This is a genomic window from Streptomyces sp. NPDC059679, assembly GCF_042734105.1.
Classification (GTDB): Bacteria; Actinomycetota; Actinomycetes; order Streptomycetales; family Streptomycetaceae; genus Streptomyces.
This window is the reverse complement of record NZ_JBHWES010000038.1, coordinates 1-56,600: the sequence shown is the minus strand read 5'-3', so window position 1 is coordinate 56,600 and position 56,600 is coordinate 1. Positions and strand designations below refer to the sequence as shown.

General features: G+C 70.4%; 53 protein-coding genes (1 of these 53 running past the window's edge). 25 read left to right on the top strand and 28 right to left on the bottom strand.

Going from position 1 to position 56,600, the window contains the following annotated elements:
• The 5 genes from ACFV2X_RS32800 to ACFV2X_RS32780 all read right to left on the bottom strand — a co-directional run.
• Positions 1-77, bottom strand: the beginning of a protein-coding gene (locus ACFV2X_RS32800) for a hypothetical protein (RefSeq protein ID WP_385623524.1). 289 nt of this gene lie to the left of the window's left edge; the window shows 77 of its 366 coding nt (coding positions 1-77); it begins with the start codon at positions 75-77; its stop codon lies off the left edge, out of view.
• Between the two features lie 200 nt (positions 78-277).
• Positions 278-694, bottom strand: a complete 417-nt coding sequence (locus tag ACFV2X_RS32795; protein ID WP_385623521.1) for a peptidase inhibitor family I36 protein — start codon at positions 692-694, stop codon at positions 278-280.
• A gap of 84 nt (positions 695-778) precedes the next feature.
• Positions 779-1,903, bottom strand: coding sequence for an acyltransferase family protein (locus ACFV2X_RS32790; RefSeq protein WP_385623640.1), 1,125 nt, complete (start codon positions 1,901-1,903; stop codon positions 779-781).
• Between the two features lie 319 nt (positions 1,904-2,222).
• Positions 2,223-3,647 carry an alpha-2,8-polysialyltransferase family protein gene (locus ACFV2X_RS32785; protein ID WP_385623518.1) on the bottom strand — a complete coding sequence of 475 codons (1,425 nt, stop codon included), beginning with the start codon at positions 3,645-3,647 and terminating at the stop codon, positions 2,223-2,225.
• Entirely contained in the window at positions 3,647-4,621 is a 975-nt protein-coding gene (locus ACFV2X_RS32780; RefSeq protein WP_385623515.1) for a glycosyltransferase family 2 protein, read from the bottom strand. Before ACFV2X_RS32780 ends, ACFV2X_RS32785 begins: the two co-directional genes overlap by 1 nt.
• Before the next feature lie 297 nt (positions 4,622-4,918).
• Here ACFV2X_RS32780 and ACFV2X_RS32775 point away from each other — a divergent pair, with 297 nt between their 5' ends.
• From ACFV2X_RS32775 to ACFV2X_RS32725, 11 genes are all read left to right on the top strand, one after another.
• Complete coding sequence (locus ACFV2X_RS32775; protein WP_385623512.1) at positions 4,919-6,280, top strand: DUF6716 putative glycosyltransferase; 1,362 nt, start codon at positions 4,919-4,921, stop codon at positions 6,278-6,280.
• A 163-nt stretch (positions 6,281-6,443) separates the two neighbouring features.
• Positions 6,444-7,688 (top strand): cytidylyltransferase domain-containing protein, encoded by a 1,245-nt coding sequence (locus ACFV2X_RS32770; protein WP_385623509.1) that lies wholly within the window; start codon positions 6,444-6,446, stop codon positions 7,686-7,688.
• On the top strand, positions 7,689-8,624 hold the full coding sequence (locus tag ACFV2X_RS32765; protein WP_385623506.1) for an N-acetylneuraminate synthase family protein: 936 nt from the start codon (positions 7,689-7,691) through the stop codon (positions 8,622-8,624).
• A gap of 22 nt (positions 8,625-8,646) precedes the next feature.
• The gene (locus ACFV2X_RS32760) at positions 8,647-9,834 is read left to right on the top strand and encodes a hypothetical protein (protein WP_385623504.1); all 1,188 of its coding nucleotides are present in this window, start codon (positions 8,647-8,649) and stop codon (positions 9,832-9,834) included.
• Positions 9,835-10,047: 213 nt separating this feature from the next.
• Complete coding sequence (locus ACFV2X_RS32755) at positions 10,048-11,274, top strand: M20 family metallopeptidase (RefSeq protein ID WP_385623638.1); 1,227 nt, start codon at positions 10,048-10,050, stop codon at positions 11,272-11,274.
• Positions 11,275-11,440: 166 nt separating this feature from the next.
• Complete coding sequence (locus ACFV2X_RS32750; RefSeq protein ID WP_385623502.1) at positions 11,441-12,481, top strand: BMP family protein; 1,041 nt, start codon at positions 11,441-11,443, stop codon at positions 12,479-12,481.
• 203 nt (positions 12,482-12,684) lie between these two features.
• Complete coding sequence (locus ACFV2X_RS32745; RefSeq protein WP_179285673.1) at positions 12,685-14,256, top strand: ABC transporter ATP-binding protein; 1,572 nt, start codon at positions 12,685-12,687, stop codon at positions 14,254-14,256.
• Positions 14,253-15,557, top strand: a complete 1,305-nt coding sequence (locus ACFV2X_RS32740) for an ABC transporter permease (RefSeq protein ID WP_385623499.1) — start codon at positions 14,253-14,255, stop codon at positions 15,555-15,557. Before ACFV2X_RS32745 ends, ACFV2X_RS32740 begins: the two co-directional genes overlap by 4 nt.
• Before the next feature lie 127 nt (positions 15,558-15,684).
• Complete coding sequence (locus ACFV2X_RS32735) at positions 15,685-16,935, top strand: ABC transporter permease (protein ID WP_385623634.1); 1,251 nt, start codon at positions 15,685-15,687, stop codon at positions 16,933-16,935.
• Positions 16,935-17,354, top strand: a complete 420-nt coding sequence (locus ACFV2X_RS32730) for a cytidine deaminase (RefSeq protein WP_014177243.1) — start codon at positions 16,935-16,937, stop codon at positions 17,352-17,354. The genes ACFV2X_RS32735 and ACFV2X_RS32730 overlap by 1 nt, the downstream gene beginning before the upstream one ends.
• A gap of 65 nt (positions 17,355-17,419) precedes the next feature.
• Positions 17,420-18,700 (top strand): thymidine phosphorylase, encoded by a 1,281-nt coding sequence (locus ACFV2X_RS32725; RefSeq protein ID WP_014177242.1) that lies wholly within the window; start codon positions 17,420-17,422, stop codon positions 18,698-18,700.
• A gap of 97 nt (positions 18,701-18,797) precedes the next feature.
• Here ACFV2X_RS32725 and ACFV2X_RS32720 read toward each other — a convergent pair whose 3' ends face one another.
• The gene (locus ACFV2X_RS32720) at positions 18,798-20,150 is read right to left on the bottom strand and encodes an MFS transporter (protein WP_385623496.1); all 1,353 of its coding nucleotides are present in this window, start codon (positions 20,148-20,150) and stop codon (positions 18,798-18,800) included.
• Positions 20,151-20,320: 170 nt separating this feature from the next.
• On the opposite strand from ACFV2X_RS32720, the gene ACFV2X_RS32715 reads away from it, so the two are divergent.
• Positions 20,321-21,241 carry a LysR substrate-binding domain-containing protein gene (locus ACFV2X_RS32715; RefSeq protein ID WP_385623493.1) on the top strand — a complete coding sequence of 307 codons (921 nt, stop codon included), beginning with the start codon at positions 20,321-20,323 and terminating at the stop codon, positions 21,239-21,241.
• An 18-nt stretch (positions 21,242-21,259) separates the two neighbouring features.
• Here the strand turns inward: ACFV2X_RS32715 and ACFV2X_RS32710 are convergent, their stop codons facing one another.
• On the bottom strand, positions 21,260-22,024 hold the full coding sequence (locus tag ACFV2X_RS32710) for an alpha/beta hydrolase (protein ID WP_385623492.1): 765 nt from the start codon (positions 22,022-22,024) through the stop codon (positions 21,260-21,262).
• A 126-nt stretch (positions 22,025-22,150) separates the two neighbouring features.
• On the opposite strand from ACFV2X_RS32710, the gene ACFV2X_RS32705 reads away from it, so the two are divergent.
• Complete coding sequence (locus tag ACFV2X_RS32705) at positions 22,151-23,317, top strand: adenosine deaminase (RefSeq protein ID WP_385623490.1); 1,167 nt, start codon at positions 22,151-22,153, stop codon at positions 23,315-23,317.
• Positions 23,318-23,463: 146 nt separating this feature from the next.
• A complete protein-coding gene (locus ACFV2X_RS32700; protein ID WP_385623488.1) occupies positions 23,464-23,760 on the top strand; it encodes a hypothetical protein in 297 nt (98 codons plus the stop codon).
• A gap of 82 nt (positions 23,761-23,842) precedes the next feature.
• Here the strand turns inward: ACFV2X_RS32700 and ACFV2X_RS32695 are convergent, their stop codons facing one another.
• From ACFV2X_RS32695 to afsQ1, 4 genes are all read right to left on the bottom strand, one after another.
• Positions 23,843-24,430 (bottom strand): VanZ family protein, encoded by a 588-nt coding sequence (locus tag ACFV2X_RS32695; RefSeq protein WP_385623486.1) that lies wholly within the window; start codon positions 24,428-24,430, stop codon positions 23,843-23,845.
• A 131-nt stretch (positions 24,431-24,561) separates the two neighbouring features.
• Positions 24,562-25,164 carry a hypothetical protein gene (locus ACFV2X_RS32690; RefSeq protein ID WP_385623484.1) on the bottom strand — a complete coding sequence of 201 codons (603 nt, stop codon included), beginning with the start codon at positions 25,162-25,164 and terminating at the stop codon, positions 24,562-24,564.
• Entirely contained in the window at positions 25,161-26,690 is a 1,530-nt protein-coding gene (locus ACFV2X_RS32685) for an ATP-binding protein (protein WP_385623482.1), read from the bottom strand. Before ACFV2X_RS32685 ends, ACFV2X_RS32690 begins: the two co-directional genes overlap by 4 nt.
• Positions 26,691-26,787: 97 nt before the next feature.
• Positions 26,788-27,465: a two-component system response regulator AfsQ1 gene (gene afsQ1 / locus ACFV2X_RS32680; RefSeq protein WP_014177233.1), complete on the bottom strand. Its 678-nt coding sequence runs from the start codon at positions 27,463-27,465 to the stop codon at positions 26,788-26,790.
• Between the two features lie 203 nt (positions 27,466-27,668).
• Between afsQ1 and ACFV2X_RS32675 the strand changes: the two genes are divergently transcribed.
• On the top strand, positions 27,669-28,496 hold the full coding sequence (locus ACFV2X_RS32675) for a SigE family RNA polymerase sigma factor (RefSeq protein ID WP_385623480.1): 828 nt from the start codon (positions 27,669-27,671) through the stop codon (positions 28,494-28,496).
• Between the two features lie 223 nt (positions 28,497-28,719).
• Here the strand turns inward: ACFV2X_RS32675 and ACFV2X_RS32670 are convergent, their stop codons facing one another.
• The 4 genes from ACFV2X_RS32670 to deoC all read right to left on the bottom strand — a co-directional run bounded on the left by ACFV2X_RS32670 (position 28,720) and on the right by deoC (position 32,915).
• Complete coding sequence (locus tag ACFV2X_RS32670; protein WP_385623477.1) at positions 28,720-29,382, bottom strand: ATP-binding protein; 663 nt, start codon at positions 29,380-29,382, stop codon at positions 28,720-28,722.
• Between the two features lie 95 nt (positions 29,383-29,477).
• A complete protein-coding gene (locus tag ACFV2X_RS32665) occupies positions 29,478-30,356 on the bottom strand; it encodes an aldehyde dehydrogenase family protein (RefSeq protein WP_385623475.1) in 879 nt (292 codons plus the stop codon).
• A gap of 17 nt (positions 30,357-30,373) precedes the next feature.
• The gene (locus tag ACFV2X_RS32660; RefSeq protein WP_385623473.1) at positions 30,374-31,897 is read right to left on the bottom strand and encodes an aldehyde dehydrogenase family protein; all 1,524 of its coding nucleotides are present in this window, start codon (positions 31,895-31,897) and stop codon (positions 30,374-30,376) included.
• Between the two features lie 7 nt (positions 31,898-31,904).
• The gene (gene deoC / locus ACFV2X_RS32655) at positions 31,905-32,915 is read right to left on the bottom strand and encodes a deoxyribose-phosphate aldolase (RefSeq protein WP_385623470.1); all 1,011 of its coding nucleotides are present in this window, start codon (positions 32,913-32,915) and stop codon (positions 31,905-31,907) included.
• Between the two features lie 48 nt (positions 32,916-32,963).
• Between deoC and ACFV2X_RS32650 the strand changes: the two genes are divergently transcribed.
• From ACFV2X_RS32650 to ACFV2X_RS32635, 4 genes are all read left to right on the top strand, one after another.
• Entirely contained in the window at positions 32,964-33,257 is a 294-nt protein-coding gene (locus ACFV2X_RS32650) for a hypothetical protein (RefSeq protein WP_385623469.1), read from the top strand.
• 59 nt (positions 33,258-33,316) lie between these two features.
• Positions 33,317-34,015, top strand: a complete 699-nt coding sequence (locus ACFV2X_RS32645) for a PH domain-containing protein (RefSeq protein ID WP_385623466.1) — start codon at positions 33,317-33,319, stop codon at positions 34,013-34,015.
• A 48-nt stretch (positions 34,016-34,063) separates the two neighbouring features.
• Complete coding sequence (gene lspA, locus ACFV2X_RS32640; protein ID WP_385623463.1) at positions 34,064-34,642, top strand: signal peptidase II; 579 nt, start codon at positions 34,064-34,066, stop codon at positions 34,640-34,642.
• Positions 34,643-34,728: 86 nt separating this feature from the next.
• Entirely contained in the window at positions 34,729-35,364 is a 636-nt protein-coding gene (locus ACFV2X_RS32635; RefSeq protein WP_385623460.1) for an SUKH-4 family immunity protein, read from the top strand.
• A gap of 898 nt (positions 35,365-36,262) precedes the next feature.
• Here ACFV2X_RS32635 and ACFV2X_RS32630 read toward each other — a convergent pair.
• Positions 36,263-36,700 (bottom strand): GntR family transcriptional regulator, encoded by a 438-nt coding sequence (locus ACFV2X_RS32630; protein ID WP_385623458.1) that lies wholly within the window; start codon positions 36,698-36,700, stop codon positions 36,263-36,265.
• A gap of 186 nt (positions 36,701-36,886) precedes the next feature.
• On the opposite strand from ACFV2X_RS32630, the gene ACFV2X_RS32625 reads away from it, so the two are divergent.
• A complete protein-coding gene (locus ACFV2X_RS32625) occupies positions 36,887-39,049 on the top strand; it encodes a DNA methyltransferase (protein ID WP_385623456.1) in 2,163 nt (720 codons plus the stop codon).
• On the opposite strand, the gene ACFV2X_RS32620 is transcribed toward ACFV2X_RS32625, so the two are convergent.
• Both ACFV2X_RS32620 and ACFV2X_RS32615 read right to left on the bottom strand, forming a co-directional pair.
• Positions 39,036-39,956 (bottom strand): hypothetical protein, encoded by a 921-nt coding sequence (locus tag ACFV2X_RS32620; RefSeq protein WP_385623454.1) that lies wholly within the window; start codon positions 39,954-39,956, stop codon positions 39,036-39,038. The two genes, ACFV2X_RS32625 and ACFV2X_RS32620, sit on opposite strands and share 14 nt — an antisense overlap.
• 469 nt (positions 39,957-40,425) lie before the next feature.
• On the bottom strand, positions 40,426-40,752 hold the full coding sequence (locus ACFV2X_RS32615) for a hypothetical protein (RefSeq protein ID WP_385623452.1): 327 nt from the start codon (positions 40,750-40,752) through the stop codon (positions 40,426-40,428).
• A 264-nt stretch (positions 40,753-41,016) separates the two neighbouring features.
• Between ACFV2X_RS32615 and ACFV2X_RS32610 the strand changes: the two genes are divergently transcribed.
• Positions 41,017-41,847 carry a helix-turn-helix domain-containing protein gene (locus ACFV2X_RS32610; protein ID WP_385623449.1) on the top strand — a complete coding sequence of 277 codons (831 nt, stop codon included), beginning with the start codon at positions 41,017-41,019 and terminating at the stop codon, positions 41,845-41,847.
• Positions 41,844-42,065: a DUF397 domain-containing protein gene (locus tag ACFV2X_RS32605; RefSeq protein WP_385623447.1), complete on the top strand. Its 222-nt coding sequence runs from the start codon at positions 41,844-41,846 to the stop codon at positions 42,063-42,065. Before ACFV2X_RS32610 ends, ACFV2X_RS32605 begins: the two co-directional genes overlap by 4 nt.
• A 58-nt stretch (positions 42,066-42,123) precedes the next feature.
• Here the strand turns inward: ACFV2X_RS32605 and ACFV2X_RS32600 are convergent, their stop codons facing one another.
• From ACFV2X_RS32600 to ACFV2X_RS32590, 3 genes are all read right to left on the bottom strand, one after another.
• Complete coding sequence (locus ACFV2X_RS32600) at positions 42,124-43,275, bottom strand: MalY/PatB family protein (protein ID WP_385623444.1); 1,152 nt, start codon at positions 43,273-43,275, stop codon at positions 42,124-42,126.
• A 224-nt stretch (positions 43,276-43,499) separates the two neighbouring features.
• The gene (locus tag ACFV2X_RS32595) at positions 43,500-44,831 is read right to left on the bottom strand and encodes an ankyrin repeat domain-containing protein (protein ID WP_385623442.1); all 1,332 of its coding nucleotides are present in this window, start codon (positions 44,829-44,831) and stop codon (positions 43,500-43,502) included.
• Between the two features lie 21 nt (positions 44,832-44,852).
• A complete protein-coding gene (locus tag ACFV2X_RS32590) occupies positions 44,853-45,572 on the bottom strand; it encodes a TetR/AcrR family transcriptional regulator (protein WP_385623440.1) in 720 nt (239 codons plus the stop codon).
• Between the two features lie 141 nt (positions 45,573-45,713).
• Here ACFV2X_RS32590 and ACFV2X_RS32585 point away from each other — a divergent pair, with 141 nt between their 5' ends.
• Complete coding sequence (locus tag ACFV2X_RS32585; protein ID WP_385623438.1) at positions 45,714-46,916, top strand: FAD-dependent monooxygenase; 1,203 nt, start codon at positions 45,714-45,716, stop codon at positions 46,914-46,916.
• Positions 46,917-46,935: 19 nt separating this feature from the next.
• Here ACFV2X_RS32585 and ACFV2X_RS32580 read toward each other — a convergent pair whose 3' ends face one another.
• From ACFV2X_RS32580 to ACFV2X_RS32565, 4 genes are all read right to left on the bottom strand, one after another.
• Entirely contained in the window at positions 46,936-47,316 is a 381-nt protein-coding gene (locus ACFV2X_RS32580) for a hypothetical protein (RefSeq protein WP_385623436.1), read from the bottom strand.
• 323 nt (positions 47,317-47,639) lie between these two features.
• On the bottom strand, positions 47,640-49,385 hold the full coding sequence (locus ACFV2X_RS32575; RefSeq protein ID WP_385623433.1) for a phospho-sugar mutase: 1,746 nt from the start codon (positions 49,383-49,385) through the stop codon (positions 47,640-47,642).
• Between the two features lie 557 nt (positions 49,386-49,942).
• Positions 49,943-50,764, bottom strand: a complete 822-nt coding sequence (locus ACFV2X_RS32570; protein ID WP_385623430.1) for a purine-nucleoside phosphorylase — start codon at positions 50,762-50,764, stop codon at positions 49,943-49,945.
• A gap of 163 nt (positions 50,765-50,927) precedes the next feature.
• Positions 50,928-51,365: a gamma-glutamylcyclotransferase gene (locus ACFV2X_RS32565; RefSeq protein WP_089513235.1), complete on the bottom strand. Its 438-nt coding sequence runs from the start codon at positions 51,363-51,365 to the stop codon at positions 50,928-50,930.
• An 86-nt stretch (positions 51,366-51,451) separates the two neighbouring features.
• Here ACFV2X_RS32565 and ACFV2X_RS32560 point away from each other — a divergent pair, with 86 nt between their 5' ends.
• Both ACFV2X_RS32560 and ACFV2X_RS32555 read left to right on the top strand, forming a co-directional pair.
• The gene (locus ACFV2X_RS32560) at positions 51,452-52,900 is read left to right on the top strand and encodes an NAD(P)H-quinone dehydrogenase (RefSeq protein WP_385623427.1); all 1,449 of its coding nucleotides are present in this window, start codon (positions 51,452-51,454) and stop codon (positions 52,898-52,900) included.
• A gap of 133 nt (positions 52,901-53,033) precedes the next feature.
• Positions 53,034-54,059: a DeoR/GlpR family DNA-binding transcription regulator gene (locus ACFV2X_RS32555; RefSeq protein ID WP_385623425.1), complete on the top strand. Its 1,026-nt coding sequence runs from the start codon at positions 53,034-53,036 to the stop codon at positions 54,057-54,059.
• A 52-nt stretch (positions 54,060-54,111) separates the two neighbouring features.
• Here the strand turns inward: ACFV2X_RS32555 and ACFV2X_RS32550 are convergent, their stop codons facing one another.
• From ACFV2X_RS32550 to ACFV2X_RS32540, 3 genes are all read right to left on the bottom strand, one after another.
• The gene (locus ACFV2X_RS32550; protein ID WP_385623422.1) at positions 54,112-54,705 is read right to left on the bottom strand and encodes a TetR/AcrR family transcriptional regulator; all 594 of its coding nucleotides are present in this window, start codon (positions 54,703-54,705) and stop codon (positions 54,112-54,114) included.
• A 101-nt stretch (positions 54,706-54,806) separates the two neighbouring features.
• Positions 54,807-55,883 carry a hypothetical protein gene (locus tag ACFV2X_RS32545; protein WP_385623419.1) on the bottom strand — a complete coding sequence of 359 codons (1,077 nt, stop codon included), beginning with the start codon at positions 55,881-55,883 and terminating at the stop codon, positions 54,807-54,809.
• A gap of 39 nt (positions 55,884-55,922) precedes the next feature.
• Entirely contained in the window at positions 55,923-56,369 is a 447-nt protein-coding gene (locus tag ACFV2X_RS32540; protein WP_385623417.1) for a hypothetical protein, read from the bottom strand.
• Positions 56,370-56,600: the final 231 nt, after the last annotated feature.

Here is a 56,600-nt window from a genome sequence, read left to right as displayed (position 1 = left end):
GAGCCCCGCCGCCACAGCGCCAGGCCGCGGTTGACCAGCGCCACGCCCTCGGCCTCAAGCATGTCCGACCCACGCACGGGAATCGTCTCCTCTCCGGGCTGGCGACATCCCGAATCGGAGCGTTATCTCCGGTCAGCGACGCCCGGTTTGACCACAGGTTCGGCTCGGACTCGATTGCGTGCGACCGTAGTTCACCGCTACTGGGACCGGTCCCGCGTCTCCGAACCGGCGGCCTGGGCCATGCGCCCAGGCCGCCGGCCCGCGGTCAGGGCGACGGTCAGCCGTCTTCGCCGGGTGGGGTGCCGCAGCTCGGGCCGCCTGGGCCGTCGAACTGGACCGAGCTGAGGAAGTCCCGGTAGTCGGGGAAGAGGTTGCCCTTGCCGGTGGGGCCGGTGGAGGTGACGACCGTGCAGCCCGTGTAGTTCGCGTCGGACCACAGGTAGATGGTGGAAGAGGTCCGGTTCCAGTCCGACTTGGCACGGTCGTTCATGCCGAGCGCCGCCAGGTCCGGCGTGCTGCCCTTCAGCTGGATCATGTCACCGGTGCCGTCGAGGCCCGAGAACATGCAGTAGTAGCCGTCAGGACACCGGTCGTACCCGTCGGCCGCGGTGGCCGCATGGGCCGTGGCGGCCGGCAGCGCGGTGGCGGCGGCGAGGGCTGCCGGCACGAGCAGGGCACGGAACGTGTTCCTCATCTATTTTGCCTCCTTGGCCCGGTTGGGCCCCCATCGGGTGATGCGCCGAACGAACGGGACAAGACCCTAGGGCGGGCCGGGCCGTCAGCGCACCCGAACGGCCGTCAGCGACCGCTTGATGACAGGAGTGAGGCGTTGCTCCACGAAGCGGTAGAGCAGCCAGGCGAGGAACAGCATCAGCAGGATCGTCAGGGCGAAGGTGCCGTACGAGGGGATGTTCAGCTTCTGGTGGAGCACTTCGACCACCACCCAGCCCAGGTGTTCATGGACCAGGTAGAAGGGGTAGGTGAGCGCCCCCGCGAGGGTGAGCCAGCGCCAGTTGGCCCAGTGGAACTTGCCCAGGGCGATCAGGGCAACCGCCAGATAGCCGAAGGCCACGATCGCGACGATGCCGAACGTGGAGCGGTAGGAGAAGAAGGAAGGATTCGGCGCGTGCCACAGCTCGGCCACCGCGTAGTGCTGGCCGATGAGGAAGCTGAGGCCGACGATGCCCCAGGCCAGGGCGTCATGGCCGTAGCGGTGGATCAGGTAGATGCCCATGCCGCCGATGAAGTACGGGGCGTACTCCGGCATCAGGACCAGCTCGAGGAAGGGCTGGTTCGCGGCGTCCGCGAGGGCGGCGCCCAGGGTCCATACGGCGCAGAAGAGGATGACGCGCCGGCGGTTCGCGCCGGGGAGGACGACGAAGAGCGCGAAGAGGGCATAGAAGCGCAGCTCCGCCCAGAGCGTCCAGCACACGCCCAACACTCGGTCCACGCCGATGGGCTGCTGGAGCATCGTGAGGTTGACGAGCGTGTCGCTGGGCGAGACCGACTTGAACGCGACCCAGGGCAGCGCGAAGACGGCGGTGACGATGAGGATCGCGGCCCAGTAGGCGGGGTACAGCCGGGAGACGCGGGAGGCGAAGAAGGAGCGCAGGGGGCGGCCCCAGCCGCTCATGCAGATCACGAAGCCGCTGATGACGAAGAAGATCTGGACGCCGAGACAGCCGTACGCGAAGTAGGTGGAGGCGGTGGGGAACTGCTCGCGGGGGGAGGTGCCCCACGCCTGGCTGATCTCCCCGCCCCGGCCACCGTAGTGGTACGCGGCGACCATCAGCGCGGCGAGCAGCCGCAGCCCGTCCAGCGCGCGCAGCCGTACGGGCGCGCCGCGCGACGGGCGCGAGCCTTCAGGGGAGGGCGCGGGGGTCTGCGGGAGCGCGGGAGGCAGGGGGCGCGCGGCGGTCGCGGACGCGGGGGATACGGAGGATGCGGGGGATATCGCGGATATCGGGCCTGTGTCGGCCGACTCCTTGCCCGCGTCGTCGGCCGGGCCCCCGCCCTGGCCCGTGGACGAGGGGGCGGGTGCGCCTGCGGTCGCGGTCACGATGCCACCTCGTTCCGCGTCGCCCCGTCACCCTCAACGCGTATTCGGCCGAGCTCTCTGCCCGTGGTCATGATGCCGTTTCCGTTTCTTCGCACTCGTCGACTGTCTGTCCCGTACGGCCCGCTCAGTTCCCCGGCTCACCCGGCTCACCCGGCTCCCCGGCTCACCCCGTGGCCGCTCGCTTCAGCGCCGACCGCTTGAGCGCACGCGCCCGGCGTGCGACCCGGCGCACGGTCTCGTTGCGCGGGATGAAGGCGAGCTGGGACGGGACCGCGCCGGGCAGGGCGAGCGCCGTCAGGCGGCGGCGCTTGAAGTAGCGCCAGGTGTGGGAGTCCAGGTGGGTGCCCAGATAGCGCTCGGCGGCCGGACGCAGATTCGGGTAGATCTTGGCCTGCATGGCGAAGCCGACCGCGGCGACCAGCCCGGTCAACCGCTGGCCGGTGCGCTCGTCCGTGGGCGGGGTCCATGCGGCGACGGCCTTGTGGTCCTCGAGGTCGGGCAGCAGCGCGTCGACGATGGTGACGGGCACCCGGTTGCTGTTCTGGTAGGGGGTCAGCCGCTCCAGCAGCACCTCGGTGCCGATCCGGGCGACCGGCAGCCCGTAGAAGACGCTCGCGGTGAGCAGCGCGGTGGAGAAGCAGCCGATGACCAGGGCCGGGGCCATCCGCTGGTACAGCACCTCGGCGAGGACGGGCGTGTCCATGACGGTCAGCTCGGCGCCCAGCTCCGCGGCCTTCTTCTCCAGCATCCGCGACCAGCGGGCCGGCGCGGTCGGGTGTGGTTTGAAGACGACGCTGCGGTGGCCGAGGGCCACGGCGCCGCGCAACATCCTTACATGCAGCTCTTCCTCCTCCTGCGGAGTGAGGATGTCGAGCGCGGAGAGGTACTGACCGAGCATCAGGGCCGGCCCCACGCCCGTGGCGATCCGCTCGCTCGCGGAGATGACGCCGCGCGGGGCGGCGTCGGCGATCTCGGCGAGCACCTTGGTGAAGACCTCGGTCGGGATGACCTCCGCCGTGACGCCGAACTCGGTGAGCAGCAGCGGCCGCAGGCCCGGTACGAGGTCGAGGTGGAGCAGTCGGCGGATACGGGTGCCGATCAGCGGGTCGAGCTTGTTACGGGTGGGGCCGTAGCTCATCAGCCCGTCGGCGTAGACGTCGATGGGCGCGCCCTGGAAGACATTGGCGATCGCCATGGCCGGGTTGACCTGGATGGACTCCAGGACGATCTCGATGTCGTCGTCGTCGAGGTTCCACAGCAGCCGCAGATGGCGCTCCCACAGCGGGGCGTCGTCGGAGCGCGGGGACCAGCCGCCCGGGTGGAAGGGGCTGATCGTCTCGTTCCAGGACAGGACGCGGTCGAAGCGGCCGCGCAGCCGCTCGAAGCCCGGCATGTCGTCGATGGCGGGCGTGGTCTCGGGCGTCGCGGCGTTGTTGCTGATGAGCAGCAGGCGGCGGTCGGCCGGGCCGATGCGCTCCGAGTCGATGGCGGCGGCGATGGTGGCGGCGCCGTAGAGCGTGGAGGCGAGGAAGATCTGGGTGCGCTTGCGCACGGCGCGGGGGCGGCGGGCGGGGAGGAGGGCGGACATCAGGCCGCCACCTCCGTCCCCGGACGGCGCTTGAGCCGGCGGAGCCGGGCGGCGCGCTCGTAGTCCATCGAGTCCAGCGCTTCTTTGAGTACGTCCTGTGGCATGCGCTTCATCGCGGCCGCGGACATGGAACGCAGTTTTTTGGCCACGGCCGGCTCGAACCTTTCGATGTTGCCGAGATGGTGGGAAATGATCGCGCAATAGGTGCGCACGGCCTTCGGGAGAAGGGTGTCCGCGTCCTGGTCCTGGGCCGTTTCTTCGATTACCTGATCGAATGCGCGAATGAAGTCGAGCTGTCGTACGTCGCCGATCTGGGTCAGCGAGGACGCGACACCGCGCCGGTAGAAGACACCGAGCAGGCCGACCACCGCGAATGAGCGCGCCTCGCGGTGCAGTTTCCAGATCCAGGGGCGGTCCTCGGCGGTGCGCAGACCGTGGGTGAAGTGCAGCAGGCCCTGGTCGGCGAGGCGGCGGTGGTAGATGCCGGCCCAGGCGTAGGCGTAGTCGACGGAGGTGGAGCGGTCGGCGGGGAGGATGACGTCACGCGGGTTCATGACGACGTTGCGCAGACCGTGCGGCACGCGCTGGATCGTCCGCGCCCGGCCGGTCACCTGGACGTGGTCGGTGCGCAGGAAGTCACAGTCCAACTCCTCGATGGCGCCGAGCAGTTGCCCGTAGTAGCCGGGCGCGAGCCAGTCGTCGCCGTCGAGGAAGGTGATGTACTCGCCGCGGGAGGCGTCAAGGCCGGTGTTACGGGCGGTGGCGAGCCCGCCGTTCTGCTCATGCCGCACATAGACGGCCCCCGGAAGATCGCGCTCGGCGCGCTCCAGGATCTCCGGCGTCCCGTCGGTGGCACAGTCGTCGACGAGAATGAATTCGAAGTCGTCGCGCGCGTTGGCGCGCAGACTTCTCAGCGTATCGGGGGCATAGGTCTGCACGTTGTAGAACGGCACGATGACGGAGAGCTTAACCACTCGCGTGACGGTAGGTCGCCGTCTGGCATTCGTCTTGACGAGGGGTGTACGTAAAGGTGAACGACGGACGTCAGGACGGTTAACCCGCCGTCCTTGTCAGAACATCTGCGCGGTTTGCCGGGTGTTCCGGCCGGGCCCCTTCAGGCTTCCCTGAGGCTTCCCGACAGCTTCCCGACGGCTTTCCGATGGGCTGCCGTCGGCTCTCGTCGGCCGATTCGCCAATCGTCGATGTTCTGTTAACCCTTTGTTGCTCTTGCGTTGGGCCGTGAATCGAAATCCCTTCCTAGCGTCAGCGTCGTGCCCTCACGTACCAATTCCCCCCTCCGAGTCGCCGTGCTCGCGGACTCCGACACCCGGTGGAAATGGGGCGCGCTCACCGCGCACCGCCTCGTACCGGATGACCTGGACTCCGCCTCCGCCCGCCGCCTGGACGGCTTCCTGCTGCGCGGCCGGGCGACGCCCACCGTCCGGCAGCTCGCCGAGGTCGGGGTGCGCGCGGACTCGCTGCGCGAGGTGACGGGGGTCGAATTCGTCTCGGCGGTGGACCGCGAGCGGTACGACGTGATCGTGCTGTCCCTGGTCGGCGGCGCCGTCCAGGCCATGCTGCACGGCCTCGCCCGCGCCTGGGAGGGCGCCGAGCGCCGGCCGGTCGTGATCACCGGCTATGTGGGCGTGGTCTACGAGAAGCTGGCCGACGGCCTGCTGCTGCGGCACGGCGCGGATGTCGTGCTCGCCAACTCCCGCCATGACGCCGATCGGTTCCGTGACGTCTACACGGGCGTCGGCGCCTCGGCGGACAGCGTCGTGGAGTGCGCGCTGCCGTTCCTGGGCGGCGCCCCGTACGACCCGAAGGCGCGCGAGGGGCGCGCGTACCCCGGGGGCACCGTGGTGTTCGCGGTTCAGCCGTCCGTCCCGGACAACCGCGCCGACCGGATGTATCTGCTGCGCCGCGCCGTGGAGCACGCCCGGGCGCACCCCGACCGCGAGGTCCTGGTCAAGCTGCGCAGCAAGCCCGGTGAGCACACCACGCATATCGAGGAGCTGCCGTACCAGAAGCTGGTCGGCAAGCTCGGTGACGACGTGCCGAAGAACTTCCGCCTCGCCTACGGCAACATGGGCGAGGTCCTGGACACCACGGACCTGCTGGTCACGGTCAGCTCCACGGCCGCCCTGGAGTCCCTGCACCGCTCCATCCCGACCGCCGTCCTCACCGACCTCGGCGTGCGCGAGGCGCTGGGCAACCACCACTTCCTCGGCTCCGGCTGCCTCGCCTCCTGGGACCAGCTGGACGCGGGCCATCTGCCCCAGCCCAACGCCGACTGGGTCAGCCGCCAGGGTGTCGCGGCCGACGGCGCGTACGAGACGGCCTTCGACGCCGCGCGGGAGCGGGTCGCCGAACTGGCCGCGGCGGACGAACTGCCGCCGCTCGCCCCCTACTACACGCGGGCCACCGCGCCCGGCTATCTGCCCGCGAGACTCGCCCGCTACGGCTTCGAACCGGACGGCCGCCCCCGGCCGGGCGCGGCGGCCGGGGACTCCGCGCAGGTCAGCGGGTTCCGGCGGGTCGTACGCAACACCATGCGGGAGGCGGCGCGGGGCGCCTACCGGCACGGCGTCCAGCGGGTGGCGCCGGTGATCCGGCGGATGGGGGAGCTGTGAGCGTCGCGCGCGCGGCCGCCGGGCCGCGCATGCCCCTGATGGCCGCACCTCTGCGCCGCGCGGGCGGAGAAGCGAACGGGTGGTTGCTGTGAGCGCTCAAGAGAACCCCGAAGGCGCAACGAAGCGAGGCGCAGAGAGCGCCGAAGGCACTGAAGGAGCCGCCATGTCCCCCTCCGACCGGCGCGTCGTCGCCGTGATTCCCGCCCGTGGCGGTTCGAAGGGCGTGCCCGCCAAGAACCTCGCCGCCGTGGGGGGCGTGCCGCTCGTCGCGCGTGCCGTGCGGGAGTGCCTGGCCAGCCGCCTGGTGACGGACGTGGTCGTCTCCACGGACGACGCGGGCATCGCCGCCGTGGCGCGCGGCGCGGGTGCGGAGGTCGTGCAGCGGCCGACCGCCATCGCGGGCGACACCGCGACCAGCGAAGCCGCCGTGCTGCACGCGCTCGACACCTACGAGGCGGCGCACGGGATCAGCGCCGAGGTCGTGCTGCTGGTGCAGTGCACCAGCCCGTTCATCGTCCGCGAGGACGTGGACGGCGTCGCCGAGGCGGTGCTGGACGGCGGGGCGGACACCGCGCTGACCGTGGCTCCGTTCCACGGCTTCGTCTGGCGGGACGCCGAGGACGGGACCGACGCGGAGACAGAAGCGACGGCCGACGGCGGGTACGGCATCAACCACGACAAGTCGTACCGGCCGCGCCGCCAGGACCGGCCGCAGGACCTGCTGGAGACCGGCGCCGCGTACGGGATGCGGGTGGAGGGCTTCCGCACCGAGCGGCACCGCTTCTTCGGCCGCACCGCCCTGGTCCGTACCGACGCCGCCCGCGTCCTGGAGATCGACGACCCGCACGACCTGGCGCGGGCCCGCGCGCTCGCGCCGCTCCTGGACGCCCCGCGCCCCGGTGCGCTCGCCCCCTTTGAACCCGCCCACCTCCCCACACGTGACGACATCGACGCGGTGGTACTCGACTTCGACGGCACCCAGACGGACGACAAGGTGCTGATCGACTCCGACGGACGCGAACTCGTCGCCGTGCACCGCGGCGACGGGCTCGGGATCGCCGCCCTGCGCCGCGCTGAGCTGGCGCTGCTGATCCTGTCCACGGAGCAGAACCCGGTCGTCGCCGCACGCGCCCGCAAGCTGCGGGTCCCCGTGCTGCACGGCATCGACCGGAAAGACCTCGCACTGAAGCAGTGGTGCGAGGAGCAGGGCATCGCGCCGGAGCGCGTGCTCTATGTCGGCAACGACGTCAACGACCTCCCGTGTTTCGGCCTCGTCGGCTGGCCCGTGGCGGTCGCAGGTGCGCACGACGTCGTGCGCGGCGCCGCACGCGCGGTCACCTCCACCCCCGGAGGTGACGGTGCGATCCGCGAGATCGCCTCGTGGATTCTTGGAAAGGAACTGTCTTAAGTGAGCTCCGACAATCGCCTCCGTCAGCTCGGTGACAAGATCGCCGGCCCCGGCCACCCGGTCTACGTCACTGGTGAGATCGGCATCAACCACAACGGCGACCTGGAGAACGCGTTCAAGCTGATCGACGCTGCCGCCGACGCCGGCTGTGACGCGGTCAAGTTCCAGAAGCGCACCCCGGAGATCTGCACCCCGCGCGACCAGTGGGACATCGAGCGGGACACCCCCTGGGGCCGGATGACCTACATCGACTACCGGCACCGCGTCGAGTTCGGCGAGGACGAGTACCGCGCCATCGACGAGCACTGCAAGAAGCGCGGGCTCGCCTGGTTCGCCTCCCCGTGGGACACCGAGGCCGTCGCCTTCCTGGAGAAGTTCGACGTCCCCGCCCACAAGGTGGCGTCCGCCTCGCTGACCGACGATGAGCTGCTGCGCGCGCTGCGCGCGACCGGCCGCACGATCATCCTGTCGACGGGCATGTCCACCCCGAAGCAGATCCGCCACGCGGTGGAGGTGCTGGGCAGCGACAACATCCTGCTCTGCCACGCCACCTCGACGTACCCGGCCAAGGCCGAGGAGCTCAACCTGCGCGTGATCAACACGCTGCAGGCCGAGTACCCGAACGTGCCGATCGGCTACTCCGGCCACGAGACCGGTCTGCAGACCACCCTCGCCGCCGTCGCGCTCGGCGCGACCTTCATCGAGCGTCACATCACCCTGGACCGCGCGATGTGGGGCTCCGACCAGGCCGCCTCGGTCGAGCCGCAGGGCCTGCAGCGCCTGGTCCGCGACATCCGCACCATCGAGGAGTCGCTGGGCGACGGCGTCAAGAAGGTCTACGAGAGCGAGCTCGGGCCGATGAAGAAGCTGCGCCGGGTCGCGGGTGTCGTCGCCGAGGGCGAGGCCGCCGCCGAGCGCGAGCCCGCCGGAGTCTGAGAAGGCCAAGGAGCCGTCAGCCGTGAACTCACCGGCCGGTCAGCCCGGCCCACGCCCGGAAGCGGCGGGTCCCCGTGACTCCGCGGGGGCTGCCCGCCGCTTCCGGGCCTCGTCCCGGGACGGCGCCAAGCGCGCCGAGCGCCCCGGTCCCACCGGGCCCGGGGGCACCCTGGCCTTCGTCGAGAGCCCGGTTCAGCTGCTGAACGTCCTGGAGTGGGCGTATGCCGACGGGGGCGACCCGGAGGCGCTGACGGTCGTGGTGCTGTCGCCGCACGACCCGATGACGCGCGGCCAGCTGCGCCGGATGGCGGAGCTGGCGCGGGACGAGGGCATCACGGTGCGGTGGGAGGAGGCGCGCGGCGGGGCGGGCGCGCCGCTCAAGACCATCGGGGGGCTGCGCGGGCCGCTGCGCCGCGCCGACCGGATCGTCATCGGCGATCCGTTCTCGCGCTATGTGCAGCTGCTGCTGATGCTCACCCGCGCCCAGGACCTGGTCGTCGTCGACGACGGCACGGCCACCATGGAGTTCGTCTCCCAACTGGCCAGCGGTGAGCCCCTGGTGCGCTGGCACCGGCGGGGCACCGGCCGGGGCGCGCGCGAGATGGTGTTCGCGCCGGTGTCGGCGACCGCGCGCCGCCGGCTCACCCCGGGCGGAAACCGGCGGGTCGAGGTGTTCAGCTCGATGCCCGTCGAGCCGCCCGCCGGGGTGACCGTCACGGCCAACTCCTTCGCCTGGACCCGGGACCGCTTCGGCCCGCCCACGCTCACCCGCGGCACCGACCTGGTGGGCACGTCCCTGGTGGAGACCGGGGTGGTCGATCTGGAGCGCTATCTGGAGGCGGTGACCTCCCTGGCCCGTACGCACGGGGCGACCCGCTACTTCGCGCACCGCCGCGAGAGCGCGGAGAAGCTTCACCGGGTCGCGGGCGAGATCGGCCTTGAGATCGTACGGCCGGACCTGCCGCTGGAGCTGATAGCCCGCCGCGGCCCCATCGGCCATACGATCGTCAGCTTCCCGTCGACCGTCGTGCATACGCTTCCGCTGGCGCTCGCGGGCACCGGGGTCAAGGTCGCGGTCTGCGATGTGGACCCCGCCTGGCTGCGGAGCGACGCTTCGCCGCGCGCCCAGGGGTTCCTGTCGGGGGTCACGGGCACGGCCCGGGACGCACACCGGCTGCAGTCGATGCCCGCGGTCACGCCCACATCCTGAGACGGTGGCGGCAACTTCCTGTCAGGGGTTCACCAGTACGCCATGTGGCGCTCGTCACTACACCGAGGCCATGAAGCGGCCTGTTATACCCCCTGACTAGGGAGATCATGCGCAAGGGGTGGCAGTTTCCTGTCCCCGAACGGGTTGAAGTTTTGTTGATCGACATCCGGTCGCCCCACCAGCCGTTCTACGCTTGATCGGGTGAAGCAACTGATGTCCCCCGAGACCGATTCCGTCATCGCCGCCGCTGAGGCCGAGGTCCTCGCGCTGCCCGGCAAGCTCCCCGATGAGCTGCGGACGGAACTGATCGCCTTCCGGCGGGACATCCACATGCACCCGGAGCTCGGCAACCGCGAGTTCCGCACCACCGCCGCCATCAAGGCGCGGCTGGAGCAGGCCGGTCTGGAGCCCCGCGTACTGCCCGGCGGCACCGGCCTGATCTGCGACATCGGCACAGCGGCCGGTGCTGGCGCCCTGCCCATGCTGGCGCTGCGTGCCGATATCGACGCGCTGCCCATCCCGGACACCAAGTCCGTGGCCTACCGCTCGACCGTGCCCGACCGCGCCCACGCCTGCGGCCATGACGTCCACACCACCGTCGTCCTCGGCGCCGGTCTGGTGCTGGCGGAGCTGGCCCGCGAGGGCCGGCTGCCGCGCCCCGTACGGCTGCTGTTCCAGCCCGCGGAGGAGGTGCTGCCGGGCGGTGCGTCCGATGCGGTGGAGGCGGGTGTGCTGGACGGCGTCGGCCGGATCCTGGCGCTGCACTGCGACCCCAAGGTCGACGTGGGCCGCATCGGGCTGCGTATCGGCGCGATCACCTCCGCCTGCGACCGCCTGGAGGTCTCCCTCGACGGCGCGGGCGGCCACACCGCGCGCCCCCACCTCACCACCGATCTGGTGACGGCCGCCGCGAAGGTGATCACGGAGGTGCCCGCGGTGCTGTCCCGCCGCGTCGACACCCGCTCCGGCCTGGCCGTCACCTGGGGCCGGGTGGAGTCGGGCCACGCCTGCAACGTCATCCCGCAGCACGCCGAGCTGTCCGGCACGGTCCGCTGCCTGGACCTGCCCGCCTGGCGCGAGGCGCCCGATCTGGTGCACGCCGCGGTCGATGAGATCGCGACCCTGCACGGCGCCAAGTCGGAGATCAACTACGTCCGCGGGGTGCCGCCCGTGGTGAACGAGGAGAGCTCGGTCGAGCTACTGCGCCGTGCGATGGAGACCCGCCGCGGATCGTATGCGGTGGAGGGCACGGAGCAGAGCCTCGGCGGCGAGGACTTCTCCTGGTACCTGGAGCATGTGCCCGGCGCGATGGCGCGGCTGGGCGTCCGCAGGGTCGGTGACACGGCCCGGCGTGATCTGCATTGTGGCGATTTCGACGTGGACGAGGGGGCCATCGAGGTTGGCGTGGAGCTGTTCACCGCCGCTGCTCTGCTCGACTGAGCCGCGACTTTGCCTGAATGACATGTCCCGGAGACCCCCGGGACAAGTCAGATTCGCGACGATCCGATAACGGCTTCCGGACGCCCCTTAATCTGGCATCTACGCGCGTTACGATGCGGCGAAACCAGCGCCGAAGGAGGCGCGCTCAAGCCGAAGGGGAACCCTCGTGCGCCGGGTATCCAGCATCGCCGTCGCGGGCATAGGCATCGCGGCTCTCGCTTTCACCACCACGGCCTGTGGTGGCAGCAGCTCGTCCGACTCCAAGAAGGATAAGGGCGTCGCCATCGCCTATGACGTCGGCGGCCGCGGCGACCAGTCCTTCAACGACGCCGCGTACGCGGGCTTCGTCAAGGCCAAGAAGGAACTGGGCGTCAAGGGCGACGACATCGAGCCGTCCGAGGGCGAGTCCGACGCCGACAAGGTGCAGCGCCTGACCGAGCTGGCCCGCGAGGGACACAACCCGGTCATCGCCGTCGGGTTCGTCTACGCCCCGGCGGTGAAGGAGGTCGCCAAGAAGTACCCGAAGATCACCTTCGGCCTCGTCGACGATGACACCGTCCACATGAAGAACGTCGTGAACATGGTGTTCAACGAGGAGCAGGGCTCCTACCTGGCGGGTGTGGCGGCCGCCCTGACCACCAAGTCCAAGACGGTGGGCTTCGTCGGCGGTGTGGAGAACCCGCTGATCAAGAAGTTCGAGGCGGGCTACGTCCAGGGTGTGCACGACACCGACAAGTCGGTCAAGGTGAAGGTCCAGTACCTGACCCAGCCGCCGGACTACAGCGGCTTCAAGAAGCCCGACGCCGGCAAGGACACCGCCAACGGCCAGCTGGACGGCGGCGCGGACGTCATCTACCAGGCCGCGGGCGACTCCGGCAGCGGCGTCATCGAGGCCGCCGCCACGCGCGGCAAGTGGGCCATCGGCGTCGACAGCGACCAGTACACGCAGAAGGGCCTGGCCAAGTTCAAGACCAAGATCCTGGCCTCGGCGACCAAGGCCGTCGACGAAGCCGTCTTCAACCTGGTCAAGTCCGTCAAGGACGGCAAGCCGCAGTCCGGTACGGTGCGCTACGGCCTCAAGACGGGCGGCGTCGGCCTGGCCGACTCCAACCCCGAGTACAAGAAGATGACCAAGGTCGTCGAGGCGGTCGAGACCGCGAAGAAGAAGATCATCAGCGGTGAGATCAAGGTCAAGACGACGCCGTAAGCGGCGTGCGATCTCTTGAACATCTGCTGAGTACGTGCTGAGCATCTGCTGAGTAGATAAGCGGGGCCTGGGGAGGGAGCTTTGGGCACACCACCTCAGGTCCCGCTCGCTGTGCGGCCCATCGCCGCCCCGCATAATCCCCCAGCGGCAGCTGGGAGGTGCCCCCACCACCGCCGAGACTCCTTCTTTGAGGAGAGTGCGCCATCAACGCGTCCAGCAGTCCGCCCGCAGTAGAACTCAGCGGGATCACCAAACGTTTCCCCGGCGTCGTCGCCAACCACGACATCCACATCGCCGTCCGCAAGGGCACCGTGCACGCGATCGTCGGTGAGAACGGCGCGGGCAAGTCCACCCTGATGAAGACCCTCTACGGCATGCACAAGCCGGACGAGGGGACCATCGCGGTCGATGGCGAAGAGGTCTCCTTCCACAGCCCCGCCGACGCCATCGCCCGCGGCCTGGGCATGGTGCACCAGCACTTCATGCTCGCCGACAACCTCACCGTCCTCGAGAACGTCGTGCTCGGCGCCGAGAAGCTGTACGGCATCGGCGCCAAGGCCCGTGCGAAGATCAAGGAGATCTCGGACGCGTACACCCTCGGGGTGCGCCCCGACGTCCTCGTCGAGGACCTCGGCGTGGCCGACCGGCAGCGCGTGGAGATCCTGAAGGTGCTCTACCGGGGCGCCCGGACGCTGATCCTGGACGAGCCGACCGCCGTGCTGGTCCCGCAGGAGGTCGACGCGCTCTTCGACAACCTCCGCGAGCTCAAGGCGGAGGGGCTGACCGTCATCTTCATCTCGCACAAGCTCGGCGAGGTGCTGTCCGTCGCGGACGACATCACCGTCATCCGGCGCGGCACCACGGTCGGCTCCGTCGTCCCCTCCGAGGTCACCGCGCGGCAGCTGGCCGAGATGATGGTCGGCAGCGAACTGCCCTCGCCCGAGACGCGCGAGTCCACCGTCACCGATGTGCCGATGCTCCAGGTCGAAGGGGTGACGCTGACCACGCAGGACGCCGAGCACGGCGCCCGCACCGTGCTGGACGACATCACCTTCACCATCCGCAAGGGCGAGGTGCTGGGTCTGGCCGGGGTCGAGGGCAACGGCCAGACCGAGCTGATCGACGCCCTGATCGGCACCCGCAAGTCCGACAGCGGCACCATCCTCCTCGGCGAGGAGGACGTCACCGGCTGGCCCACCCGGCGGCGCCGCGAGGGCGGGATCGGCTATATCCCCGAGGACCGGCACCGCCACGGCCTGCTGCTGGAGGCGCCGCTGTGGGAGAACCGCATCCTCGGCCATGTCACCGAGCGGCCCAACAGCAAGGGCAAGGGCTTCTGGCTCGACCTCCAGGGCGCGCGGGCGGACACCGAGCGGATCGTCGCCGAGTACGACGTACGCACCCCCGGCATCGAGGTCACCGCGGCCTCGCTGTCCGGCGGCAACCAGCAGAAGCTCATCGTGGGGCGGGAGATGAGCCACCGTCCGCGGCTGCTCATCGCCGCGCACCCCACCCGCGGCGTGGACGTCGGGGCGCAGGCGCAGATCTGGGACCAGATCCGCGAGGCGCGCCGGGAGGGCCTGGCCGTGCTGCTGATCTCCGCGGACCTGGACGAGCTGATCGGGCTGTCCGACACCCTGCGGGTCATCTACCGCGGCCGGCTGGTCGCGGACGCGGACCCGGCGACCATCACCCCCGAGGAGTTGGGCTCGGCCATGACCGGCGCGGCCACAGGTCATCTGGAGCACTCCGCCGAGGAGGGGGCGGCGCGATGAAGAAGACCGACGAGGCGAAGCCGATGAACGGCGACGCGAAGAACGGCGGCGGCGCGGGCACGAGCGGCGACGGCCCGGAGAAGTCCGGCGACGGCCTGAACGAATCCGGGCGTACGCCCGCCAAGTCCGGCAGCCCCGAGGGCACTCCCGCGGGCGGCGCCGCCAAGTCCGGTGGCTCCGTGGGCAAGAGGTTCAGCCGAGACCGGCTGCTGCTGGCGGTGGCCGGCCCGGTGCTGGCCCTGGTCGTGGCGGTGCTGCTGACCTCCGGAGTGCTGCTCGCCTCGGGCAAGAGCCCGTTCGAGCCGTACCAGCTGATGCTCGATTACGCGGGCAACGCCGATATCCAGGTGCTCATCGTCAACCAGGCGAGCTCCTACTACCTGGCGGCCCTCGCGGTGGCGATCGGCTTCCGGATGAATCTGTTCAACATCGGCGTGGACGGCCAGTACCGGGTCGCGGCGATGGCCGCGGCCCTGGTCGGCGCCAATGTCAATCTTCCCGGCCCGCTGAGCATCGCGCTGATCGTGATCGTCGCCATGCTGGTGGGCGCCTTCTGGGCGGGCATCGCGGGCATCCTGAAGACCACCCGCGGCGTGAGCGAGGTCGTCTCCACGATCATGCTCAACGCGATCGCCACCAGCCTGATCGCGTATCTGATCCTGCCCGAGCAGTTCGGTGTGCAGCCCAAGGGCAGCAACAACCTCACCACCGGCGACCTGCCCGAGTCCTCCTGGTTCCCGGGCCTCCACGTCAGCGATGTGGCCGGTGACATCTACGGCTTCGTGTTCGTGGCGATCGGCTGCGGCGTGGCGTACTCGCTGGTGCTGGGCCGCACCCGGTTCGGCTTCGACCTGCGCGCCACCGGCGCCAGCGAGAGCGCGGCGGCCGCCAGCGGCGTCGACGCCAAGCGCATGGTGCTCACCAGCATGCTGATCTCCGGCGCCGTGGCGGGCCTGGCGGGCATGCCGGTGCTGCTCGGCGACTCGCATACGTACAGCCTGAACTTCCAGACCGGCATCGGCTTCACGGGCATCACCATCGCCCTCCTCGGCCGCAACAACGCGGTCGGCATCGCCTTCGGCGCGCTGCTGATCGCGTTCCTCGACAAGGCGTCCCAGACGCTGGACTACAACGGCTACGAGAAGGAGATCGCCACGATCATGCAGGGCCTGATCGTGATCTCCGTGGTCGTCTCCTACGAAACCGTGCGCCGGTACGCCCTGCGCCGCCAGCAGCGGAAGGTCGGCGAAGAGCTCGCCGCCGCGGCCCGTACGACGACCCGTGAGGGGGTGGCAGCGTGAGCGTGTCTTGGCGCGCTGCGCGGGCTGGACTGAGGAGCCGCGCAGCGACGAAGGAGCGAGCAGTGACGAGGGAAGCCCGCGCGTGGAAGCGCGCCAAGACTGAGCGGGAGGAGGGCGCGTGAGCACCATGACCACCTCTGTGACAGACAAGCCGCAGCCGCAAAAGCCCGTGCGCCAGAAACTGACCCTGCCCGTCGTTCTGCTGATCGTCGCGGGCGCCCTGGTCCTCGTCTCGGTGGTCCGGCTGATCACCGGGGCCGACGACATCACCTCGGTGGGCCAGGTGTCGGGCGCGCTGGAGCTCGCCATCCCCATCGGGCTGGCCGGGCTCGGCGGTCTGTGGGCGGAACGGGCCGGCGTGGTCAACATCGGCCTTGAGGGCATGATGATCCTCGGCACCTGGCTCGGCGCCTGGGCGGGCTACCAGTGGGGGCCGTGGGTCGGCGTGGTGTTCGGCATCCTCGGCGGCGCGATCGGCGGGCTGCTGCACGCCGTCATCACCGTGACGTTCGGCGTCAACCACATCGTCTCCGGTGTGGCGATCAACATCCTCGCCGTCGGTGCCACCCGCTATCTGTCCAACTTCACCTTCCTCGAGTCGTCGGGGTCCGCCCGGAAGTCGCCGTCCATCGACCCGATCACCCAGATCACCGTGCCCGGGCTGTCCGACGCGATGAAGAACCTCAACGGCAAACACTGGTTCCTCGTCTCCGACCTGGCGGGGCTCCTCGGCGGCGTGGTGACGGAGCTGTCGCTGCTCACCGTCGTGGCGCTGCTGCTGATCCCGGCCACCTGGTGGGTGCTGTGGCGCACCGCGTTCGGCCTGCGGCTGCGGTCCTGTGGCGAGAACCCGGTGGCCGCGGAGTCGCTGGGCGTCAACGTCTACCGGTACAAGTACCTGGCCGTGATCATCTCCGGCGGGTTCGCCGGGCTCGGCGGTGTCTTCCTGGCCGAGGTGGCTTCCAACCTCTATCAGGAGGGCCAGACCGGAAACCGCGGCTACATCGGCCTCGCCGCCATGATCTTCGGCAACTGGATGCCCGGCGGTCTTGCCATGGGCGCGGGCCTGTTCGGCTACACCGACAGCCTCAACCTGCGCTCCGGCGGTACGAACGTGCACGCGCTGCTGCTGTTCCTGGTGGCCGTGCTCGCGCTGGTCGCGCTGTGGCAGTTGTACCGGAAGAAGTACCTGGCCGCGGCCATCGGCGCGGCGTTCTCAGCGCTGCTGCTGGTCTGGTATTCGCTGACCGAGGAGGTGCCGAGCCAGTTCGTGACCGCGGCACCGTACATCGCCACGCTGCTGGTGCTGGCGCTGTCCGCACAGCGGCTGCGCGCGCCCAAGGCGGTGGGGCTGCCCTACCACAAGGGAGGCGGATGATGACCACGGGCGCGACCCCGACCGCGAGCGCGCCGGTCGACTGGGAAGCGCTGCGCGCACAGGCCCGGGGCGTGATGTCCCGGGCCTACGCCCCGTACTCCCGCTACCCCGTGGGCGCCGCGGCGCTGGTCGACGACGGCCGCACGGTGACCGGCTGCAATGTGGAGAACGCGGCGTACGGTGTCGCGCTGTGCGCCGAATGCGGCCTGGTTTCCGCCCTGTTCGCCTCGGGCGGCGGCCGGCTGACCGCGTTCACCTGCTGCGACGGCCACGGCGCGGTGCTGATGCCCTGTGGCCGCTGCCGCCAGCTGCTGTGGGAACACGGCGGCCCGGAGCTCCAGGTGGACACCGCCTCCGGCATCCGCCCGCTCGCCGAACTCCTCCCGGACGCGTTCGGTCGCAACGACCTGGAACGCTGAGCGTCTTCGAGCGCCCTTCGAGCGCCCTTCGTGTGCTCTCCCCGATGAAAGGCCCGCACCTCACCATGGACGCCATCACCGTCATCCGCGCCAAACGCGACGGCGGCCGTCTCACCGACGCCCAGATCGACTGGATCATCGACGCCTATACGCGCGGTGAGGTCGCCCACGAGCAGATGTCCGCGCTCGCGATGGCGATCTACCTCAACGGCATGGACCGCGCGGAGATCGCCCGCTGGACCGCCGCGATGATCGCGTCCGGCGAGCGTATGGACTTCTCGTCCCTTGCGCGCCCGACCGCCGACAAGCACTCGACCGGTGGCGTGGGCGACAAGATCACCCTCCCGCTGGCCCCGCTGGTGGCCGCCTGCGGCGCGGCCGTACCGCAGCTGTCCGGGCGCGGCCTCGGCCACACCGGCGGCACGCTCGACAAGCTGGAGTCCATCCCCGGCTGGCGGGCGCGGCTCTCCGGCGAGGAGATGCTGCGGGTGCTCGAAGACGTCGGCTCCGTCATCTGCGCGGCGGGCGAGGGGCTGGCGCCCGCGGACCGCAAGCTGTACGCGCTGCGCGATGTGACCGGGACCGTGGAGTCGATCCCGCTGATCGCGAGCAGCATCATGTCGAAGAAGATCGCCGAGGGCACCGGCTCGCTGGTGCTGGACGTGAAGGTCGGCTCCGGCGCCTTTATGAAGGACCTGGCTTCGGCGCGGGAGCTGGCCGCCACGATGGTGGGTCTGGGCACCGACCACGGGGTCCGTACGGTCGCCCTGCTCACCGGCATGGCCACCCCGCTCGGCCGCACCGCGGGCAACGCCCTCGAGGTCCGCGAGTCCGTGGAGGTCCTGGCGGGCGGCGGCCCGGCCGATGTCGTCGAGCTCACCCTCGCCCTCGCCCGGGAGATGCTGGACGCGGCGGGTCTGCCGGACGCCGACCCGGCCAAGGCCCTCGCGGACGGCTCCGCGATGGACCACTGGCGCCGCATGATCGCCGCCCAGGGCGGCGACCCGGACGCGCCGCTGCCCGTCGCCCGCGAACAGCACGTGGTGACGGCCGAGTCGACCGGGGTGCTGACCGGCCTGGACGCGTACGCGGTCGGCGTCGTCGCCTGGCGGCTCGGCGCGGGCCGGGCCCGTAAGGAGGACCCGGTGCAGGCGGGGGCGGGCGTGGAGATCCACGCCAAGCCGGGGGACGCGGTACGGGCGGGCGATCCGCTGCTGACGCTGCACACGGACACGCCGGAGAAGTTCGACTACGCGCTCGAGGCGCTGGCGGGGGCGGTGAGCTACGCCCCGCCGGGGACGGAGTTCACACCCGAGCCGATCGTTCTGGACCGCATCGCGCGGTAGAAGAGACGGATGGGCGAAGGGGCCGCTCCGCCGGGACAGTGGCGGTGCGGCCCCTTCGGGCTCTGTGGTTCTTATCCGATCGGCGGGTGTCAGGCGGTTACGCCTGTGCGGCCAGCCGACGCAGGCCCTGCGTGGTCTCGTTGGAGGACGCGCGCTCGGACTGCTGCGCCGACCGGGCCACGATCTCCGCGCGCCGCTCCGCCAGTGCCTTCCGCGTCGCGTACAGCGTGATCGCCGCCGCGCCGGCCACGGCCACCAGACCGAGCACGACCGTGCCGCTCCAGCCGGCCGCGTGGAAGGCCAGCGCGCCGAGGGTGCCGCCCACGCTGCTGCCGATGTAGTACGCGGTCTGGTAGAGCGCCGATGCCTGGGCGCGCCCGGTCTTGGCGGCCCGGCTGACCGAGGAGGAGGCCACGGCGTGGCCCGCGAAGAAGCCCGCGGTGATCAGCACCAGGCCCAGCAGCACCGCCGCCAGCGAGTCACCGAGGCTCAGCAGCAGCCCGGCCGTCGTGGTGGTGACCCCCACGTACAGCGCGCCGCGCCGGCCCAGTCGGCCGACCAGCTTTCCGGCCGCCGCGGAGGACGCCGTACCGACCAGGTAGATCAGGAAGATCGAGCCGACCAGGGACTGCGAGAGGTTGAAGGGCTCGGCGACCAGGCGGTAGCCGATGACCGTGTAGACGCCGCCGAAGACGGTCATGAACAGCGCGCCGATCGCGTACAGCCTGCGCAGCAGCGGATCGGACAGATGCCCGCCGACCGTACGGGCCAAGGCGCGCGGGCTGACCGCGGACGGGGTGAAGTGGCGCGCCTTGGGCAGCAGCAGCCGGAAGGCGATCGCGCAGACCAGCGACAGGACGCCGACCGTGGCCAGCGATACGCGCCAGCCCCAGCCGTCGGCGACCCAGCCGGTGAGCAGTCGGCCGGTCATACCGCCGAAGCTGTTGCCGGCCACGAACAGGCCGATGGCGCTGATGAGGGAGGAGGGGCGTACTTCCTCCGAGAGGTAGGCCATCGCGGAGGCGGGGATGCCGGCGATTGCGGCACCCTGGACGGCGCGCAGGGCGATCAGCCAGCCCAGGTCCGGGGCGAAGGGCACCACGAGGCCGACGGCGACGGCGACGGCGAGTGAGCCGGTCATCATGGCGCGGCGGCCGAAGCGCTCGGACAGGGCGCTGAGCGGAAGCACCGCGAGGGCCAGCGCGAGGGTGGCCGCGGAGACCGTCCAGCTCGCCTGGTCGGGCTGGACGTCGAGGTCGGCGGAGATCGCGGGCAGCAGCGCCTGGGTGGAGAAGAGAAGGGCGAACGTCGCAAGACCGGCGGCGAAGAGCGCGAGCCGCATCCGGCCGAAGCCGGGGTCTCCGGGGCTCATTCGGTCGGGGGTCGACGACGTGGTGACGCAGGCGTCCACAGGGGTTCCGGTGGACGCCTCGGTATCAGCAGGAGGCATGTCTCGACCGTATGTGGCGCCTTTTGATGCGTCCAATGCACGGAATTGCCATAATCGATGCTGTGCAGCATCAGCCGAGGCCAGCGAGGTCATTGTCACGCCCCCGCAATGAAAAAGACATTCCCGTGACAGTCGGGTCCACAGCCGGGTCCCAGGCCGTCGATCGCATCATGGCCGAGTTCGAGGCCGACTCCTGGGCCGCGTCCCTGACGCCCCGCCTGGTGCAGTTCGCGGCGGTGGCCCGGCACGAGCACGTCACCCGGGCCGCGCAGTGGCTCGGCGTACCCCAGTCGACGCTCAGCCGGGCGATGGTACGCCTCGAAGCGGACCTGGGCGTAGCCCTGTTCGCCCGCCGCGGCCGCACCGTCGCGCTCACCCCCGCCGGGCGTACGTTCCTGCGCGCGGTGGAACGGGCGCTGACCGAGGTCGAGCGCGCCGCCGAGACCGTACGGGCCGACGCCGACCCCGCCGCGGGCAAGATCGCCTTCGGCTTTCTGCACACCCTCGGCCCGGAGACGGTACCGGGTCTGATCCGCGCCTTCCGGGTCGACCACCCGCGGGCGCGCTTCCAACTCGTCCAGGGCTACGGCGAGGCGATGATCGAGCGGATGCGCACCGGCGACCTCGACCTCTGCCTCACCTCACCCGTCCCCGACGCCCCGGACCTGGTCGCCCGCCGCCTCGACGAGCAGCGGCTGCGCCTGGTGGTGCCCGACGACCACCGGCTCGCCGACCGTAAGCGGATCCGGCTGGCCGAGGCCGCCACGGAGCTCTTCGTCACCCTCGAACCGGGCTACGGGCTGCGGCGCATCACCGACGCGCTGTGCGCCGAGGCGGGCTTCAAACCGAAGATCGCCTTCGAGGGGGAGGAGGCCGAGACCCTGCGCGGCCTGGTGGCCGCGGGGTTCGGAGTGGCGCTGCTGCCGCCCCCGGCGGTGCCGCGCCCCGGGGTGGCCGAGCTGACGGTGACGGCCCCGCGGGCGGTCCGTGAGATCGGCGTCGCCTGGCTCGACGGCCATCCGGACACCGCACCGGTCGCGGCCTTCAAACGCTTCCTGCTCAGCCGCCGCGGACAACTCCTGCCGGGCTGAACCCCGTCAGGCCGGGGCTCAGCCCGGCAGTGTCGAGCCGAACCCCGCCGCCAGCGGCATGCGCAGCCCCAGCGGTGGCGGGGCCGCGAGGGCGTCCTCGACCGGACGGGAGAAGCCGTGGTCGAAGAGCGAGCCGAGCAGGAAGTCGGCGGCCAGCGCCTGTACTTCGGAGCGGTGGTGGTGCATGCCGTGGCCGTCCGCGTGGACCTCGAAGCGGCACACGTCCCGGTTGGCCTTCTTGGCCCGCTCCGCGAGCCGGTACGACAACTCGGGGTCGGCCCGCTGGTCGTTCGTCCCGTGGGCGATCAGCACCTGCCGCCCGACGAGCTGCTTGACCGGCTCGGGTTCCAGCGCGGACTCGGCCGGCGGCAGCCACGGGGCCAGCGCGACCACCGAGACGACGGCGTCGTGTCCGGCGGCGCGCAGGGCGGCGCGGGCGCCCATGCCGTGGCCGACGAGGCACACCGGCACATCGCCGTAGCGCCGTATCGCCTCGTCCACCGCCCACTCGGCGTCCACGGCGGGGTCGGCCGCGGTGTCGTTCCAGCCGCGGTGGCGGTAGTGGACGACATGGGCGGTCAGCCCTTCGGCGCGGCCCGCCCGGACCAGCCGCCGGGCCAGGGGCAGCACCGCGGCAACCGACAGCCGCGAGGGCCGTCCGGTGCCGGTCTCCGGACCCCCGGGGAGCAGTAACACCACACCGTGCACGGTCTCCTGTGCGGCGGCCGCGCCTTTCGGCCGCCCCAGCCTGGCGCCCCGCTCGGGCAACGCTTGCTGAACCATGGCGACACGATCGCAGAAGGAGCGGTGTACTCCACCACTCGTGCGGGTCACTGTTGCATATCTATCGGGGCCACGCGGCGGAGCCGCACATGACACGATCTACGCGCGTAGGGGTATGGTGCGCAGATGACGAGCGAGCACCAGGACCGCCCCACCCCCGAGCAGATCCGCCGCGCCCCGAAGGTGCTGCTGCACGACCATCTCGACGGCGGGCTGCGCCCCGCCACCGTCGTCGACCTCGCCCGTGAGACGGGCTATGACGGGCTGCCGAAGAGTGATCCGGCGGAGCTCGGCCGCTGGTTCCGGGAGGCCGCCGACTCCGGTTCGCTCGAGCTCTACCTCGAGACCTTCGCACACACCTGCGCCGTCATGCAGACCCGCGACGCGCTGTTCCGGGTCGCCGCCGAATGCGCCGAGGACCTGGCCGAGGACGGGGTCGTCTACGCGGAGGTGCGCTACGCCCCCGAGCAGCATCTGACCCGGGGGCTGACCCTGGAACAGGTCGTCGAGGCGGTCAACGAGGGCTTCCGGGAGGGGGAGCGGCGGGCCCGGGAGAAGGGTCTGCGTATCCGCGTCGGCGCCCTGCTCACCGCGATGCGCCACGCCGCCCGCGCTCTGGAGATCGCCGAACTCGCCAACGGCTACCGCGACCACGGCGTCGTCGGCTTCGACATCGCGGGCGCCGAGGCGGGCTACCCGCCCACCCGCCACCTCGACGCCTTCGAATATCTCAAGCGGGAGAACAACCACTTCACGATCCACGCGGGCGAAGCCTTCGGACTGCCCTCGATCTGGCAGGCGCTCCAGTGGTGCGGCGCCGACCGGCTCGGCCACGGCGTCCGCATCATCGACGACATCGAGGTGGCGGACGACGGGAGCGTGACCCTCGGCCGGCTCGCCTCGTACGTCCGGGACAAGCGCATCCCGCTGGAGCTGTGCCCGACCTCGAACCTCCAGACCGGCGCGGCCCGTTCGTACGCCGAGCACCCCATCGGGCTGCTGCGCCGACTGCAATTCCGGGCGACCGTGAATACGGATAATCGTCTGATGAGCGGCACAAGCATGAGTGATGAATTCGAGCACCTCGTTTCGACGTTCCACTACACGCTCGACGACATGCAATGGTTTACGGTCAATGCAATGAAATCGGCGTTCATTCCTTTTGATGAACGTCTGGCGATGATCAATGACGTGATCAAGCCCGGGTATGCCGAATTGAAGTCCGAATGGCTGTTCCGTCAGATGGCCTCCGCATCACCCCTGACCAGGTGGTCTCACGTCGAGGGCGGCTGATGGCGGCTGATCTCGCGGAGCGGGAAGCGGACGGGGATAAACGACCGGAAGGCAAGTGGAGGGCGCTTTTCCGGGTTTGCGGAAGGCCGAAATCCATGGCTACGTTGCCGTACCGGTCAAGCCCCCGTCTCAAGGACAGATTTCTGATGAAGCAGGGAACCATCAAGACCCTCGGTGCCATTGCCCTCGGTGCGGTCGCCGTCATTGCCGGAGGCGGCGCCGCGGCTGCGGCCGGCAACGCTCCGGTCGGGCCCGCGGGCCCCGGAATGGGTGCCGGGCAGGCGAAGGCGGCCGTCGGGCAGGGGCCCGCACCCGCACCCGGACCCCAGGCTCAGGCCCCGCGGCCGGGTCAGCCCGGCCCCAACAAGACCCTGTTGGACAACCTCCCCATCAGCCCCAACGCCCTGAAGGCCGGCGGTCTGCCGGGCGGTCTGCTGGGCTGACCCGCGTACTGTCGGGCAGTGGGCCCGCACATCCGATCCGGGTGTGCGGGCCCCACTGTGTGCTGCCGCGTGCTGTGCTGCCCTACCGCGCGACCCCGACGCTGTGGACGGAACGGGCCACGGCCTGGGCGCCGCCCCCGGTCCGTTCCTCTTCCCGGCCCTCGTCGCCCCCGTCCCGGGAGAGGGTGGCGGCCTGCCGCCGGTCCGTCCGGCGGCGGAGCCACGACCGTGCGGCGGGGACCACCGCGAGATGCGCCAGCGCCACGCCCGCCGTGTTGAGCAGCACCGTGTCGACGTTCATGATCTGGCCGGTGAGCTCGCTGTGCACCAGCGCCATCGTCAGGGAGACCATCGCGCCGGTGAAGACCGTACGGACGAACGAGGCGAGCGGGTAGACGGTCACCCGGCCCCCCGCCAGCGGCAGCAGCACACCCAGCGGCGAGAGCAGCAGCAGCCCGCCGCCGATGCTGCGGGTGGCCTCCCAGGGGCCGAGCGCCAGATCGGCGCGGATGGTGGCCAGCGGCTCCAGGGTCACGGCGGTCACCCAGGGCGCGGACAGGGGGCGCAGGGTCAGCCAGCACACATACGCGAGATGTGCGGCGAGGAGGACGAATCCCGCGGCGCGGAAGCGGAAGGCGGCCCTGCGGCGGCCGGAACCATGACCCTGCACGACTCTCAGGACGCCTGTTGCGGGGGTCGCGGTTCCGGCCGAGTCGCGCTGGTGAGAAACGGGTTACCGGTGAGTCGGCCAGAAGCGGGAAGGAGGGCGGGGGCGCGGGGGAGGCTGGGGCGCGCAGAGCGTCAGGAGACGAGTACGCCCGAAGTGACCGCGATCTCGGGGTGGCGGCGCATCTCCCCCGTGCACTCGTACCGCTTGAGCGGATCCCGGTCCGCGTCCGGGCCGCCGAGCACCACCCGGTGCCTGGAGTCCGCCACGGTGGTCTCCGCGAAGGTGCAGACGATCTGCGCGAGCGCGTACGACTGAAGCTCCTCCGGCAGCCGGTTCAGCCGCAGCGCGCCGTCCGGATCGCCCTTGGCCGGTCCGGAGACCCGTACCCAGTCCTCCACCGCGGTGGAGAACCCCGCCTCCTCCTCGGCCCTCGACGGCGGGTCCTGCAACTGCTCAAGCAGCGCGCGGGCGACCTGAAGCGGCTCGGGCGGTGTCTTCTCGTCCGTCAGCCGTGCCGACCGGCTCACCGAGAGGATCCGCGACGTGCAGATCAGATAGACCCGTACGGTGACCCGGCCCGCACCCTCGGCCGACCGGCCGGGCTCGGGTGCCTGGCACGACGCGCGCGAGGGGGCGGGGCCCGCGTCGACCGGCACCGACGTACCGCGGATGCCGCATCCCGAGGCCAGCAGCGCCACCGCCCCGAGCAGCGCGCCCGCCACTCGCCGCCTCATCGCTCGCTCCCCTCGTCCGGGCCGTCCTGGCCGCCCTGTCGGTCGCCACCCTCGCCACCGCTCTGGTCCGGTTGGTCCGGTTCGCTCAGCCGTGAGGCGTCCATGGGCAGCCGCAGCGTGAAGACGGCTCCGCCGTCGGGAGAGTTGTCCGCGGTGATCTCGCCGCCGTGGATATGCGCGTTCTCCAGTGCGATCGACAGGCCGAGGCCGCTGCCCTCCGACCGGGGTCGGGAGGCGCTGGCCTTGTAGAAGCGGTCGAAGACATGCGGAAGCACATCCTCAGGGATGCCCGGGCCGTGGTCCCGGACCCGGATCAGCAGATCGTCGTCCTCGGGCCGCACCGAGACCCGCACCGGCGAGCCGCCGTGCTTGAGGGCGTTCCCGATCAGATTGGCGAGGATGACGTCCAGCCGCCGGGGGTCGAGCCGGGCCATGATGCCGCGCTCCGCGTCGAGCTCGACGGCGTCCAGCCAGGCCCGGGCGTCGATGCAGGCCGTCACCTGGTCCGCGACATCGACGTCGTCCAGGACCAGCCGTGCCGTGCCCGCGTCGAAGCGGGTCACCTCCATCAGGTTCTCCACCAGGTCGTTCAGCCGCCGCGTCTCGCTGACCACCAGCTGCACCGCCGGGGCGATCATTGGGTCGAGCGCGTCGGTCTCCTCCTCCAGCACCTCCGTCACCGCCGTGATCGCGGTGAGCGGGGTACGCAGCTCATGCGACATGTCCGCGACGAAGCGTCGGCTGGACGCCTCCCGCGCGCTCAGCTCCTCCACCCGCTTCTCCAACCGCTCCGCGGCCCGGTTGAAGGTACGGGAGAGATTGGCGAGCTCATCGGTGCCGGAGACCTCGAGCCGGGTGTCGAGATGCCCCTCGCCCAGCCGGTGCGCCGCCTCGCCAAGACGCTGCACCGGCCGCAGCACGGTGGCCGCGGCGGCCTGGGCGAGCAGCGCGGAGCCGATCAGCGCCAGGGCGGTGGCGATGCCCAGGGACCAGGCCAGGGAGTTGAGGTCCTGGCGCTCGGTCTCCAGGGATTTGAGCATGTAGCCGGTCGACCCGCCGCCGTTCACGTGGGCTCCGCCGATCAGATACGGGGTGCCCTTCAGCGTGATCCGCTGCCAGTAGAGGTGATACGGGGAGGTGTTGGAGCCCGCGACGGCGCGTTTCTTGTCGACCGCGCTCCGTAGTGCTTCGGGCACCGTCTTGAGTGTCAGCAGATCCTCCGCTGAGGCGGCGGTGCACGGGCCGCCGCCCTCGGTCCGGGCGATCAGCAGCACCTCGTACTTCTGGGTGTTGTCCGCCATCCGATCCGCGGCGTCCTGCAATTCGGGACAGGTCGGCACGGCGGGCAGCGGGTCGGTGGCCTCCTTCAGTGACTTGCTGAAGTCGTCCAGCGCGGCGTCCTGCGTGCGTGTGAGCACCGCGTCACGATTCAGCCAGTACGCGATCGCCGACGCGGACACGGCGGCCGCCAGCGCCACCAGACCGAAGACGAGCATCAGCCGCAGCCGCAGGCTCAGCCACCGCAACAGCCCCGCGGCCCAGCCACGCGCCCGGCTGGGCTTCCCTCCCCCAGCTGCCGCTGGGTGGTGCCCCCTCACCGCGCTCAAAGCTTCGCTACCCCGCTCACTGTGGCGCGTCCAGCCGGTATCCGACCCCGCGCACCGTACGGATCAGCGTCGGGGACGACGGTACGTCCTCGACCTTCGCGCGCAGTCGCTGTACGCAGGCGTCCACCAGCCGGGAGTCACCGAGATAGTCGTGCTCCCACACCAGCCGCAGCAGCTGCTGCCGCGACAGCGCCTGCCCCGGTCTGCGGCTCAGCTCCAGCAGCAGCCGCAGCTCGGTGGGGGTGAGCTGGAGGTCCTGGCCGTTCTTGGTCACGGTCATGGCCGCGCGGTCGATGACCAGAGAGCCGAACGACGCCGAGTCATTGGCCTCCCGCTCACCGCGGCGCAGCACCGCGCGGATCCGGGCGTCGAGCACCCGCCCCTGTACGGGCTTGACCACATAGTCGTCCGCGCCCGACTCGAGACCGACCACGACGTCGATGTCATCGCTCCGCGCGGTCAGCAAGATGATCGGCAGCTGGTCGGTGCGCCGGATGCGGCGGCACACCTCGAAGCCGTCGATGCCGGGCAGCATCACATCCAGCACGATCAGATCCGGCCGCTGCTCGCGCAGCAGTTTCAGGCCGTCCTCGCCGGTCGCCGCCGTCGCCACGCGGTGGCCCTGGCGGGACAGGGAGAGTTCGAGGGCCGTGCGGATGGCGTCGTCGTCCTCGATCAGCAGAAGGAAAGGCACGTTGGTCATTCTGGCCTACAAGGGGCCTGTAGTTCGACCGTCAGGCAGTCAGGAGGTTCATTCACTCCCTACCCCTGTGACGAGCCTGTGACAGTCGGCAGACAGGGCCATGAAACTGGCCCGGCAATCTTTTGGGCACCGGGAGGAACGAAGACCCGGGAAGCACAAGGAACCGAGCAAGCTCTACCGACGGGGGGCGCGACATGAACACACTGCACTTCAACAACGCCAGCGCAGTCATTCGCACGCGCCTCCACGACGCCGGCCGGAGCAACGAGAAGTCCGGTGCCGTGAGCGGGCGGGGGTGCGCTCGCGGCGCCGGGCGTCAGCGGCCTCCTTATGTGGTGGCCATTGACGCGTACACGGGGGCCCCTGGGGGGAACACGGGCCCGGGGGGACCGGTGGAGCCGGCCGGCTCCAAGGAAGAGGGGGGCTCCGCGGACCAGGGGGGCCGCGGAGGAAGCGGGGGAAGCTCGTACAGGGAGGCATCGGGGGAGCGGTGCGGGACGTCGGAGGTGGAATTCACCACCTACGTCCAAGAGCGCCGCGCCTCCCTGTACGCCACCGCCTACCACCTGACTGGTGACCGGTTCGAGGCCGAGGACCTGCTGCAGAGCGCGCTGTTCTCGACCTACCGGGCCTGGGACCGGATCAGTGACAAGGCGGCGGTCGGCGGCTATCTGCGCCGCACCATGACCAATCTGCACATCAGCGCCTGGCGTCGGCGCAAGCTCAACGAGTACCCGACGGAGGAGCTGCCGGAGACGGCGGGCGACCACGACGCGATGCGCGGCACCGAGCTGCGCGCCGTGCTGTGGCAGGCCCTGGCCCGGCTGCCCGAGCTGCAGCGCACGATGCTGGTGCTGCGCTACTACGAGGGCCGGACAGACCCGGAAATCGCGGACATTCTCAACATCAGTGTCGGAACGGTCAAAAGCGGCATCTGGCGCTCGCTGCGCCGGCTGCGCGAGGACGAAGCCCTCAGCTTCGGCCGTGACGAGGAGGAGTCCTTCGGCGAGCTTGTCGCCTGAGGATGAACGGGGGATACGGGGGAAAACGGGGGGACCACGGGGGCCGGCGTTCGGGGGAGCGTCGGTAGTACGGAGGAAACACGGGGGATCACGGGGGAATCGAGCGGGTCCGGACGGCCGGGGGGTCTGTCCGGGCCCGCCTTTTCATTACGCCATTACGTCAAGCGGCATCGCGCCACCGCCGCGGCACATCCAGGCGCGCGCCTCAAGAGGTGCGCGCGCCTCAAGAGGTCCTGCTCGGCGACGCCGGCTCCGCGGTTCTCGGGCTGGGGCAGGCCCGCCCGGACGCCGCGGCGGCGGCGATCCGGCCCATCGCCACGTCCTTCCCGCACGGATACGCCCCCAGCGCCGTATGCCGCGCCACGATGCCGCGCTCCGCGCGCATCAGCCGCCAGCCCCGCCGCAGCAGATAGGGCGCGGACTTGCGCCCCTCCCGCAGATCGCGCAGCAGCCGGCGGCGGAAGGTGGTGGAGGGCCGGCCGCGCAGACACAGGGCGTCGGCGAGGAGGCCGAGCGCGCGGCAGCGCTCGATGATGTCGGCGGCGAAGATCCCCTCGGCGATGAACAGCGGCGAGCGGCCGATGCCCAGCGGCTCGGCGCCGACGCGGGCGCTGGTGGCGATGTCGTACACCGGCACCGTCGTACGCGACGTACGGCCCAGCGCCTCGATCGCCGCGACCGCGCCGTCCGCGTCCCATGACAGCGGCGAGTCCCAGTCGGCGCCCGCCCCGCCCGGGAGTTGCGGCAGCGAGGGGTCGTCGCCCTCCTTGTAGAAGTCGTCCAGGTTGAGCACGGGCAGGCCGGTGCGGGCCGCCAGGGACGACTTTCCGGAGCCGGAGGGGCCGGACAGCAGGACGACGCGGGCGGTTATGGGAGGACTGGTCACGGGATACCAGTGTGAGGCATGGCGCCGCCGGAGGGACCCCTCAGGTCGTGTGGTGTTCCCCCGGCGGTCGCGCGGCGTTCGCCCGGTGCGGTGTGCTAGACGCCCATCGGGTGCCACACCGTCTTCGTCTCCAGGAAGGACAGCAGCCGGGCCGTGCCCGGGTCGGCCGACCAATCCACAGGCTGTGGACGGAGAACGCGCTTGAGGTTGTCCGCGGCGGCCTCCTCCAGCGAGCGGGCCAACTCCGCGTCCGCGCCCGCGAGGTCGATCGCGTTGACGTCCTGGTGGGCGGCGAGCGGGGTGGCGATCTCGGCGGTGCGGCCGGAGAGTACGTTGACCACGCCGCCCGGGAGGTCGGAGGTGGCCAGGACCTCGCCGAGGGAGAGGGCCGGGAGCGGGGCGCGCTCGCTGGCCACGACCACGGCCGTGTTGCCGGTGACGATCGCCGGGGCGATCACGGAGACCAGCCCGAGGAACGACGACTCCTGCGGCGCCAGCACGGCCACCACACCGGTCGGCTCCGGCGTGGAGAGGTTGAAGTACGGGCCCGCGACCGGGTTGGCGGCCCCGGCGATCTGGGCGACCTTGTCGGACCAGCCCGCGTACCAGACCCAGCGGTCGATCGCGGCGTCCACGACGGCGGCGGACTTGGACTTGCCGAGCCCCTCCGCGTCGCCGACCTCCCGCGCGAACTGCTCGCGGCGGCCCTCCAGCATCTCCGCGACGCGGTAGAGGATCTGGCCGCGGTTGTAGGCCGTGGCCCCCGACCAGCCGCCGAACGCCTTGCGGGCGGCGACGACCGCGTCGCGGGCGTCCTTGCGGGAGGAGAGCGGCGCGTTGGCGAGCCAGCGGTCCTTAGGGTCGGTCACCTCGTACACCCGCCCGCTCTCGGACCGGGGGAACTTGCCCCCGACGAACAGCTTGTAGGTCTTGAGCACGCCCAGGCGCTCAGTGCGGTCATCAGACACCTTCATTGGTCGCACTCCCCTTCTCACTCGCTGCGCTCGCTCGTCGGCTCGGTTGCTTCGGCGAGGTACGCCTCCAGGCCGTGGCGGCCGCCCTCGCGACCGTAACCGGACTCCTTGTAGCCGCCGAACGGAGAGGCCGGGTCGAACTTGTTGAAGGTGTTGGACCACACCACACCCGCCCGGAGCTTGTTCGCCATCCACAGGATGCGCGAGCCCTTCTCGGTCCAGATGCCGGCGGACAGCCCGTACGGGGTGTTGTTGGCCTTCGCGACCGCCTCTTCGGGGGTGCGGAAGGTGAGGACGGAGAGCACCGGGCCGAAGATCTCCTCGCGCGCGATGCGGTGTGCCTGGGTGACGCCGGTGAACAGGGTGGGCGCGAACCAGTAGCCGGAGGAGGGCAGCTCGCACTCCGGGGCCCAGCGCTCGGCGCCCTCGGCCTCTCCCGCGTCCGCGAGGGTACGGATCCGGGCCAGCTGCTCGGCCGAGTTGATCGCGCCGATGTCGGTGTTCTTGTCCAGCGGATCGCCGACCCGGAGCGTGCGCATCCGGCGCTTGAGCGCGTCCAGCAGCTCGTCCTGGATCGACTCCTGGACCAAGAGGCGGGAGCCCGCGCAGCAGACGTGGCCCTGGTTGAAGAAGATGCCGCCCACGATGCCCTCGACGGCCTGGTCGATCGGCGCGTCGTCGAAGACGATGTTGGCCGCCTTGCCGCCCAGTTCGAGGGTGACCTTCTTCTCCGTACCGGCGACCGTACGGGCGATGGCCTTGCCGACCTCGGTGGAGCCGGTGAAGGCGACCTTGTCGATCCCGGGGTGGGCCACCAGTTCGGCGCCCGTGGAGCCGTCGCCGGTGATGATGTTGACGACGCCCTTGGGGAGCCCGGCCTGGCGGCAGATGTCCGCGAAGAAGAGGGCGGACAGGGGGGTGGTCTCGGCGGGCTTGAGGACGACCGTGTTGCCCGCGGCGAGGGCGGGGGCGATCTTCCAGGCGAGCATCAGGAGCGGGAAGTTCCAGGGGATGACCTGGCCCGCGACGCCGAGCGGGCGGGGGTTGTCGCCGCTCGTGCCGTTTAGCGGGCTCCGCCCGCGGGCCGCGTACTTGAGCTTGTCGGCCCAGCCCGCGTAGTAGAAGAAGTGCGCGGCGACCAGGGGGAGGTCGACATCGCGCGATTCGCGGATCGGCTTGCCGTTGTCCAGCGACTCCAGGACGGCCAGCTCGCGCGAGCGCTCCTGGATGATGCGGGCGATCCGGAAGAGGTACTTGGCGCGCTCGGCGCCGGGCAGCGCGGACCACTTCCCGAAGGCCTTACGGGCCGCCTTGACCGCCCGGTCCACGTCCTCGGCGCCCGCGAGCGAGACTTCGGACAGCGTCTCCTCGGAGGCGGGGGAGACGGTCTTGAAGACCTTGCCGTCGGCGGCCTCGGCGAACTCGCCGTCGATGAAGAGCCCGTACGACGGGGCGATCTCGACGACGGAGCGGGACTCGGGCGCGGGCGCGTACTCGAACGCGTTCGTGATGGCGGGGTTCGTGATGGCTGGGTTCGTCATGGCAGTCTCAGTCCACCGTCACATAGTCGGGACCGGAGTACCGTCCGGTGCTCAGCTTCTGGCGCTGCATCAGCAGATCGTTGAGGAGGCTGGAGGCGCCGAAGCGGAACCAGTCGGCCGTCAGCCAGTCCGCGCCCAGCGTCTCGTTGACCAGCACCAGGTACTTGATGGCGTCCTTGGAGGTACGGATGCCGCCCGCGGGCTTCACCCCGACCTGCACCCCGGTGGTGTCGCGGAAGTCGCGGACCGCCTCCAGCATGAGGAGGGTGACGGGGGGCGTCGCGTTGACCGCGACCTTGCCGGTGGAGGTCTTGATGAAGTCGGCGCCCGCGAGCATGGCCAGCCAGGAGGCGCGGCGCACATTGTCGTACGTCTGCAGCTCGCCGGTCTCGAAGATGACCTTGAGGTGGGCGGCGGTGCCGCTGCCGTCCGTACGCCGGCACGCCTCCTTGACCTGCCGGACCTCCTCGAAGACCTGGAGATAGCGCCCGGAGAGGAAGGCGCCGCGGTCGATCACCATGTCGATCTCGTCGGCCCCGGCGGCCACGGCCTCCCGGGTGTCGGCGAGCTTGACGGCGAGCGCCGCCCGCCCGGAGGGGAAGGCGGTCGCCACGGAGGCCACATGGACCTCGGAGCCGCCCGCCTCGGCCAGGGCCTGCTTGGCGGTGGCGACCATGTCGGAGTAGACGCAGATCGCCGCGACCTTGGGGACGGAGCGGTCGGTCGGATCGGGGCTGACCCCCTTGGCGCACAGCGCCCGGACCTTGCCCGGGGTGTCCGCGCCCTCCAGGGTCGTCAGGTCGATCATGGAGATGGCCAGGTCGATGGCGTACGCCTTCGCCGTGGTCTTGATCGAGCGGGTGCCGAGCGCGGCGGCACGGGCCTGCAGGCCGACCGCGTCGACGCCCGGCAGGCCGTGCAGAAAGCGGCGCAGCGCGCCGTCGGTGGCGGTCACATCCGCCATCGACGCCAGTCGCTCGGCCGCCTCCGCGCCGTATGCGGGAACTGTGGTGGGCATGGTCACCAGGGGAGCATATCTACGCGCGTAGCCGAATGTCACCCCCGGGTGCCCGGTGAGAAAGGACTTGTGGGCTCGGCCCTGCTGCTGGCCTCGCAGGTCGCCTACGACGTCATACGGATCACCGGCGCCGCGGTGCTGGTCTGGATGGGAGCGCGTGCGCTGTGGCAGGCGCGGCGGGTCGGCCGGCGCGGTGGGCGCGGCGGGCCGGATACGGAACCGGCGGAAACGGCTGAGGTGTCGTGTCGGCGCGCGTACTGGCAGGGACGGCGGCGCCGCATGGAACAGATCTCCGGGGCGGTCCTGGTCGGGCTCGGGTTGCGGCTGGCGGTCGAGTCCTAGGCTTACGGGCGCGAGGCCCTGCATACGGGCCGCCGCGCCCGTGGGGCAGAATCGGCCCCATGACGAGCCCGGACGACTCCTCGCACGACTCCTCCACCCCGCGCGGGCCCAAGGGGCCCAAGGGGTCCAAGAAGGGGACCGCTGACCAGGAGACCGAGTACGCGGACCGCGTCTACCGCTCCCCGGGCGGCATCGCGGGCGGCGTACTGCTGCTCGCGATCGGTGCCTGGCTGGGGATCGACGCCATGATCCGGGGCGAGGGCCGGGCGCCGTGGCTGGCGCTCGCCGGGCTGCTGTTCGCGGTGCCCCTGGTGATCGCCTTCACGGTCCGGCCCGCGGTGTTCGCCGGCCAGGACCGGCTGCGGGTGCGCAACCCCTTCCGTACGATCACCCTGCCCTGGGGCTCGGTGGAGGCGGTGCGCGCGGGCTACTCCAGCGAAGTGCTCGCGGGTGGCGCGAAGTACCAGATGTGGGCCATCCCGGTGTCGCTGCGGCAGCGCAAGCGGGCCACCCGGCGGCAGGCGCGGGCGGCGACCGAGGACCCCTTCGGCCGTACGTCCGTCCAGGCCGCGGCCGACGCGGACCAGCAGCGGCGGGCCCAGGCCGACCGCTCCATCGACGAGCTGCGCGGCCTCGCGGAGGCCCACGCCACGCGGGAAGGCGCGCAGGGCGAGCCCGAGGTGCGCTGGGCGTTCGAGGTCATCGCCCCGGCGGTGGCGGGGGCGGTGCTGCTCGCGGTGGTGCTGGCGATCACCTGAGCGGCCCTGAGCGGGCGGAGTGGGACCGGGACGGCGAGGAGGCCGAGCGTGACAACAAGCGATGCGCCGAAGACCGACACACCCGCCGCCGGACGGCGGCGGGTGTGGCTGCTGTGGCTGGTGGCCGGTATCGCGTACGCCATCGATCTGGGGAGCAAACTGGCGGTGGTCGCGGGGCTGGAAGGGCGTGCCCCCGTCCCGGTGATCGGGACCTGGCTCGAGCTGCGGGTGCAGCGAAACCCGGGCGCGGCGTTCGGCCTCGGTGAGGCGACGACCATCGTCTTCACACTGATCGCGGCGGCCGTCGCCGTCGCCATCGTCCGGGTGTCGCGCCGGCTGACCAGCACGCCGTGGGCGCTCGCGCTGGGGCTGCTGCTGGGCGGGGCACTCGGAAACCTGACGGACCGTGTCTTCCGCTCGCCCGGCTCCATGCGGGGCGCGGTGGTCGACTTCATCGCGGTCCGCGACTTCAGCGTGATGAACCTCGCCGACTGGGCGATCACGTGCGGGGGCGCCCTGGTGGTCCTGCTGTCCTTCCGCGGGGAGGAGCTGGGTCCTGTGGACAGTCCGTCCGATGCCGGGGGCGACGGCGGTCCGGCTCGGCAGGGAGGGGTTGGCGCTTCGTAGGTGATCGTCCAGCTGTTGTTGTGACCGCTTCCGTTCACTGAGAGTCCCACGGCGCCCGTGCCGCCGCCGAGTTCGGAGTTCCGGCAGTGCTTTTCGATGTCACCCGCAGCGAACTTGCCGACATCTTCGGCGAGGATCGGCTCGCGACCCTGCCCGCCACTGCCTTCCCGCCCTCCACCGCGGAGACCGAGGGCGCCCGCCTCCTGCAGACCGTCGGCGTCCCCACCGGGACGCTCTGGCTGCGTGAGCCCGACGAGGACTCCGGCCGGCTCCACCTCGTCCAGGACGTCGTCGACGTCGTCGACGTCGAGGACGTCGGGGACTTCGGGGACGCCTCGGAGGACGCGGGCGAATGGCCCGTCATCGGCTGGCTGCTCAACGCCCACCTCGCCCTCGACCCCGGTTCCGGCAAGGTGCACGCCTTCGACGCCGATGAGGGGACCGTGCAGGAACTGCACACGGACGTCTCCTCCCTCGTCCAGGTCACCCTGCGGTTCCAGCGCCTGCTCGAGGAGTTCACCTTCAGCGGCGACGACGGCGACGAGGAAGCCGACTTCGAGGCCCTGGAGCGCGAGGTCGAACGTATCCGCCAGGAGACGAGCAGCACTGACCCGCTCCCCTTCCAGGACGACGACACCGTCTGGTCGGTGGTCGGCGAGGAGATCGCCATGGGCCAGCGCTTCAAGGGCAACAGCCCGGGAGCCCGCTCGCTCCACGGGTGATCGCCGGCCGATGTCGCGCCGGTCAACCGCTATGGCGTCGCTCTGGACTGCCCGAGGAGTTCACGGCTTGCGACCGATCGCTGCCGCGTGTGCCGCTGGTCACTCCAGAGTCGGCCAGGCCATCGCTTCCACAGCATGCTTGGTGGTGAACGAGACAGGCTCCGCGAACCGCAGTGACGCGGCATGTTTTCCGGCCCCGGGCGCCTGCCGCTCGGTGGCGAGGACAGACAGCGATGGGATCAGGACGCGGCCGGTGCCGCGAGGCATCGATGTACAGGCCCGTGAAGAACGCGTCCGCCCGGTATAAGGCGGCCAGTGCGGTGTGGTCCAGGACGGCCGTCAGGCTCATGCTGCGGCGCCGCCCTGATGGGCCCGGATCTTCTCCCAGACGTCCTGGCCGGCCCGCTGGTCTGCTCGGCGTGTCGATACCGAGCTCACGAGCGGCCTCGGCGGCACGCTGCTTCTGCTCGGCCTTGGTCGGCTCACGAGCTGCGAGCTCCTCCAAGAGCTCGGTGATGGTCGTCCCGCGTTCCTCCGCAGGTGCGCAGCCGATCGCGCACCGCCTCGCTGGTCTTGATGCTCGGCTTGCTCATGCCCCGATTCTGCCGTCGGTAGAGCCCTGGCGCCGTCACCCCTGGCGGTGACGATGCGGGTGAACGGTGGGCCGATGTCGGTGCAGTCCCTGCTGCTGCGGGTGGTGAGCCACCTGTACCAGCCGGTGAGCTCGTGTTCGCCACGCCGGTTGGCGTGTTGGTCGTATCCCGCTTGGAAGGCGGTCAGCGAGTGGAAGGACGCCTTGCTGACGAACATGCCGGGGCAGTGGCCGACGCAGGTGAAATACTCACGTTCGCTCATCTCCAGGAGAGCTGTTTCATGTATCTTCCACGGCCTGTCGCGGTCAGGAGCGCTCAGCATTTTCATGATCACTGGTGCTGTCGTCCGAGACGGGCGAAGCCGTCGGTGGGCCGTTCACCCCGCCGAGGCGCTGCTCGATCGCTGCCAGTCGTTCGTTCATTCTGCGCAGCTCGATGCGGATGGCTTCCAGTTGCGATGCGAGGGGCGCTTGCGAGTGATGGATCTGCGTATCCACCTCTTGTGGCAGCTCGAAGGGGCGGACGAACACTCCCCGGCCTTGCTGAGGGATGACGAGTCCCTCCTCGCGGAGAACCCGAAGGGCGTGCTGGACAGTCATCAGCGCGGTACCGAACTCCTTCGCGAGCTCTCTGCCGGACGGAAGCCGGCAACCCGGCTTGAGTCTCCCGGTCGAGATTTCCTCACGCAACGTGGCGGCGATCTGCAGATAGGCAGGGCGTGGATCGTCGGGACTTAGCTCCATACGGTGATCCTAGTCGGCCTAGGTCAGTTGGCTTGCCGACCGTTGGGGACCTGGATAAGCTCCCACTGAGCTAGTTCGATCTATGTCATTCTGTGGCTACCGCCCGGTTCGTTGCCTGGGTGATGTGGTGAGTCGGCTATGCGGCAGCGGAGACCGGCGATACTTGGACGGAACCTGGAGGTATCAATGACGGTCTTCGAGCAGGACAGTATTTTCAGTGCTGTGGAGGACGGCCCGACGTCGATCGTCCGAAGTTCGGTCCCGGCGGTGGCGGCGCTGGAGACGGCTTTTCCTGCCGGGGTCGTGTCAGCCGCCGCGGAGCGGGAGTCCTGGCGCAAGGAAGTGCACCGGCCGGCCACGCACACCCACAAGTGGTGGGCGCAACGGCTCGGATCTGTCTTCCGCGGCATCCTGGCTGCGTCTGTGGCACAGGACGAACAAGATGCGGTTGACTGCTACAGCAATGCGCTCCGGCTCGACGGTCTTGTTGTCTGCGATCCCTTCGCCGGCTCCGGGACGACGCTCGCAGAGGCGGCCAAGCTCGGCGCAAAGGTGGTCGGCAGGGATATCAACCCTGTGGCCACCTTGGTCCAGCGGCAGGCCCTGGCCCCCTGGGACCGCGCGCGGTTGGACCATGCGTTCAAGGAAGTGGAATCTCAGGTCCGCCATGAGATCGATCAGTTGCACAAGGACAAGCATGGTCGGCCTGTTCTCTACTATTTTTGGGTCGCTCTGGCCAAGTGCCCCCAGTGTTCTCCCGAGGCACCGCCAGTGGAACTGTTCAGCCGGTACGTCTTTGCTCAGCATGCCTACCCGAAGAAGTATCCGGCGAGCAAGGCAACGTGTCCGCACTGTCACGCGATCGCCATCGTGGATGTGGTCAGGGACAAGCAGCTCACCTGTCATGCCTGTGGACAGACTTCAGACCTGGTTGGCCCAGTCAACCGTGCGACCATGGCCTGCCCGCAGGGCCACGTGACGAAGGTCATCGATGCTTTGGGGGGACGGCCTCCGCGGCTGCGGATGTATGCGAAGCAAGTGCTTGCTGCGGATGGATCGCGCCAGTACGAACCAATCGACGACTTCGACGTTGCGCTTTACGCGGAGGCCGAGAAGCTGCTTGAAGAGCGACGCGACGAACTCGTACTGCCGGTCGGAACGCTGGACGACGGACACAACACCCGACAGGCAATCCGTTGGAACTACCGTAAATGGCGCGAGTTCTTCAACGCCCGCCAACTTTACAGTCTTGGGTTGCTCGGGAAGGCCATCCGTGACCTTGCCCCGGGGCCGGAGCGTGAGGCCCTGGCTGCACTCTTCTCTGGCGTGTTGGAATTCAACAACATCTTCTGTTCGTTCAAGGGCGAAGGAACTGGTGCTGTCCGGCACATGTTTTCCAACCACGTTCTAAAACCCGAACGTACCCCGCTCGAGGCGCACCCATGGGGTACCCCTGCATCTTCTGGGGCCTTCTCAACGCTTTATCAGTCACGCATCATCCGTGCATTGGAGTACAAGCGCGCCCCGCATGATCTCGTGCCTATGGGCGACACTTCGGAGCGTGTCTTCGGGCTGTCGCAGCCCCTTTCTCTGGCGTTCGGCGATGCCGACGACTTCGAACAGGGCCACGCGAGCGCGTATGTCCACTGTGGATCTTCTGCCTCGTTCGATCTCCCTGATGAGTCCGTGGACTTGGTCATCACCGATCCGCCGTTCATGGATAACGTCCACTACAGCGAACTCGCCGACTTCTTCCACGCCTGGCTCCGACAGATCCAGCCATTCGAGAGCTACCCGGCAAGCGTCATCACAACTCGCCACGCAGAGGAAGTCCAATCCGCCGACCCTGCCGAGTTCGGCCGTGCTATTGCCGCCGTGTGGAAGGAATGTGCCCGGCTCCTGAAGCCGAACGGTCTGCTCGCCTTTACCTTCCATCAAGCGCGGATCACGGGCTGGGTTGAACTGGTCAAGGCGCTGGAGAGCGCGGGGCTGGTCATTACCGCAGTTCAGCCCGTCAAGGCAGAGATGAGTACGAGCACCATCAAGTCCAGTGCCGCTGATCCGTCGAATCTGGACGCGATCGTGGTATGCCGACTCGTGGGACACGTGGTGCCCGAGTGGCCCACGGTGGAGGCGGTACGTGAACGAGCACTTGTTGCGCTACGCGAGTGCCAGGAGGCTGGCATTAAGGTTGGATATGCGGACGTTGAATCCGTGGTGAGGGGCTCCATCCTCGCGCTCCACACCATTCCCGGCAACTCGCTGGCCATTGAAGCGCTGACAGGGGCGGCTGAAGGGGCGGTTACCTCAGCTGCCGCTGCTCTTGACGTGTGCTCTAACCGAAAGTGAGTGTCCGTAGATCCACTTCGAACCGGCCTCGCTGGGCTGTCTCCTCCTTGCGCTTCTCTGGCTGCGGGAAGGGATTGTGCGCAGTCTCCTCGGCGGGGGGAGACAATTTGGCGAGCCTGTAACAATGGAAGAGCTCGAACACCCCTGGCGAGACAGCCCGGGTCATGTCGCGTACGTGGACGAGGGGCTGCTCATCCGCAAGATTATTGCGCTCGCTGATGAGGGTTGCCGCGCCCAACATCCACTCCCATCCGAGTGGGTTGGAGAAGAGCAGCATCGGTCGCACCCGGTTCGCCCCGTCGCCGTAGGTGCCGAGTCCGATCTCCTTGATTCGCGTTCCCGTTATGCGGTCATAGAGATCAACGTCCTTATTCAGAACTGCTCCGGCTACCAGCACCATCGAATGCACCCGCACAGTACCGCCCTCTTCGTCACCCTGAAGAGCGACAAAGAGGTAATAACCGGGGATACGAATTTCGACGCCGTCCTCGGCATACACGCGCACGGTCGCGCAAGGCGGGGTGCTGTTGTAGTCGAGACCTGTGGAACGAGCAGGCTTCCCATTCCTGCCGAGATCAACCTTCTTGACCTCGAGGCCGAAGATCGCTCGCGGGTCGTAGTCGACCCCGCCGGTCCGCAGAAGCTCGTACTCCTCGGGTCGCGCGATGACAGCGTCGGGGCTGACCAGCGGCTTGTCTGCTCGGAGAACGATGACCTCCTTGGGCAGCTCCTCGCGCAGCAGGTCGGTGACGTACTCGTCGAACGGGTCGTCTTGGGTGTTCCGCTTGTCTCGCAGCCGGAAGGGAACCGGACGTCCCTCGTGATCGAAGAAGTTCTCCGAGAGGATCGTGAAGGCGATCGCCGGCAAGTCCCCAGGGCGGACCCTGTCGTTTGCTTCAGAGCTCATGACGTCAGAAGTAGCACACAGGCGTGCTGGCGCGCAGGACGGTGATCGCAATGATCGGTTCCGCTACTTCGGCTTGTGGTAGTGGGGGCTCGGTCGGGAAGCATAGGCCCGAGCGGCGGCCGACCTCCGGGCCCGTCCGGGACGCTTCCCGCAGACAATTTCGGGCGGGCGGCTGAGCGCCGCCCGCCTGCGGCTCCCGTGGAGCGGACGGCTGTCTTCTTCAGTACCGCTGTCGGCCGCCCGGGTAGTGGACCGGCTGACGGCACGCCGGGGCGTCGGCGGGCGGGCGCTGCGCGTTGAGTGCGTAGCACATGGCCGCGTGCAGCTGTTCCGCCTCGGCAGGGGTCAGCTCCTGTTCGGCGATGGGGCGGTGCTGTCCGCCACTGTTGATCTGGAGTGGCAGCGCGAGACCGTCCTCGCCCGTGCGCCGCGGGCCCCGTCCCGGGACGGCCTTGACCTGCCGGGTCGGTCATGACGACACCCCGACGGCCCCGGCGGGGCCGTCATCGCCGTACGCGGGCAGGCGCATGCCCCTGCTCTCGGCCACGCGCAGCACATCGCGCAGCGCCTCGCACAGGCGGTTCGCCAGGAACCGGAGTTCCCCGGCGTCCGCTTTGCGGTCGGTGAGCAGCACCCGGGCATGGCCGAGCAGTTGTGTGCCCATGGACAGCTGGAGAGCTTCGATTTCGTCCGCGCGTCGGCTCAAGCGGCTGTTGCCGTCGTCCGCCGCCAGATAGCACGGCTTGCCGTCCGGGCTGGTCCAGGGCAGCAGGCGCAGGCCGGTTGTCGCGTTCACCGGGCAGTCCCCGCACCGAGGATCCGGGAGGCGAAAAGGGCACTCACGTATGCGAGTGAGCAAGGGCTAGGGTCGAGCACGTCATCAGCTCCTTATGGCTACGGCTGGTGGCCACGCCCCCGGACGTTCCCTCCAAGTCGCGTCGCGGGGGACTGTGCATGGCCGGGCCTTGTTTACTGTTTGTAGTGCAAGTGTGGCTGTCAGTGCGTAGGCTCGGCAGTGGTTGGACTCCCGACCGCACCTTGGGAGGCAGGAGTTGCGCACATGGCCGCGCGTAAACGTGAACTGACACCCGAACGAAGCGCCCGCCATCTCTTCGGCGCCGAGCTGCGACGGCACCGCGAACTGGCGGGGATGAGCCTGGAACAGCTCGCCGACGTGGTGAACTCGAGCCGCAGTCACCTGAGTCGGATCGAGCTCGCGGAGTACATGATCCCTCCCGAACTCCCCGCTCAGCTGGACGCGGCGTTCGGCACGGACGGGATCTTCGTGAAGCTGTACGCGCTGGCGCGGCACGAGGTGCACCCGGACAAGTACCGACGTCTCATGGAGCTGGAGGCGCGTGCGCGGGCCATCGCGCATTACGCCGGACAACTCGTGCCCGGTCTGTTGCAGACGAAGGACTACGCCCGGGCGCTCTTCCGAGTCAGCAACCCCGACGCCACGGCAGAGGAGATAGAGGAGAAGGTGGCGGCTCGTATGGGTCGCCAGGCTCTTCTACGGACCACGCCCGCTCCTCATCTGTCGGTGATCCTGGATGAGGCGTGTGTGAGGCGGCCGATCGGTGGACCGGTGGTCATGCGCGCCCAACTGGCCCGCTTGGCCGAGCTGGTGGACACACCGAACAGCGTGATCCAGGTGCTGCCGTACGAGCGCGGTGAGCATGCGCTGATGGGCGGCGCGCTTGATTTGCTGACCCTGGACGACGGTACGGCCGTCGCCTATGAGGAGGGCATCACTACGGGGCAACTCATCGAGGACAAGGAGAGGGTGGTCAGGCGTATGCGGTCGTACGATCTGCTCAGGGCCTACGCCTTGTCGCCGACGCAGACGGCGGCATTCATCCTTTCCGTCATGGAGGCTTTGACGCCATGAGCAGCACCCCTGATCTCTCCCGAGCGGAGTGGGTCAAGTCCAGCTACAGCAATGGTGACGGCGGCACATGCGTCGAGTGGGCACCCGGGTGCGCGTCCACCGGCCGGCTCCCCGTCCGTGACAGCAAGGACCCGCACGGCCCCGCCCTGGTCTTCCCGGCGGCGGCGTGGTCGTCGTTCGTCTCGGCCGTCAAGGGCGGCGGGTTCCCCGCCGCCTGATCCGGTCAACGACGTCTGAAAGGCGCGGCCCTCGCCGACGGGTGAGGGCCGCGCCCTTTCAGGCGGCTGTGGCGATCCGCGTGATGGCCTCGGTGAGAATCTTCGGTGAGCAGCCGAAGTTGAGCCTCGCGAATCCGACGCCGAGGGGGCCGTAACGGTGGCCGGCGTTCAGAGCGACGCGCGCGGTGTTGAGGATGTGTTCGGTGGGGTCGTCGCCCCAGCCGAGAGCGCCGAAGTCGATCCAGGCCAGAAAGCCGGCTTGCGGCTGTCTGTAGTGAGCCGCGGGGAGCAGCTTTCTCAGCAGGCCGTCCAGCAGTCTCCGGTTGTGGTCGAGCATGTCCAGGACATCAGCAAGCCACTGATCACCATCGTTGAACGCGGCGACCGTGGCGATCACTCCGAGGTGTCCGGTGCGGTAGAGCGAATGCGGCGAGAGACGGTCGACGTACCGCTTGGGTGCCGGGTCGGCGGTGATGACGGTGGCGGCCTTGAGCCCGGCCAGGTCCCAGCCCTTGCTGGCCGACAGGAACGAGAATCCCCAGCGCCTCGCCGCATCCGACACCGACAAGAAGGGGACGAAATCGGCCCCCGGAAGGACGAGCGGGGCGTGGATCTCGTCGGACAGCACGTAGACCCCGTATTTGTCGGCCAGTTCGGCGAGTGCGACCAGGTCCTCGCGCGGGTGCACGAGGCCGACGGGGTTGTGCGGGTTGCACAGCACGTACGCCGTGGCGTTGGCGGCGAAGGCCCGTTCCAGGGCGTCCAGGTCGAGCCGCCATCCCAGCGGTCCGTCGGCCAGCGGCGCCTCGACGGTGTGGGCCCCGACCTCGCGTACCCACCAGGAGAAAGGTTCGTACACCGGCGGGCTGATCACCACGTGGTCTCCGGGGCTGACAATGCGCCGCAGGATTTCGACCATGCCGATTCCCACGTCGGCGACGGTACGCACATGGTCGGTGTCGATCTTCCAGTCCCAGGTACGCAGGGCGTAGCCGCTGACCGCGTCCGCGAGGTCGCGGGTTGGTGCCGCGTAGCCGGTGTCCGACCGGTCGATCGCCTCGTGGAGGACCTTGGCGATCGGCGCTGCCAGGGGGAAGTCCATCTCCGCGACGGGAAGGGGCAGGACGTCGTCCGGGAAGGTCCGCCATTTAGCGCTTTGGCGTTTCCTCAGCTCCGCGAGCGGGTCGATCGAGAGATTGCCCAGGCCCATGAGGGTGGCCTCCTTGAGGTCTGCACGGGGACGCGGCGCGGGTGAGCCCACGGCGCTGTCATCACGTCTCGATGATCGATCCGGCGGGGATCATGCCGCTTTCGGTAAAACGACAAGTGCTGTCGGAAGTCCGCCACGCCTCGCGCGACCACCGGCCCTTTGAGCGTCGAGGGTTGCGCGGCCCGGCGATCTCGGCGGAGCGCCGCCAGGCCGTCTGTCCTCCGTCAGACGCCGTCCTCGGCGGCGGCCTCGCGCAGCCTTCGCACCACCGGCTCGTAGTTGGCGTGGCCGTTCTTCACCCAACCCTCGGCGCACTCCAGCGCGGTGCTGCCCTGGTACGACGTATCGCGGACACCGTGTCGGAGGAGCAGATCGACGAGGGCGAGAAGTATGTCGCCGGGCACCTCGCGTTCGTAGTACCCGGTGAAGTGGAGCAGCGCGTGCAAGGCCGGGCCGTCCTGAGCTCGTAGCCACGGCCGCTGGGCCGCCACCTCGGCGTCCTCGGGGCGGGCTCCCGACTCGAGGAGGAACCGCAGTTGGCTGACGCGTGTTTCGAGGGCTTGTCGGCCGTCGCTGTGCGGCAGGACGGCGAGGAGGCGGCCGAAATCCGGATCCGTGAGCCGGATACTCCGCGCGCCTTGGCCGACGAGGTGGCGAATGGTCTCCTCGGGGTAGGGGTGGGTGGCGATCGCCAGGTCGAGCAGGGTCGAGCCGTCGCGGTTCTGCGCGTTGACGGGGGCTTCCGCCTCGATGAGCGTGCGCAGGATGTCCAGGTGGTCGGCGTCCTCGATCCGCTCCGAGCCGGCCGCGACCCGCTCGCTGTCGTCGAGTGACGCGAATTGAGGGGCGTTGTTGTAGGCGGCCTGGAGCGCGGGATCGGCCCCCGCGGCCAGCAGCGCTGTCACGGCGGACAGCCGGCGGTGGGCCACGGCGATGTGGAGTGCGCTCATGCCGCGCTCGTCCAGCGCGTTGACGCGGGCACCCTCGCTCAGGGCCTCGGAGAGTGCGTCGGTGTCACCGGCCTCGGCGGCGTCCATCAGCGCGCGGTCGGCGTCCGTGGGCTCGCCGGTGGGCTGGAGTTCGAGGATGCCGTAGTCGGCTTCCTGGTTGGGCGGGACCGCTGTGCTGAGGAAGACGATGCGGGCACCGGCGAACCAGCCCGCGCCTGCGCTCGTGTCCACGTCGATGGCGCCTTCGTAGCCCATGAGCAGGCAGGCGAGAGCGCGGTGCTCAGGTGAGTCGATGCCTTCCAGCCGCTGGAGGTCCGCCTCACTCATGTCGTCCTCGTCGGGCGGATCCCCCACCTCGTCCAGCACGGTGGACGCCAGGATGTCCAACGCGTCGTACACGGAAGCGGCCTCGCCCAGCCCCGTGAGGATGTCGCATTCCTCGCCCTCCTCGTCGTCGACCCCGTCGAAGAGGTCGAGCGGCAGCGGGGAGGCGTCGTCGTAGGCATGGCGGTTGGCCACGGACACATAGCGCCCGCCGCAGAGTTCGGGCCGACGCCGGTCGGCTTCGGCCTCCTTGAGGCAGCGCAGCACGTCGTTCAAATCCATGGTCGCGATTGTGTACGACGGTCAGTGTCCGCGCTGGTCGATGAGCACGGCCAGACCGTCCAGGATGCGCTGGAGGCCGAACTCCCAAGCCTGGTCCTGTCCGCCGGACTGCTCCACGGAGGCGAGGGCGGCGGCCAGGGCGGGGAAACGCTCTCCCTGATCCCGCATCAGGTCGGCGAGGATGCCGCCCAGCTCCGCCTCGGGGGTGCCCGCCGGGCCCGCCGCGCGGGCCTGTTGGGTGATGCCGCGTACATGGCCGACCAGCAGGACGACCGCGTCCATGCGCTCGGCGCCGCTGAGCTCCGTACCGTCCAGCGCGGAGACGGCGCGCTCCATCCAGCCCAGCTCCGCGGGCCCCATGACCCGCGGTCCGATGGTGGCGTCGAGCGTCCATGGGTGCGGGAGGAAGACGGAGAGCAGACAGCGGGCCCAGTCCTCCAGCTGTCCCCGCCAGCCGGAGGGCTGTGTGTCCCCCGCGGCCGGGTACGGGCCGATCGCGGCCTCGACCATCAGGGCGATCAGCTCGGCTTTGCCCGGGACGTAGCGGTACAGCGCCATTTTGGTGACGCCCAGTTGAGCGGCGACCCGCTGCATGGAGACACCGGCCAGCCCTTCGGAGTCGGCGATCTCGATACCGGCCCGAGCGATGCGGTCCAGGTCGAGGGTCGGCCGGGGGCCGCGCGACGGCTTGGCGTGGGGGCCCCACAGCAGCCGCACCGTCTCGGCGTGGTTGTCGGCCATGTCCGTCGCCCCTCTTGCCTCGATGCCTCGATGTCTCGATGTCTTGTGCTTCTTGGCGTCTTGCTGTGCCAAATAACTGCGTCTATGGTACACAGTAATTAATCGTGTCCGTCGGACACAGTTCTCAGGGGTGGAGAAACCATGAACCGGAACGTCCTCATCTCCGGCGCGAGCATCGCCGGCCCGGCGCTGGCCTATTGGCTGGGGCGCCACGGCTTCAACCCGACGGTCGTCGAGTTGGCCCCGGCCCTGCGCGGCGGCGGCCGGGCCGTCGACTTCCGGGGCGATACGCACCTGACCGTGCTGGAGCGCATGGGCCTGCTGCCCGAGCTGCGCGGGATGCAGACCGGCGGCAGCCCGATGAGCTTCGTCGACGAAAGCGGCCGGACGCTGCTGCACCTGCCCGCGGAGTTCGCCGGTGGCGCCATCGAGGTGCTACGCGGCGACCTGGCCCAGCTGCTCTACGAGCGCAGCCTGGACCACACCGAGTACCTCTTCGGCGACTCGATCACCGGCCTCACCGAGACCCCCTCCGGTGTGCGGGTCGACTTCCGGCACGCGGCCTCGCGCGAGTTCGACCTGGTGATCGGCGCGGACGGGCTGCACTCCAATGTCCGGCGCCTCGCCTTCGGCCCCGAGGAGGACTACGTGAGCCACCTCGGCTACTACGCCGCCACCTGGGAGCTCGCCAATGAACTGGGGTGGGAGAAGGGCTCGGTCGGCTACAACGTGCCGGGGCGGCTCGCCTCCGTCGGGGCCGACCACCGGGACCCGGCGCGGGCCGGGGCGTTCTTCGTCTTCGCCGCGCCCGAGCTGTCGTACGACCGCCACGATCCCGAGCAGCAGAAGCGTCTGATCGCCGACGCCTTCTCCGGCCTCGGCTGGGAGGTGCCCCGTCTGCTGGATTCGCTGCACCGGGCCCCCGAGCTGTACTTCGACTCGATCAGCCGAGCGGATGTGGACAGCTGGTCCAGCGGCCGGGTGTGCCTGGTGGGCGACGCGGCGTGCGGGGCCACCATCGGGGGGATGGGCACGGGCACCGCCGTGGTGGCCGCCTATGTGCTGGCAGGCGAGCTCGCGCGGGCCGGAGGCGACCATCGGGCGGCCTTCGCGCGCTACGAGGGCAGGCTCCGGCAGTACGCCAAGGGCTGCCAGACCGGCGGCGACCGCACCGGGAAGTTCCTCGCGCCCGGCACCGCGACCGGCCTGCGTTTCCGCAACGGCCTGCTGTCCAGGCCCTTCTTCCTGAACTGGATGCTCAGGCTGGGGGAGAAGGTCAGCAGCGATGTGGCCCTGCCCGACTACGCCGCTGAGCCGCGTCGGCGGACGGGGGCTGGTCGCTGAGCGTCCTACCGACGCACCACTACGCCGGCGGTGACGCCGCCACGGCGGAACCGCGCGGCCTGCGCTGAACGGCGGCGCCGACCGCCGCGATGACAACGGCGCCCGAGAGCGCGAGCCCGGCATAGCCCATCCGCTGGGTCCGCCGCGCGTTGCACTGGTCGCGGTAGCGGGAGAACCCGTCCTCCGTGCGCTCCGCGCGCGGAGAGACCACGGAGCCGCACTTCAGGGAGACGCTTTCCGTCATCCCGCTCTGGTGCTCGACGGTCTCATGGAAGTCGGCCGGAGTGAGCAGCATGATCACCGCGATGATGACCGGCACCAGGGTCAGTCCCGGCCACAGCAGATGTTCTTTTCCCGCGCGCTCCTTGCGCGCCAACTCCGCTGCCTGATCCGGCGGCAAGTGATGCTCACTCGCAAAGGACACGCTGAACCGGAGCCTTCCGTCAGGGCTGGCATGGTCATGGCTTGGCCGGAAGTGTACCGGTCCGGGGCCGGCCTTCCGTCTGGACCGTTGGGGCCCACGCTCCAACCCTGCGTCGGGCAGGACACGGGGTTCAGCTACCTCACCCGGGAGTGAGGGGCCCACCGGAAACCCACCGGGGGCCCACCGGAAACCCACCGGGGGCCCACCGGAAACCCACCGGGGGCCCACCGGAAACCCACCGGGGCCCACCGGAAACCCGGCAGGCCCCTTCCGGTCCGGCGTCCCGGAGGCCGCCCGCCTCAAATGCCGGCCGCCGCGGCGAGATCCGCCTTGACCGCCGACAGGACCTGCTCCGCCGTCGTACGCGCCGACGCGAGCGCGTCCGCCCCGGGGACGTCGACCACGACCTCCAGGTAGCACTTGATCTTGGGCTCGGTGCCGCTGGGGCGGACGATCACCCGGGCCGACCGGACCGTGCTCCCCGGGCCGCTGCCGATGCGGCCGGAGAGGCGGTAGCGCAGCCCGTCCGTCGGGGGCAGTGTCGCCGTACCGCGCGACAGGTCCTCGCTGGAGGACACGGCGAGGCCCGCGAGCTCGGTGGGCGGCTGTTCGCGCAGCCGCTTCATGGCCTGACCGATCAGGGACAGGTCCTCGACGCGTACGGACAGCTGGTCGGTGGCGTGCAGCCCGTGCTCGAGCGCGATGTCGTCGAGCAGATCGGTGAGCGTACGACCCTGCTCCTTGAGCTCGGCCGTCAGCTCGGCGACGAGCAGGGCGGCCGTGATGCCGTCCTTGTCGCGTACGCCGCCGGGGTCGACGCAGTAGCCCAGCGCCTCCTCGTAGGCGTAGCGCAGCCCGTCGACCCGGGCCAGCCACTTGAAGCCGGTCAGCGTCTCGGCGTACGGAAGCTCAGCGGCGCCCGCGATCCGGGACAGGAGGGACGACGAGACGATCGAGGTCGCGAACGTGCCGCGGGCGCTCTTGTGGATGAGGTGGGTCGCGAGAAGCGCGCCGACCTCGTCACCCCGGAGCATGCGCCAGGCGGTCGCGGCGGGGGCGGTATCGGGTACGGCCACCGCGCAGCGGTCGGCGTCCGGGTCGTTCGCGATGATGATGTCCGCGCCCCCGGGTCCGAGGCGGCGGGCGGTCGCGAACGCCAGGTCCATCGCGCCCGGCTCCTCCGGGTTGGGGAACGCGACGGTCGGGAACGCCGGATCCGGCTCGGCCTGCTCGGCGACCACGGTGGGGGCCGGGAAGCCCGCGCGGGCGAAGGCCGCGATGACCGTCTCACCGCCGACGCCGTGCATGGGGGTGTAGACGACGCGTACGTCCCGGGGGGATCCCGGAGTGAGGACGGCGTCCGTACGGGCGAGATAGGCGTCCAGGACGTCGTCGCCAAGGGTCTCCCAGCCGGAGTCCGGGCGGGGCACGCCGGCCAGGCCGCCGATCGCGGCGATCTCGGCGGCGATGTCGAGGTCGGCGGGCGGCACGATCTGGGAGCCGTCGCCGAGATAGACCTTGTAGCCGTTGTCGCGGGGCGGGTTGTGGCTGGCGGTGACCTCCACCCCGGCGACCGCGCCGAGGTGGCGGATGGCGAAGGCGAGGACGGGGGTGGGGAGCGGACGCGGCAGCAGAGCCGCCCGGAAACCCGCGCCGGTCATGACGGCGGCGGTGTCGCGGGCGAAGTCGGCGCTCTTGTAGCGGGCGTCGTAGCCGATGACGACGATGCCGGGCCGCTCGCCGGGGGCGGTGTGCTCGGCGGAGCCCGCCTGCTTGGTGAGGTACGCCGCGAGACCGGCGGCGGCGCGGATGACCACGGCGCGGTTCATCCGCATGGGCCCGGCGCCCAGCTCGCCCCGGAGACCGGCGGTGCCGAACTGCAGGGTGCCGGAGAACCGGTCGGCGAGCTGATCGAGCGCCTGAGGCTCGCCCGCCTCGGCCGCCTCCAGCAGCTCGGCCAGCTCGTCACGGGTCTCGGGGTCGGGGTCCTCGGCCATCCAGGCGCTGGCCTCGGAGATGAGTTCGGACTCTGGGGTGGGCGCCATGGGCGGCCTCCTGGTGTGGCTCTGGGGGGTGGCTGGGTCGGGCGTGTGCGTGAGGGTTCGGGGCGGGTCGGCTGGGGCCGGGCAGCGCTGTCGCGAACCCGCGCCCGCCGCCTCGGCGCGGCCGGAGGTGAATGGCCGCCGAGGGTGGCTGACCAGTGAGTACCCCGGGAAACGAGCGCGACGCCCGGTGCGCGGCGCGGGTGGTGCCGCGCGGTCGCCGCTCTCCGCGGTCCGGTCACCCGGCCTGCGGCGTCACCCGGCCCGCAGTTTGCCTGTACGCCCCCTGGCCGCCCGCCGCTCGGCCCGTACGTCCCCTGACCGCCTGCCGCCCGGCCGTCGCTCGCCCGGTCCGCCGGCTGACAAGGGCGGCGAGCCGGGGTCGGGGGCTCGGCGTCGGCGGCTCGGGGCCGCAGGGCCGGGGTTACCGGCCCGGGGCAGCGCGTCCGGGGCACCGGCTCCGGTCCTGTGGGACCGGGCGAGTGCGTACGCAGGGTCACCGGCTCAGGCCGTGGCCCGGGGCGTCGGCGGGCGGGTCCCGGCGACAGGCGCAGGCGGAGTCAGACGCGGTCGAGGACCTGCGCCAGGAGGCTCCCCATCCGCGCGGCGGAGTCGCGGCCGGCCTGAAGGACCTCCTCGTGGTTGAGGGGTTCGCCCGTCATGCCCGCCGCGAGGTTGGTGACCAGGGAGATGCCGAGGACCTCGGCGCCCGCCTCGCGGGCGGCGATCGCCTCCAGGGCGGTGGACATGCCGACGAGGTCCGCCCCGAGGGTGCGGGTCATGGTGATCTCGGCGGGCGTCTCGTAGTGCGGACCGGGGAACTGCGCGTAGACGCCCTCCTCCAGGCTGGGGTCGATCTGCCGGCAGAGCGCGCGCAGCCGGGGCGAGTAGAGGTCGGTGAGGTCGACGAAGTGCGCACCGGCGATCGGCGAGGCGGCCGTGAGGTTGATGTGGTCGCTGATCAGCACCGGCTGGCCGGGGCGCATGCCCTCGCGCAGGCCGCCGCAGCCATTGGTGAGGACTACGGTCTTGCAGCCGGCGGCGACGGCGGTCCGTACGCCGTGCGCGACGGCGGCGACACCGAGGCCCTCGTAGTAGTGCGTGCGGCCGAGGAAGACCAGCGCTCGCTTGTCGTTGATCTTGTACGAGCGGATCTTGCCCGCATGGCCCTCGACGGCGGGCGGCGGGAAGGAGGGCAGATCGGTGACCGGGAACTCGTGTTCCGGGGTACCGAGCGCGTCGGTGGCGGGTACCCAGCCGGAGCCGAGGACCAGGGCGACGTCGTGGGTCTCAGCGCCGGTGAGTTCACGCAGGCGGGCGGCCGCGGCGTCGGCGGCGGCGTGGGGGTCCCCCTGATGGGTAACTGATGCGTTCACGCGCATGAGACTAGCCGGTGATTGCCTACGCGCGTAGAAGTATCGACAGGGGTGTTCGATTCGTTGCCAAGGCGCGATCGAACCGCGCGGAAGAGGCGCGGTGAGGAAGCGGCGGGGAGACGGCGAGGAGGCGGCGAGGAAGCGGCGAGAACGCGACCGGGCCGCGGTCTCAGCAGGGGCGCTTGCGCAGTTCCATGACGTAGTCGTGCGGGGCCCCCGCGGACTCCGCGGCGTCCGCGATCTCGCCGAGGTAGCGCGCGGACGGCAGACCGCCCTCGTAGCCGTTCAGTACGTACAGCCAGGCTGCCTCGTCGCCATCCAGAGTGTGGACGCGGACCCGCATCCGGCGGTAGATGTCCAGGCCGACGCCCTCCCAGCGGTCCATGGACTCCTCGTCCATGGGGGCGATGTCGTACAGGGCGACGAAGACCTGGGAGCGCGGTGCCTCGACGATGGTGGGGAGGGCGCCCTCCCAACCCATCTGTTCGCCGCCGAAGGTCAGGCGCCAGCCGTTGATCCACCCCGTGCCGCGCAGCGGGGAGTGCGGTGCGCGGCGGGTCATCAGCCGCGCGTCGAGGTTGCCGGCGTACGCGGCGTAGAGCGACATGGCTCAGAGGGTACGGGAGTGGGGGACCAAGGTTTCGGGGGCGCCGGGAACCCCCCGGAGGAGTGATGTCGAACGAGTGCGGGACAATGGAGCATGTGACTCGGATCGTGATCATTGGTGGCGGACCCGGCGGCTATGAGGCGGCGCTGGTCGCTGCCCAGCTCGGCGCGGAGGTGACCGTCGTCGACTGCGACGGTCTGGGCGGGGCGTCGGTGCTCACCGACTGCGTGCCGTCGAAGACTTTGATCGCCACCGCTGAGGTGATGACGAACTTCGACTCCTCTTATGAGGAGCTGGGCATCATCGTCGCCGATGACACCCCGCCGCTGGAGCAGGCGGCCCGGGTCGTAGGCGTCGACCTGGGCAAGGTCAACCGACGGGTGAAGCGCCTGGCGCTGGCCCAGTCGCATGACATCACCGCTTCGGTCACCCGCGCGGGCGGGCGCGTGATGCGCGGGCGCGGGCGGCTGGAGCCGTCGCAGTCGCCCGACGGGTCGCGGAAGGTGATCGTCCGGGCCGCGGACGGGACCGAGCAGACGCTGGTCGCGGACGCCGTGCTGGTGGCGACCGGGGCACACCCGAGGGAGATCTCGGACGCGCAGCCGGACGGCGAGCGCATTCTGAACTGGACGCAGGTGTACGACCTGGACGAGCTCCCGGAAGAGCTCATCGTGGTCGGCTCCGGTGTCACGGGCGCCGAGTTCGCCGGCGCGTACCAGGCGCTGGGCTCGAAGGTCACCCTCGTCTCCAGCCGGGACCGGGTGCTGCCGGGCGAGGACCCGGACGCGGCGGCCGTGCTGGAGGACGTCTTCCGCCGGCGCGGGATGAACGTGATGGCGCGCTCGCGGGCGCAGGCCGCCAAGCGGGTCGGGGACCGGGTGGAGGTGACCCTCGCCGACGGGCGGGTGATCACGGGCACCCACTGTCTGATGGCCGTCGGCTCGATCCCGAACACGGAGGAGATGGGCCTGGAGGAGGCCGGGGTCCGGCTCAAGGATTCCGGACACATCTGGACCGACAAGGTCTCGCGGACCAGCGCGCCCGGCGTGTACGCGGCGGGGGACGTCACCGGGGTGCTGGCGCTGGCGTCGGTGGCGGCCATGCAGGGCCGGATCGCGATGTACCACTTCCTCGGCGACGCGGTCGCCCCGCTGAACCTCAAGACCGTCTCGGCGAACGTCTTCACGGACCCGGAGATCGCCACGGTCGGCTACTCCCAGGCCGATGTGGACGGCGGGAAGATCGACGCCCGGGTGGTGAAGCTGCCGCTGCTGCGCAACCCGCGCGCGAAGATGCAGGGCATCCGGGACGGCTTTGTGAAGATCTTCTGCCGTCCGGGCACCGGCATCGTGGTCGGCGGTGTGGTGGTCGCGCCGCGCGCCAGCGAGCTGATCCATCCGATTTCGCTCGCGGTCGACAACAACCTGACGGTGGAGCAGATCGCCAGCGCCTTCACGGTGTACCCGTCGCTGTCCGGCTCGATCGCCGAGGTGGCCCGGCAGCTGCACACGCGGAAGACACAGGCGGAGGCGTAGGAAGAGGGCCGGGAGCGGCGCGCGAGGAACGTAATCCGCTTCCATACCATCTCGCGGGGTCGTAGACGAACAACATCTGTTAATTGGTGCAAGCTGCTGAAACCAGACGGTCGTTGGCGTTACTGTCAGTTTCGTGTTCGCTGCAGAACGTCGCCAATTGATCCTTGAAATGGTGCGTGCGAACGGAGCGGTATCGCTCCGCGAGCTCGCCCGCGTCGTCCAGACCTCCGAAGTGACCGTACGGCGGGATGTGCGGGCGCTGGAGGCAGAAGGACTGCTCGACCGCCGGCACGGCGGTGCGGTGCTGCCGGGCGGATTCACCAGGGAGTCCGGCTTCCCGCAGAAATCCCATCTAGCGACCGCGGAGAAGACGGCCATCGCCGATCTCGCGGCCGGTCTCGTCGACGAGGGCGAGGCCGTCGTGGTCGGCGCCGGGACCACCACGCAGGAGCTGGCCCGCCGGCTCGCGCGCGTCCCTGGCCTGACCGTGGTCACCAACTCCCTGCTGGTCGCACAGGCATTGGCCCATGCCAACAGGGTGGAGGTCGTCATGACCGGCGGCACCCTGCGTGGCTCCAACTACGCGCTGGTCGGCAGCGGTGCCGAGCAGTCCCTGCAGGGGCTGCGGGTCAGCCGGGCCTTTCTGTCCGGCAGCGGGCTGACCGCCGAGCGCGGCCTGTCCACGTCCAACATGCTGTCGGCCAGCGTCGACCGGGCGCTGGTACAGGCGGCGGCGGAGGTGGTGGTCCTCGCGGACCACACCAAGCTGGGCACCGACACCATGTTCCAGACGGTGCCGACGGATGTGATCACCCGTCTGGTCACGGACGAACCGCCGCCGCACGACGACCGCGCCCTGACCGAACTGCAGGCCCTCGCCGACCAGGGCGTGCAGATCGCGGTGGCCGGGCCGGGCGCGGGTTCGGGCCCGGCGGGCGGTGAGGGCGGCCCGGCGGCACCGGGCCGCCAGCAGCCCCGGCTCGGCGGCTCGCCCCCCGCGCGCGGTACGGAGGAGGGGCTGCCGCTCCCCGGACCGCGCCGCAACCACCCGCACCCACCGGGGCCCGGGCCCGGCGCCACGCTGCGCGGCGCGATGCCGCTGGCGGAGCAGCCGGGACCGGGCGGCCGGGTCGCGGACCTGGCGCCACGGCGGCGCTGAGGGGCTGGAGACTAGAGGCTGAGGCGCTGAGAGGGCTGAAACCCTGGCCGGCTCAGCGCGGCTTCAGGCCGGTGAAGGTCAGGGCCAGCAGCCGGTCGGCCAACTCCGGGTCGTCCGGCGACTGTTCCACGGCCAGCGAGATGGCGTTGGTCAGCTGCATCAGATCGTCTATGCCGACGTCGGACCGTACGTTCCCGGACTGCTGGGCGCGGGCGAGCAGCGCGCTGCCCGCCTCGCGCATCGGCAGACCGCACCCCTGGGACAGCGATGAGCTCTCGTCCCCGGAGGCCGCCATCAGGGCGTGTGAGAGCCCGCGGTAGGTGCTCGCGTAATCGATGATCTCGCGCAGCCAGTCGACCAGCGCCCGGCACGGCTGCGGCGCCTTCGCCAGCTCGCGGGCGCGCGCCAGCAGCGCGCACACCTCTTTCTGGAAGACGGCGCCCATGAGCGCGGTGCGGTTGGGGAAGTGCCGGTAGAGCGTGCCGATCCCCACGCCCGCGCGGCGCGCGATGTCCTCAAGAGACGCGTCGGTGCCATGCTCGACAAACGCCGTCCTCGCCTCGGTCAGCAGCCGCTCGTAATTGCGGCGCGCGTCGGCGCGCATGGCGCGCGGTGGGGTGTGCGCCGTGGCTGTCTCGGTCGCCATCGCGGTCCTCCCTGCGCCGCTGGTCGTACGGGGTCGGTCGTACGGGTCGGCCGGCCGTACGGGGGTGATGGGCCGTACGGGGCCGTGGGTCAAGCATGCCATTACGAGCCGGGTGGGGGCGGCGTCGGCGGCGGGACCGGGGGCCGGACCAGCGGCGGCTGGGGGTCGGCGCGGTACGGGTCGAGGGCTGCCGCGCGTTCATGGTAGGGGGCCTGGGACAACACGCAGACCAGCGTCCACATGGTGCGCTCGGCAGCGAGCTCGGACGGCAGCGTCAGGCCAAGCGACTCGGCCAGCGGCTTACGACCCACGTTGACCAGCGCCCGTACGGCCGCGGCCCACACGTCGGTGGCGGTCACGGCGGACCGGTACCACAGCGGGATCAGCGCGGTCAGGGCGGCGGCAGTGATCAGCAGCACGGGGCGGTCCGCGTCTCCGGAGGCCAGCGCGGCCAGCGCGGCCGCCGCCACCGCGGCGTGGCCGTAGAGCAGGGCGACGAAGAAATCGACGCTGACGCGGGCCAGTTCCTCCTGGCGGCGGACCTGTTCGGGCGCCGTGCCGGTCAGCTCCCCCCACAGCACCTGGGTGTCGAGGCGGAAGCGGTCATAGCCGTACTCCTCCAGACGGCGGATGGCGTTGCCCAGGCGGGTGGGGGCGATCTGGTCGTCGTCGATGGGATAGCGGCGCAACTGTTCCTGCAGCAGGGCGCGTTGAGCTGCCGTACGGAGGCGGTCCCGGCGGGCGGCGCGGGCGATACGGGGGTTGGCGCGCAGATCGGCCAGTTGCCGGGCGGCGTCCTCGGGTAGCTGCCCGCCCGCGCGCTCGAGGTCCTCAAGCCGCAGTAGCGCGAGGCGGTCGCCGAGGTCCCGCTTGGTCTGTCGGTGGTGGCGGCAGCGCGCGTCGTAGGCGGTGGCGGGCCATAGGACATAGCCCTCCAGGAGGCGGTAGAGCAGGGCCTGCACCGCCGAGACGACGAGTCCGAGGAGAAGGGAGACGGTCAGCAAGAGGAGGGTGGTGTTGACCTTCGACGAGGGCCACAGGCGCTGCGCCAGGTCGATGTGGTGGAGGCTGGGCGCGACGGTGAAGAAGAAGACGGAGAGGTTGAGCGCGGTGGGCAGGATCCAGCCGACGAGCAGGGTCCAGGCGCCACCGAGCACGCCCTTGGCGATATCACCCACGGGGGCGGGCCTCCCGTGGGTGAGGGGCGAGAGGGTCGGTCACGCGTTGTCGTCTGTCGTCTCGTCGTCGTCCGTCGTTTCGTCGTCCCAGTCGTCGTCGCCGAACGGAGGGCCGGGAGGGCCGGGCGGCCGGGCGGACATGGCGTCGCCGATCGTGACGTTCCCGTGGACGTTGCCTTGGACGACAGGGCCGCTGCTGGATTCGCTGGAGCCGCTGAGCCTGCTGCGGGCCTTGCCGCTCCTGGCGACCGTGCCGTATTGGCTCGTCCACTCCCGGAGCCTGCGGTCGAACTGCTGGTCCTCGCGGAGGCGTTCCTCGATCAGTACGACGAGTCGGCGCGGGGTCAACGCGAGGTCCGCCGCCGTGGCGCCCCGCCGAAGCACCAGCGCGATCAGCGCGTCCCAAGCCCGCCGGGACGGCGCGTCCCCGGTCCGTGCGGCAGCCTGGATCCGCGTGATGAGCGCTTCCAGGTCCTTCTGCGCCATAGGCTCCCCCTCCTCGGCCGGGTTCCCATCCTGCCGCCCGGACAGCTCCGGTGGCCACCGTATGCGCCGGGCCCCGGTCGAGAAGATCGACCGGGGCCCGGCGTTCGACTGTGTGGCGGGGTGTCAGCCCCGGCTGTCAGTCCTTGATTTCGCAGATGACGGCGCCGGAGGTGATGGAGGCGCCGACCTCGGCGGCGAGGCCCTTGATGGTGCCGGCCCGGTGGGCGTTCA

Coding starts and splice junctions, on each gene's coding strand:
- ACFV2X_RS32550 (WP_385623422.1), bottom strand. CDS start 54,705: ATGGCGACCGAGACAGCCACGGCGCACACCCCACCGCGCGCCATGCGC.
- ACFV2X_RS32610 (WP_385623449.1), top strand. CDS start 41,017: ATGGCCGCGCGTAAACGTGAACTGACACCCGAACGAAGCGCCCGCCAT.
- ACFV2X_RS32740 (WP_385623499.1), top strand. CDS start 14,253: ATGAAGAAGACCGACGAGGCGAAGCCGATGAACGGCGACGCGAAGAAC.
- ACFV2X_RS32675 (WP_385623480.1), top strand. CDS start 27,669: ATGAACACACTGCACTTCAACAACGCCAGCGCAGTCATTCGCACGCGC.
- ACFV2X_RS32625 (WP_385623456.1), top strand. CDS start 36,887: ATGACGGTCTTCGAGCAGGACAGTATTTTCAGTGCTGTGGAGGACGGC.
- ACFV2X_RS32575 (WP_385623433.1), bottom strand. CDS start 49,385: ATGGCGCCCACCCCAGAGTCCGAACTCATCTCCGAGGCCAGCGCCTGG.
- ACFV2X_RS32645 (WP_385623466.1), top strand. CDS start 33,317: ATGACGAGCCCGGACGACTCCTCGCACGACTCCTCCACCCCGCGCGGG.
- ACFV2X_RS32720 (WP_385623496.1), bottom strand. CDS start 20,150: ATGCCTCCTGCTGATACCGAGGCGTCCACCGGAACCCCTGTGGACGCC.
- ACFV2X_RS32735 (WP_385623634.1), top strand. CDS start 15,685: ATGACCACCTCTGTGACAGACAAGCCGCAGCCGCAAAAGCCCGTGCGC.
- ACFV2X_RS32710 (WP_385623492.1), bottom strand. CDS start 22,024: ATGGTTCAGCAAGCGTTGCCCGAGCGGGGCGCCAGGCTGGGGCGGCCG.
- ACFV2X_RS32730 (WP_014177243.1), top strand. CDS start 16,935: ATGACCACGGGCGCGACCCCGACCGCGAGCGCGCCGGTCGACTGGGAA.
- ACFV2X_RS32755 (WP_385623638.1), top strand. CDS start 10,048: ATGTCCCCCGAGACCGATTCCGTCATCGCCGCCGCTGAGGCCGAGGTC.
- ACFV2X_RS32795 (WP_385623521.1), bottom strand. CDS start 694: ATGAGGAACACGTTCCGTGCCCTGCTCGTGCCGGCAGCCCTCGCCGCC.
- ACFV2X_RS32630 (WP_385623458.1), bottom strand. CDS start 36,700: ATGGAGCTAAGTCCCGACGATCCACGCCCTGCCTATCTGCAGATCGCC.
- ACFV2X_RS32595 (WP_385623442.1), bottom strand. CDS start 44,831: ATGGATTTGAACGACGTGCTGCGCTGCCTCAAGGAGGCCGAAGCCGAC.
- ACFV2X_RS32540 (WP_385623417.1), bottom strand. CDS start 56,369: ATGGCGCAGAAGGACCTGGAAGCGCTCATCACGCGGATCCAGGCTGCC.
- ACFV2X_RS32620 (WP_385623454.1), bottom strand. CDS start 39,956: ATGAGCTCTGAAGCAAACGACAGGGTCCGCCCTGGGGACTTGCCGGCG.
- ACFV2X_RS32700 (WP_385623488.1), top strand. CDS start 23,464: ATGAAGCAGGGAACCATCAAGACCCTCGGTGCCATTGCCCTCGGTGCG.
- ACFV2X_RS32715 (WP_385623493.1), top strand. CDS start 20,321: ATGGCCGAGTTCGAGGCCGACTCCTGGGCCGCGTCCCTGACGCCCCGC.
- ACFV2X_RS32600 (WP_385623444.1), bottom strand. CDS start 43,275: ATGGGCCTGGGCAATCTCTCGATCGACCCGCTCGCGGAGCTGAGGAAA.
- ACFV2X_RS32785 (WP_385623518.1), bottom strand. CDS start 3,647: ATGTCCGCCCTCCTCCCCGCCCGCCGCCCCCGCGCCGTGCGCAAGCGC.
- ACFV2X_RS32570 (WP_385623430.1), bottom strand. CDS start 50,764: ATGCGCGTGAACGCATCAGTTACCCATCAGGGGGACCCCCACGCCGCC.
- ACFV2X_RS32665 (WP_385623475.1), bottom strand. CDS start 30,356: ATGAAGGTGTCTGATGACCGCACTGAGCGCCTGGGCGTGCTCAAGACC.
- ACFV2X_RS32725 (WP_014177242.1), top strand. CDS start 17,420: ATGGACGCCATCACCGTCATCCGCGCCAAACGCGACGGCGGCCGTCTC.
- ACFV2X_RS32705 (WP_385623490.1), top strand. CDS start 22,151: ATGACGAGCGAGCACCAGGACCGCCCCACCCCCGAGCAGATCCGCCGC.
- ACFV2X_RS32560 (WP_385623427.1), top strand. CDS start 51,452: ATGGAGCATGTGACTCGGATCGTGATCATTGGTGGCGGACCCGGCGGC.
- ACFV2X_RS32770 (WP_385623509.1), top strand. CDS start 6,444: ATGTCCCCCTCCGACCGGCGCGTCGTCGCCGTGATTCCCGCCCGTGGC.
- ACFV2X_RS32690 (WP_385623484.1), bottom strand. CDS start 25,164: ATGAGGCGGCGAGTGGCGGGCGCGCTGCTCGGGGCGGTGGCGCTGCTG.
- ACFV2X_RS32605 (WP_385623447.1), top strand. CDS start 41,844: ATGAGCAGCACCCCTGATCTCTCCCGAGCGGAGTGGGTCAAGTCCAGC.
- ACFV2X_RS32590 (WP_385623440.1), bottom strand. CDS start 45,572: ATGGCCGACAACCACGCCGAGACGGTGCGGCTGCTGTGGGGCCCCCAC.
- ACFV2X_RS32565 (WP_089513235.1), bottom strand. CDS start 51,365: ATGTCGCTCTACGCCGCGTACGCCGGCAACCTCGACGCGCGGCTGATG.
- deoC (WP_385623470.1), bottom strand. CDS start 32,915: ATGCCCACCACAGTTCCCGCATACGGCGCGGAGGCGGCCGAGCGACTG.
- ACFV2X_RS32585 (WP_385623438.1), top strand. CDS start 45,714: ATGAACCGGAACGTCCTCATCTCCGGCGCGAGCATCGCCGGCCCGGCG.
- ACFV2X_RS32660 (WP_385623473.1), bottom strand. CDS start 31,897: ATGACGAACCCAGCCATCACGAACCCCGCCATCACGAACGCGTTCGAG.